The sequence below is a fragment of the Nitrosomonas europaea genome, from assembly GCF_900167395.1.
GTDB classification, from domain to species: domain Bacteria; phylum Pseudomonadota; class Gammaproteobacteria; order Burkholderiales; family Nitrosomonadaceae; genus Nitrosomonas; species Nitrosomonas europaea.
Window position 1 is genome coordinate 1 of record NZ_FUWK01000008.1, and the last position, 43,771, is coordinate 43,771.

Sequence of the window (43,771 nt, forward strand, 5' to 3'; positions counted from 1 at the left end):
CATTCCGGCGCAAGATTTACCAGTCCATTGAAGAGTTACAACACGATCTGGATGATTGGATGGCGTACTACAACAGTGTGCGGACTCACCAGGGAAAAATGTGCTGTGGACGCACCCCGATGCAAACTTTAATTGACGCAAAGGAGATATGGGACGATAAAATTACCGAATTGAATAACTGAATCTGATCTAACAGGCACTCGTCAAATCGGGTAACTGTCAGATCAGATCTCAACTACTACAATTTATTACTGACTTTATTATCCGGCTACATGTGTAATAACCTGCATTCAGCAAGATTTTGAGCCAGCAATAACTACATCTATCCACCCCTGCAAACCAGCATTAACTGCAAATGAACCTGCACTTATTCCTATCGACCTGCATTTGATCTTCACAAACCGACAATAACTGCGACTGACAAAACATTCATTACCTACCTATATAATTAACAGAATGTCATTCTGTGCTATACCCTAACCTGATGTCAGGATACGTCACGCATAAGCGTCAGAATAGGGTTTGCATGGCAATTAATTGACATTTCTAATCAAAAGTAATAGATTTCACTCTGACACATATTACTTTTGGAGTTAACTTGCCAGGTAAGCGCATTGGTTATGTTCGGGTCAGCAGCTTTGACCAAAATCCTGAACGGCAACTGGAAGGCATTCAGGTTGATCGCGTGTTCACTGATAAGGCATCGGGTAAAGATATCCAGCGACCACAACTCGATATGTTGCTGGATTTTGTGCGTGAGGACGATACAGTCGTCGTCCATAGTATGGATCGCCTGGCACGCAACCTAGATGACCTGCGTCGTCTGGTACAAGATCTTACCGGTCGTGGTATCCGAGTCGAATTTGTCAAAGAAGGATTAATTTTTACCGGTGAAGATTCTCCGATGGCCAACCTGATGCTGTCGGTCATGGGATCTTTTGCGGAGTTTGAGCGTGCTCTGATCCGCGAACGGCAGCGCGAAGGTATTACACTTGCCAAACAGCGAGGTGCCTATAGGGGTCGCAAGAAATCGCTGAACAGCGAACAGGTTGCGGAATTAAAGCGAAGGGTCGTAGCAGGCGAACAAAAAGCGCTCATCGCCCGCAGCTTTGGTATCAGCCGCGAAACGCTTTACCAATATCTGAAAACAGTAGATTGAAAAGCCACGCCATATTGATTGTGCGTCTGAATCTCGTTGAATGCAGGTCGGATCATTTATAAATGCAGGTTGTTACAGGTATGAATCGAGAGATTCACGTACCGTTGCGTGAGAGCCCGAGGATGAAATTCCCTTGGGCTACTCGACCAATTATAACTTTATCTGCCACCGGTTTTATTTATTTGAAATTATTCCTCTGGCTTTGAGTGAAACTAAAGCCTTTTTAAGTTCTTTCTCGGTTAACTTGCCATTCAATTCATTGTTTAAGTCATCAATGTTCGGCCATGCATGTCCATATGCGTTGAGGAAATCCTCTTTTTCGTAAGCTCTATAGTCCACAATGATTGGCCTTCTCTCCAAAATATATATGGTCTCAAACACCATTTTTTCATCAGGATCTTCTATTCTTTCATATGCTAATACTATTGATTTTATAAATTCCCACCCTGCGATGCCGGGCGCAATCCACGCCAAGGGTCCTGTAATAGGTGTTAAAGCATAACCTGCGGCGACAATTCCTAGAAATTTAAGTAGGCCGTCTTTGGAGGCTTTACCAAGTTTATATACACAAAATTGGCGCAGTCGAAAAGCAAGTAGATAATCTTCTCTTGGTTGGGTTATGTAATTTGTTTGAAAAACTCCTGCTAATGCGCGATGAGTTTCGTTTTCTATTTTGTAATTGCTGCTTAATTCTTTTATAAGATCTAATTCCAACATTACTTTTGACTGCAATGGAATTATTTCTGTGAATGAAGACAATGCCGATGGTATGTCAGTATTAAACACCCATTCTTCTGAATTAACGAGGGCATAGGCTTGCATAGTAGAAATCATTTTTTTGTTAACTGTCTTTTTCAGAATAGGATTGCACTAGGGTCTGTTGACATTTCGCTCTAAGTTCTTGCACTAGAAAAGAAAACTCGTATTGTAAAAGCTCTCACACCGTCACGATACGAGTTTTCAATGCCCCGTTAACTGCTCAGCGACGAGCATTGGTCGAAGCTGCGTAAGATTTTGCGGCAGATGGCCATCTATGACAAGCCCGATCTACGTCTGACCGTCGAGGGTATGCTCTACCGTATGCGGGTAGGCTGTCCCTGGCGAGACCTGCCCGAGGCATTCGGCTACTGGAACAGCATCTACAAACGCTTCAATGCCTGGTCTGCTGCAGGCAAGTGGGTCAACCTGTTCAAGGCGCTGGTGGTTGAACCTGAAATGCAGGTCGCATAGGCATAATTGCGACTGACTGAAGATTATTTACAGACGCATAAACTAAACTGAATATCATATTCTGAGGCCACCTATACAGCCAATTGAGTGCTATCAAGTTCTGATATTTGGTGCAGTCGTCTTCTGAAAATGACAATATCTAGCGGGAAGATCATGTCGAGATGGCGCATATTCCCGCTATTGATATTACCCGGTACACCGTCGATCAACAGCTTGATGCCGTTGATGTAGCCTTCGCCGTTGAAGGCGCGGAAGGAGGGCTTGCCGGATTCGGCGCCGAGACGGAATTCGGTCGACTGTATGCCGGGCATCTGGCCGATCAATTCCCAGCTGTTCATCACGTTTTTGTCCTGCACACGCTCGGCACCCATTACGTCGACCGAAGTCAGGATGCTGCGTGTTGGCAAGGAGCCGGTGTTGCCGGAATTGACCGTCACTTCCCCCAGTACGACCATTGACTCCTGTGCCTGAGCGCTGGACAGCGCCAGGGCAATCAGCCAGACGAGCCGGCTGGGTTTGAATCCGGATTTTTCATTGAGCCAGCCGATGCGCCATACGTGTGCTGGACTTCTGTCGCCAGTCGAAATATCGTGTGCCGATCTGATTTCACTGCTCCTGTTCTGGTACGTAGATCATCGAACCATCCTTGAGGCGAAAAGCTGTTCCGGCTTTGGTGCCTTCTCCTTCTCCGATCTGTCCCGTGGATTTGTAATGTTTCAGTTCCTCACCTTGTTTAATGATCATTTCCATGGATGGTTTGCCGGGATCCTTGATGATCACCGCGTCCTGCAGCGTGAACGGATTGAGCGGGTTTTCCATCACTGCGATCAGCAATACGGCGATGATCACGAGAAAGACATCGATGATATTGACGACACTGAGGATCGGATCATCTCCATCTTCATCTTCCAGGATTGAAAGCGATCTGCGCTCAGCCATGAACGACTCCATCCAGGTGAGTGGGTACTTCATGTGAACCGAGGATATGCTCGAGTTCCTCCAGCAACCAGCGCCGACGGATAGTGAGCACGAAATACGATAGAGAAGCCGTGAGCAGGGCAATGATTACTGCAGAAAAGGCGACGATCAGGCTTTCGGCCATTCCTTGCGCATTCCCTGCAGATACCGCAACAAGTGCGGGACCCATTGGAATCATGGTAGCCACCAGCCCGAGCATCGGAGCAACCCGGCTGGTGATGCGCAAAGGCTCGATCAGACGGAGCAGTTGCAGCTCCAGCATTTCCTGGGTGGCGGCCGGATGAGCATGCATAAAGAGGACGAGTGGCTGTCTCTGCCTGCTGCCGACAGTACGCAGCAATGTATCCATCAGCAGAGTGCCTGCAGTAAACAGGGCATAGATAAACATCAGGCCAAGCACGATCAGGACGGGTGTCAGAAACAGCCGGGAGATTTCATAAAATAATGATTCAAGCGCATTCATGGTTTTTTAAGTCAGGTCAGTCAGGAATTTTTGTGTTTAAGAAAGTTTCAAGCCGGAGAATGCCTGCCGTTCCCGGTAGGTGCGCCAGGACTGGTAGACAGCGCCTGCAGCGATGATGCCGATGAGCAGCCAGGCATAATTCCACAGGATTTCTTCGATCATTGGCTGAACAGGGGTCTCGACCATTTGCTGGCCGCGTACGATGTCCGCAGTCTGTTGTGGTTCAGGTTGTGGATTGGCTTGGCTTTCAACAGGGGTATCGGGGGTATTCAGACCATAGCCGGCTGCCAGTTCAGCGACATATGCTTTGAAAGTGGCGTTGTCGGTCTGGATATCATGGCGATTTGCGATGTCGGTATAGACCTCGACCAGTTCGCGTCTGGTCTGTTCGCTTGCTTCCCAGTAATCCTTGCGGATAGCTTCCAGCATGCGTTCAGCGATCTGGGCCAGCGCGGCAGGATTCGATTTCTCGAACCAGTCACGCATGTCGAGGTTATAACGGTCGGCAATATAGCTCTGGTGAAATTCCTCCCATTGATCATCCCGGGTGATATTACGATCCATGACCTGCCATCCCCAGAAGTTGTTGATCGTATCGAGCATCTGCAATGTTCCGGAATAGCCTTCTTTCTGCATTTCCCTGATCCAGTTCGGGTGCTGGTAAACCGCACGCAATTCCCTGGCCATGAATTTTTCTGCCGACTCAAGCCTGGCGCGTGCCGGATCGCGCAGATTGGAAATATAGAGTTGCGGGCTCGTCCCATCCAGATGCCGTACTGCCATCGATATTCCTCCCAGATATTCGAATGGATGATCCGTATCGAGCAGGCCGCGCAGGTTGGATGAACGTGAAAACACTGCAGCACTCGTGCCGCGCAGATGTTCCGCGTAGGCGTTTATTTCGTTTCCTTTGCCATCGGTAAGTTTCTGGCTCCAGTGTGCCGGGTTCGGCCCGTAAGCCCAGGACATGCGTGACAGATAGAGGTTCTCGAGCTTGCCGTCCTTCTCGTCCCATTTATCCGAAGCCAGAGTGGCTTGGGTCAGGCGTGTGCTGTAGTCACCACTTTCATTGCCAAAAATACGTGTCAAGGCAAATTCCCTGGCCGTTTCAGGTGTTACTCCCAGCTTCTTCAGTTGTGCCCGGATACGCCGGGTATTGGCACGTATGGGGTTGTCACTGTCGGGTTCGTCCTGTTCAGCCAATAGTGTGATTGCCTGGTTGAATCGTTCCATTACATTTGGAAACTGGTCACGATACAGTCCGGTCAGTGAAATGACCGTATCGATACGGGGACGCCCCAGCTCGCTCAGGGGAATGACTTCCATACCGGTTACCCGCCCGCCCTCATCCCATACAGGTCGCACACCCATGGCATAGAATATCTGTGCCTCGAGCATGCCGAGATGGCGCATGGTTTCAGTGCTCCACATCGAGAAGGCGAGTTTTTCCGGAAATTTGTCGTGCGTGAGTTTGTAGCTGGCAATCAATTGTTCGACTGCCTGCCCGCCCGCTTCATAAGCCGCACGAGTGGGGACTCTTCCAGGGTCGAATCCGTACATGTTGCGGCCGGTCGGCAGTGCATCCGGGTTGCGGATCGGGTCTCCACCATACGAAGGATCGATCCAGCGCGATGATAATCCTTTTACGATTGAATCGATTTCCGGGGCTGCGTGCAGATTCATGCGAAATGTGCGGCCGCGTTCAGCCATCGCTCGCAATCCGGGATCGTTGATATCGTTCAGTGGCTGATCGGAGAAGACATACGTCTCAACGAAACGATAGGGTTCGGATTGCTGAATTTTGCGGTAATCTTCGCGCAGCAGAGTGCGGGCATCTTCGATACCCAGCAGATCGTAGAGGGGTTGCCCGAGCATCTGCATGACGTTGCTGATCTGATGAGCCTGTTCCGCATCGCGTCCGAGAGTATGCAAACCCAGTGGCTGCTGGGCTGTCCCGAGATCTTCGAGATAATCTTCGATGTCCCGCAAAAAATTGTCGAAATTTCGTTCCAGATCAGCGACTTTCCATTGCATATCCTGATGGATATTCATTCTGACTGCCTGCTCGATGATCAGCTTGCGGTTATTGTCGCGCACCAGGCCTTGATCCAGTGACTGGTATTCCCGGATCAGGTCATTGAGCCGGACGAAATCATCGGAGAGACCAGCCGGAGAAAAGGCAGGCGTCTGATGGCTGATGATGACCCCGCGTCCCCGGCGTTTGACGTGAATGGCCTCGCCGATGTTATCCACGATATAGGGATAGATCACCGGCAGGTTGCCAACCAGAATGTTGGGATAGTCATACGCCCACAGACCGCGCTCTTTCCCCGGTGTCCATTCCTGGGTACCGTGTGTGCCAAAATGTACGATGGCATCGGCGCTGAATTGTTCGCGTATCCATAAATAGCTGGCGAGATAGGCGTGCCCGGGAGGTTGCCGGGTATCGTGGAACAGTTTCTTTTCTTCTTCCATACCCGCCATTTCGCCGCGTGAAGGCTGCGGCATCACGACCAGATTGCCCAGTTGCATACGCGGAATCACGAATCCATTTACGCTATCCTTGTGCGCAAGCCACACGCTTTCTTCCGGATTTCCCCAGCGAGCTTCGATGTCATTTCGCACCGATTCCGGCAAGGTTGCATACCACGCGCGATAGCGGGCAAGCGGGAGGAAATCCCAATGCGGGGTGCGCATCAGTTCCGGAATACCGCCAGCACGATAGGCTGGTCGCAGCATCTGTCCGACCGTATCGATCATTTGTTGTTCGGTTACGGCTTCAAAGGCATAGCCTTCCGAACGCAGATGTTCTACCAGATATTCAAGTGACCTGGGTACGTTCAGATTGGAGGCTCCCTGGTTTTTCTCACCAGGGGGATGATTCCAGAACAGCAAAGCGACACGTTTATCGGCATTGGCCCTGAGGCTGAGACGTGCCAGATTGATAGCTTTGCCGACCAATAGATCCAGCTGTTCCGGCAGAGGAACGAATTCTCCACCTTCGTTGGTAGTGAGTACGACCGGGTCCTGCAATCCGATGTATTCGGCGGTAGTCAGCGTAAAGGGAACGAAGTAGCTGCCGATCCCGGCGCTGTCCTTCAGATAGTCGGTGCGTGTACCGCCGCGGTAGGAAAGGACATTGATAGCCGGTATACCGAGTGCCTGATGCCATGCCTTGCGGTTTTCCGGAGCGCTGCCAAGGAAAGTATTGACGAGTATGACCTGCGGGATGATTTTTCCCTGATAGGTGATGAGCGGCTCATCGATTGTGATATTCCGACGTTCGGCAGGATTCGGGAAATCGGCACTTCCGCGTGGCTGAACGATATCAACGGGATTTTCCCGGGAGTTGTCTGCTCCGGCGCCGGCGGATCCTCTTTCGCCAAAACCTCGGTTGCCAGTTGCCCCGGGTCGCCTGTTAGATTCATTGGAACCCGATACCTGCACGGTTGACCCGCGTGATATGCGCGTGCTGCGGTAAAACACGAGCGGCAATGCGCCTGCCTGCTCCAATGCCGACACGACTTCGTCCAGCATGCGTGTCTGTCCGTCGGCGATATAGGTGGAAGGGATTTCCATGGCGATCACCGGTCTTTCCAGTGCAGGGTCTGCCATCTGTTTTTCCCACCAGTTCAGATACTCGGGCAGTGTCGGAAAAATACTGTCGGCATGCCCCGGGTGATAAATGCCACCATCAGGAAGATCTGCCGGGGGTGGTACTTCGCTCAGATCACCTCCCTGCATCCAGATGCGCAGATAATGAAAAAGCCTTTCCCGGTTCACTTTCTGGCCGGCTACATAATAGCCGTAGAGTCGTTCGGCAATTTCCGGTGCCAATCGTATCGGGCTGATCTGGCCGCCGAAGGTTTGAAAGGTGACGACAGGTACAGCAGTTTCGCGCAGCAGCTTGCCGGCGATATGTTCGATTTGTGCCTGATCTTCGGCACGGGGAGCATCGATGATGACCAGCCGTGCTTCTGCCAGTGCCTTGCGCACTCCCTCTTCACCTTCCCGGTCTGCTTGTACCCAGTGCAGATCGATCCCCGAGCCCTCCGAAGCAGCTTGCATCAGACGGAACTTGTGTTCCAGGACGAACTGGGTCGACAACAGGGCGACCTTGTGTGCAAAAGCGGCAGGGGCTAGCAGTATCAGTGTGATCAGGAGAAATATTCGTTTCATGTATCTGTTGTCATGTACAAAGAATGTAAATCGGTTACCGCCATCAGATTGATACATTCCATGCCGTCCCGGACCAATTGGCTGTAAGTGGTTTCTGCTGATAGGAACGTGTCGTCATTTGGCTGGATGCCGTGTGTCAGAATCGCAAATTGACTTGCGCGACATAGTTGCGGCCAGTACTGATCAGCGATTGGAAATAGCGCTCATTCAGCAGGTTGTTTGCGGCAAAGCTGAGCTCGGCCATTTTGTTCCAGGTATAAATGAGTTTGGTATCGAGCAGCCAGAAAGCCTGATTTCCCCCGTAAACATTGTGAAAGACATCGATGTTTTCTGCGGTATTGAAGGATTTTGATACATGACGGCCGGTCAGGCTGCCTGACCAGTCGTGCCAGTTGGTTTCCAGCCCGGCAGTCAGGATATGTTTAGGGCTGTTTGGCATCCGTTTGCCTTCGGAATCGGGGCTGGCGCTGTTTTTCAGTGTTCTGGCGGTTGGCGTCCAGGTATAGTTGGCGTGGAGCTTGAGCCAGCCGGTCAGTACCTGATCGACCGAGAGCTCGATTCCGCGTGTGATCCCTGTCCCTGCATTGACATCGGTCGCTTCCCGCAGGGTAGTGGTAAATGTCAGATTTTTTGAAGTAATGAGATCGAACAGGCGGTTTTCAAAGAAAGTGGCCTTGAGCCGGGTGCCGGTTGCAGCCAGGTGTTGTTCGATGCCTGCTTCCCAGGAGAGTGCGGTTTCAGGTTTCAAACTGGCATTGGCATAATTTATGACAACTCCTCGTCTGGAATCGGCAAACATATCCTGCAGTGTCGGCGGGCGGAATGCGCGTCCGGCCGAGGCACGCAGTACTCCGCCTTGCCAGGGTGCCTGATACACCAGTGCAAGTTTCGGGCTGATTTCAACGACTGACTGTTTTTCGGTAGGTTTGACCACGCCAGTCTGCAGATTCCTGCTTTTCCCTTCAGCCGTCCACCAGTCCAGTCGTGTGCCAAAGTAGGCGGTCAGACGATCGGTCAGAAAGATTTCATCCTGAACAAAAAATGATGTAGTCAGGCTTTCCGAGTCGCCGGTGAGGTTGAGGGCGGTGCGAGAATCGATGTCCTGCCAGTTGCTGAGTGTGTATTCACGCCGTTTTAACGTGCCATGTTCAACTTGGAATCCGGTGGTGAGAAAGTGACGGTCGCCGAGATGAAACGAATACATTCCCTGGCCGTTGATCAATTGCTGGGGGCGGTGTGCGGAGGTGCCCGGGCCACCATCGAATGTGGAATTCTGTCCGACCAGGGTTGACCAGTAACCGCGCGACAGGTGATTGAAGCTCAGTGAAAATTTGGAATGATTGGCAAATTCATGTTCGAAATCCAGAAAGCTGCGCAGATCATCTTCGTGGGTTTCGGCATTCAGAAAAAGTGAAGGAGTGATTCGGCCCAAGATTGTTCCACCAACATTGACTGTGCCGCTGATAACCGTATTGCCGCCGGGATCACGCAGATATGAGGTCGGATTTTCCGATCTGACATCAGAAAAAAGGTAGCGCAATCCGCCCGAGATGCGGGTAGTCGGACTGAAATCATAATAAGCTTTGATTTGTCCGACATGGTAATTCCACGGCACGTTGCCACGATCTCCGATCTGGAAAGTGGGTGTACCATTGGTAGTGTGCGTCGGGATTGCACCGGTGACGCGAGTGCCTTGCGGACCTGCCTGATTGGTAGCCGGATCGCTGAAAGACCAGCTGTCCCTGTAGCCACTGCTCGTTTCATAGCGATAGCCGATGCTGATGGCTAGCCCGTTATCGAAAACATCACGATAAACTGCGCTGCCGTAGCCACTTTCAGGTGAATTGAACTGGTAGCCGCCAGTCAGCGAAATTTCTTTTTCGGTTGGCTTCTTTGAAACCACCCGGATGACACCGGCAAAAGCATTGCCGCCATAAAGCGCAGAAGCAGCACCCGGAATGACTTCGATGCGTTCGATATCTTCCGGAAACAGGGTAGCCCAGTTGAAGGTTCCGAATGCGGGGTCGTTCATTTTCTGGTTGTCCAGCAAAACCAGCGTTCTTGAGACACCTGAGACTCCGCGGATCGAAATACGGTTGCCGCGATTTGCCGAGGGCGCCTGGCTGCCCTGACTGGCTCCCCAGATATAGACGCCTGGTGTTTCCTGCAGGATGTCACCGGCACGGCGTACGTTGCGTAACCGGATTTTTTCTTTGTCGAACAGGTGCAATGTGCCGGGAATTTCTTCGATGGATTTATCAGAGAGTGTGGCTGAGATGACCATGGGATTGAATACGACAGGTTCATCTTTCTTTTTGGAGATACCTGCTTCGTGTGCAGCGTACAGAGCGTTGGGAGATAACGGCAGTGTGAGGTTTGAAACGAGGAAAATACAGGCGGTTTTCTTCATGATAAACAAGTCGTTGTTGAATTCTTTTTTTCATTATTGTGTTTAACGCGTTGTTTGATCAATGTGACAAATTGTCGCAGCCAGGGCGTCTGCAGCATTTCCTGAGGCAAATTTCAAGGTCATCGACGGATGAACGGGGAGTCTTTACGGGTCGATAATTGCCTTGCAGCTGTGGGGAATGTATGAGGGTTCGATATGCCAATGCGACAATTTGTCACATTGACCCTGAATCGGAAAAAAATAGAATATTTATGATCGATTTCGAGGCAGTACAGGAGTTGCGATATTGCTGTTTCGATTTCGTTGTCTGAAATTTTGAAAATAAATGACTTTATCCGTTTGTGTAAGGATATTGGTGCATCTGTTTATGTTGATGGGATAAACTGTATATCAGTGGATTTTTGAAGAGAGGTTTTGATAACCTATTGGAAACATTGGTGTAATATAAATTTCTGTTTTTATGAGTTGCAATTCTTGCTATAATGGCAAGCATGGTTTTGAGGGTGGGCTGGTTAGCCCATTTTTTATTTGTGGTGAGACTATGTCATTGTTTGAGCTGCTCGAACCAACGATTGCGGGCATGGGATACGAGCTGGTCGATATCGAGCAGTCTGCTCCTGGCAGGTTGTTGCGGGTATTTATCGATAAAAAAGAGGGATCGATAACGCTCGACGACTGTGTTGCTATCAGTAATCATTTGAGCCAGTTGCTGGCAGTCGAGAATATCGATTATAACCGGCTTGAGGTTTCTTCTCCGGGTCTGGATCGGCCATTGAAGAAAAAGGCTGATTTTGTTCGTTATATGGGGGAATCGGCGCGGATCAGGCTGCGAATCGCCTTGCAGGGGCAAAGAAATTTTGTGGGAACACTGGTCGAAGTGAATGATGATGTCCTGACATTGAATGCTGATGGAAAATTGTTGCAGATTGAATTGAGAAACCTGGAAAAGGCTCGGCTGATTCCAAAATTGTGATTCTGGTAGATCTGACGATGGGTTTGGGGTTGAAAAATAGGGCTGGAGGAATATGAGCCGCGAGATTTTACTGTTGGTCAATGCTTTGGCGCATGAGAAGAATGTGGATAAAAATATCGTTTTTACCGCACTCGAAATGGCGCTGGCTTCTGCTGCCAAGAAGCATACCCGGGATGATATTGACGTGCGTGTCTCGATCGATCGTGATACCGGTGGATTTCACTGTTTTCGCAGATGGCTGATCGTTGCAGATGATCCGGTAGAGCACCCGGAGCGGCAAATTACGGTGAGTGAGGCTGTAGGGCGCAATCCACAGGCTGTTCCTGGGGAATATATAGAGGATCTGATGGAGGATGTCACTTTTGACCGGATCGGTGCACAGGCTGCCAAACAGGTCATTTTCCAGAAGATACGTGATGCCGAGCGCGAACAGAATCTGAATGATTTTCTTGATCGCGGGGAATATCTGGTGTACGGCGTGATCAAGCGTATGGACCGTGGAAATGCAATCATTGAGTTTGGCAAGATCGAAGCAGTTCTGCCACGCGACCAGATGATTTCACATGAAAATCTGCGCATGGGCGACCGTGTCCGTGCCTATCTTCTGAGAATCGATCGGTCGGTGAGAGGGCCACAGCTGGTATTGTCCAGGACTTCACCGGCGTTTCTGGCCAAACTGTTCGAGCTTGAAGTGCCCGAGATAGAAGAGGGGATTCTGGAAATCAAAGCAGCAGCGAGAGATCCTGGTTCCAGAGCAAAAATCGCTGTCAAATCGAATGACAGTCGCGTGGATCCGATCGGTACCTGCGTGGGTATGCGCGGTTCGAGAGTACAGGCAGTTACCAGTGAGCTTGCCGGTGAGCGGGTGGATATCATTCAGTGGTCGGATGATCAGGCCACATTCGTCGTAAATGCTTTGGCACCCGCTGTGATCAGCAGCATCGTGGTGGATGAGGAGAAGCATTGTATGGATATCGTGGTGGATGAGGAGAATCTGGCTCAGGCCATCGGCCGGGGCGGGCAGAATGTCCGGCTGGCATCTGAATTGACGGGCTGGCAGCTCAATATCATGACAGAGGAAGAGTCACAGGAAAAAACTGAAGAAGAAGCTGCTTCCATTTGTGAGCTGTTCATGGAGAAACTTGATGTCGATGAAGACGTCGGGCGTATCCTGGTGGAAGAGGGATTCTCCACTCTGGAAGAGGTCGCCTATATTCCAATTGAAGAAATGTTGGAAATACAGGAGTTTGATCGTGAGACAATTGAGGAGTTACGTAACCGTGCCCGTAACGCCTTGTTGACGGATGCCATTGCGACTGAAGAAAAAATTGGCCATGCGTCCGAAGCGCTGCTTGCCCTGGAAGGAATGGATATCGAGCTGGTGCGTGAATTGGCGGAAAAAGGGATCAGTACTCAGGAAGAGCTTGCTGATCTGGCGGCAGATGATCTGGTCGAATTGACGGGCATAGACTTTGAACGTGCAAGTAAAATTATCATCAAGGCACGTGAACCCTGGTTCGCATGATTCCCGGTCAGGGCCGGATAGTCTCGTACATGCGGGCAGGGAAAAGGGAATGTTTGTTGTGTTTTCGGATTTTTGTTGGATTTGAAGTAAAAGGTTGCTGATGACTCAAATGACTGTAGAGCAATTTGCGCATGATCTGGGTATGTTACCCGGCTTGTTGCTGGAACAGCTTCAGGCTGCCGGGGTAGATAAACGTTCTGCAGCAGATTTTGTCACGGAGCAGGATAAGACCCGGCTTCTCGATTATCTGCGTAAATCGCATGGAAGTAGCGGACCAAGAACCAGGATCACTCTGGCGCGTAAACAAACGACAGAGATAAAACAGTCAGACAGCACAGGCAGGCCGAGGACCATTGAGGTCAAAGTCAAGAAAACGCGGGTGCTGACCAGACAGAATGAACCTGAGGTGATTGAAAAAAGTGTGAGTGAAGAACCCGCACCTTTGAAAATGGTCGAAACGCCGGAACCGACGATTGTAAAGTCGGTTGTCGATGCTGAGCAGATGGCCTTGCGTGCTGAAGAAGCCAGGAAAAGATCAGAGTTGATTGCCCGTCAGGCTGCTGAGCTGAAAGAAAAGCAGGAAAAAAGGAGACAACAGGCAGCTGCTCAGGCGAACGTGAAAAAAGAACCGGCCCCGGCTGAGCAGGAATCTGGGCCGGCGACAGCTGTCACGCCGGGATCAGTGACTGAAATTTCATCCAAATTGCCGGAAACAGGTGCTGCAGCCACGCCTGCTACTTCAACTGCTCCAGCGACAACCTCGACGACTGCAGCGACCAAGGGACATGCTCCTCAGAAACCGGTTGTCAAACCGGAAGAGAAGGGTGAAAAGAAAAAGAAGCCAACCAAGCAGGATGCCTGGAAGGATGAGCCGGTCAAACGTCGTGAACCGAAAGCACGTGGTGATCTGTCTGGCGGGCAGGAATGGCGCATGCGTAAGGATAAGCACGGCAAATATAAGTCAGATGAATTGCAATCCCAGCATGCTTTTTCGGTACCTACTGAACCGGTCATTCATGAAGTCTTGATTCCTGAAACTATTTCAGTGGGAGCTTTGGCGCAGAAAATGGCAGTCAAAGCAGCAGAGGTCATCAAGGTACTGATGAAAATGGGTAGTATGGTGACGATCAATCAGATGCTCGATCAGGAAACTGCCATGGTCGTCGTCGAGGAGATGGGGCATATCGCCAAGATTGCTGCGTCGGATAATCCCGAGTCTTTCCTGGAGGAGGTTGATGTATCTTCCGATGAAGCCAGGATGGAACCACGCGCCCCTGTAGTCACGGTGATGGGACACGTCGATCATGGTAAGACCTCGCTGCTCGACTATATTCGCAGAACCCGTGTTGCAGGAGGGGAGGCCGGTGGAATTACCCAGCATATTGGTGCCTACCATGTCGAAACTTCACGCGGGGTGATTACATTTCTCGATACGCCAGGACATGAAGCGTTTACTGCGATGCGGGCTCGCGGTGCCAAGATTACCGATATCGTCATACTGGTTGTGGCTGCGGATGATGGTGTGATGCCCCAGACGATTGAAGCCATTCACCATGCGAAGGCGGCGAATATCCCTATTGTCGTGGCGGTCAACAAAATGGATAAGCCGGAAGCCAATTTTGATCGTATCAAACAGGAACTGGTCAATCATGGTGTCGTCCCCGAGGACTGGGGAGGTGATGCCATGTTCATTGGTGTTTCAGCAAAAACCGGTCTGGGAATCGACGAATTGCTGGAAGCAGTTTTATTGCAGGCAGAAGTGCTGGAACTCAAGGCTGTCCGGGAGGCGCCAGCCAAAGGCGTGGTGATCGAATCCCGTCTGGACAAGGGGCGTGGTCCGGTTGCGACGGTTCTAGTTCAATCTGGCACTTTGAGACGGGGTGATGCGGTTCTGACTGGAGCCGTGTTTGGAAAAATCAGGGCCATGCTGAATGAGCGGGGTAAATCCATCAGTGAAGCGAGTACCTCGATTCCCGTTGAGATTCAGGGGTTGTCAGAAGTCGCAGTTGCCGGAGAGGTATTTATTGCGTTGGATGATGAGCGCAAGGCTCGCGAGATTGCTCTTTTTCGCCAGGGTAAATTCCGTGATGTGCGACTGGATAAGCTTCAGGTGGCAAAAATGGAGGATGTATTCGGTCAGCATGAGGACGTCAGTACACTTAATCTGATCATCAAAGCAGATGTGCAGGGATCTTGCGAAGCACTGGTCTATGCGTTGAAGAAGCTGGAAACCGATGAAGTGAAAATCAATGTCGTGCACAGTGGAGTGGGAGCGATCATCGAATCTGATATCAATCTGGCTCTGGCATCCAAGGCTGTCGTCATCGGGTTCAACTGTCGTGCCGATCTGGGCGCGCGCAAGCTGATCACTTCAACCGGGGTGGATGTGCGCTACTACAACATCATTTACGAAGCGGTCGATGAAGTCAAAAAAGCATTGTCAGGAATGATGATGCCGGATCGCAAGGAAAAAATCCTGGGTATGGTCGATATTCGTGAAATTTACCGGATATCCAAGGTCGGAGTCGTGGCCGGTTGTTATGTGCTCGAAGGATTGATCAAACGTGATGCGCTGGTAAGGTTATTGCGCGATGGTCTGGTCATCCATAGTGGTAGTCTGGATTCTCTGAAAAGATTCAAGGAGGATGTTCGGGAGGTGAAATCCGGTTTCGAATGCGGGCTTTCATTGAAGAATTTCAATGATATTCAGCAGGGTGATCAGATCGAGGTGTATGAGATTGTTGAAACTGCTCGTGTGCTGTGATACTGAGTTCTGTGAAGTGAGTGGTTCTCCGGATTGAAGAGGAGGTGATCATGTCCAGGGATTTTTCGCGTACTGTACGGGTGGCTGACCAGATTCAGCGTGAGCTGGCTTTGCTGATCCAGAATGAAATCATGGATCCAAGAGTTGGGATGGTGACACTGACCGGCGTGGAAGTAACACGTGATTATGCCTATGCCAAAGTTTTCTACACTACTTTGGGAGGGGATGAAAATATTCAGCTTGTTGAAGAGGGATTGAAGCACGCAGCTGGCTTTCTGCGCAGTCAGCTGGCTGGCAAAATCAGGCTGAGAGTCGTTCCACAGTTGCAATTCGTTTACGATGAATCGGTCGAACGCGGTATGAAACTCTCTCGGCTGATCGATGAGGCTGTAGGTAAAGCCTGACCCGGAAGGTTGATATTTGAATCCTGCCGCTTCGATTTTCTGATTCAACTTACTGTAAGGTCTTCCCCTGTCCCAATCTGCCAGCATCAGCGGAGTTTTGTTGCTTAACAAGCCTTCCGGTATTTCATCCAATCGAGCACTTCAGATCAGTAAGCGTTTATTGTCGGCCGCCAAGGCAGGGCATACCGGAACATTGGATCCAATGGCACAGGGGCTGCTGCCGATCTGCCTCGGTGAGGCTACCAAATTTTCCTCTACTTTGCTAGGTGTGGATAAAACCTATATTGCGTCCCTCAGACTTGGTTATATCAGCAACACGGGAGATGCCGAAGGTGAAATCAGACAGGTGGTCGGTTCTGATGTAAACCCACCTGATTTCGGGCAAGTGACCGGGATTCTGCAAACATTTCTCGGTCGATCCAGTCAGATTCCACCTATGTTCAGCGCATTGAAACAACATGGCAAACCGCTTTACCGGTATGCACGTGAGGGAATTACGGTTGAGCGCAAAGCACGGGAAATCGTAATTCATGCTGCGTCACTCGATACTTTGTCAGGTTTTGAGATGACGATTACGGTTCGATGCAGTTCAGGTACATATGTCCGAACACTGGCTGAGGACATCGGAAAGGCACTTGGTTATGGCGGTGCCTATCTCACAGCGCTTTCCCGTATCAGTGTCGGTCATTTTGAATTATCCCAGGCCTGTGATCTGGATCAGCTCGAATCCGAGACTCCTGTCAATCGTCAGAAACTTTTGTGTCCGATCGACAGTCTTCTAAACGATATTCCTTCCATAGTACTTGATGATGATGAGGCATTACGTTTGCGACAGGGACAGAAAATCAGGAAAAACATGTCTCGATATGGATTACCGGTCAACACACAATTGAAGTTGTACGATGATCGCAATGTTTTTCTTGGCCTCGGTGAACGGATCGATCCTGAAGTCATCGTGCCTAGAAGAATGATTTCATTACATGAAGTTGTTACGGGTGCGATAGCCGGTTCGGTGGATTTACAGTAAGTTTTTATTGCCTGATGAGCGGCAACGACACCAGGCGGACAGCAATACGCTATAATCTCCGACTTTTATGACCACAGGCCCATCACCGATTGAGATGCTGACAGCCAGGAACCTGGAGTGTATACGAGGGGAGCACAGACTCTTCAGTAATCTCTCTTTTTCCGTAAATCCCGGTGAGCTGATGTTTGTGGGTGGCCCCAACGGCAGTGGCAAAACCAGCCTGCTCAGATTGTTGTGCGGATTATCTTTGCCTGATGATGGGGAAATTTACTGGAATGGAACTGATATCCGGAAGCTGGGAGTGGATTATCGCGACGTGATGACTTACCTGGGGCATCTGGGAGGCATCAAGGATGATCTGACAGCTATCGAGAATCTGCGGATATCTTGCGCACTGGCAGGTTGTGAGATCGATGAGGATCAGGCGGCAGATGCATTGGGGCAGATCGGGCTGGCTGGACGTGAAATGCTGCCCGCCAGAGTGTTGTCGCAAGGGCAGCGCAGGAGAGTGGCTCTGGCTCGTTTGCTGGTGACTCGAACCAAGTTATGGATCCTGGATGAGCCCTTGACTGCTCTTGACGTTGCAGCGGTGGAGCTGATCAAAGGCATACTGGAGCATAATCTGGCAAAAGGAGGTATGGTCATTATGACTACTCACCAGGAGCTCGTGATGAGCACTGTGACGGTGCATCATTTGGTCTTGTCCTGATTCGATATGATCTGGTGGATAATCAAGCGGGATTTGTTGCTGGCAATGCGTCGACGTTCCGACGTGCTGACGACCCTGTTCTTTTTTGTCATCGTTGTCAGCCTGTTCCCGCTGGGTGTGGGGCCTGAGGCTAGTATATTACGGATAATGGCATCGGGTGTGGTATGGGTGGCTGCTTTGCTGGCTTCGATGTTGTCGCTGGGCCGTATGTTTTCCAGTGATTATGCGGATGGAACTCTGGAACAGATGCTGCTTTCCCCGGTTTCTCTGTCTGCGTTGGTCATGGGTAAAGCAATATCACACTGGCTGGTGACCGGGGTTCCGCTGGTGCTGATGGCACCGGTATTGGGGATCCAGTACGATTTGCCGGTAGAGGCATTGATTGTGCTAACGCTCTCACTGTTGTTGGGGACGCCTGTGCTGAGTCTGATTGGTGCGATCGGTGCTGCGTTGACATTGGGGTTGAGGGGAGGGGGTGTACTGGTATCGATACTGGTTCTGCCGCTCTATATTCCTGTGCTGATTTTTGGAACAGGCGCAGTCGAGGCAAGTACTGCCGGAATGGGGTTCGGGGCGCATTTTTCGATATTGGGTGCATTTTTATTGGTTTCCATCGTTTTTTCACCTTGGGCGACTGCTGCATCTCTCCGGATTTCCATGGGCTGATCTCAGCAATCAGGGCTGCAAGTAGCGGATGGTGAGGTATTTGGTAAGGTAAAAGCAAGTAATTTCGTTTTCTGCCGGATTAATTAAGAGAGAATATTCAGGACATGACAATCAATTGGTTTAAATATGCCTCTCCCGCGAGTTTTTATTTTCTGGCGGGGCGGATGATTCCCTATTTTTCCATTGCGGCAATCATTTTTCTGATCGTGGGCCTGTATATCGCCTTTTTTTCTGCCCCGACCGATTTTCAGCAGGGTGAGGCCTACCGGATTATTTTTATCCATGTTCCAGCTGCCTGGATGTCGATGTTTTTGTACGTAGTCATGGCATTCTGGGCCGGGATAGGACTGGCGTTCAATACCCGTCTTTCATCCATGGTGGCAAGTGCCATAGCACCGACGGGTGCCATGTTTACTTTCCTTGCTTTGTGGACGGGGGCATGGTGGGGTAAGCCGATGTGGGGAACATGGTGGGTCTGGGATGCCCGTTTGACTTCCGAATTGATTTTATTTTTTCTGTATATCGGTTTTATGTCATTACAGGCCGCAATCGATGACCCAAGGCGTGCGGACAAAGCCGGAGCCATTATTGCTCTGGTTGGGGTGGTCAATATTCCGATCATTTATTTTTCGGTTCAGTGGTGGAATACCTTACATCAGGGTGCCTCAGTCAGCCTGATTCAATCACCCAAAATGGCAACTGCCATGCTGTCGGGCATGTTGATCATGGCGCTGGCGGTATGGATGTACTCGATTGTAATGATTCTGATTCGGGCCCGTCTCATCATTCTGGAGCGTGAACGCCACACGGCATGGGTGTCAGAATTGAAAGAAGGAGTGTTGGAATGAAATGGGAGAGCGTATCTGATTTCTTTGCCATGGGGGGGTATGGCCTTTATGTATGGGGATCTTACCTGGTTGCAGTATTGTGTGTAATTGGCGAGATTATCGCGATTCGTATTCGTAGGCGAACTTTATACAAGCATCTCGGTCTGAGAAAAAGATCAATTCTGCGAGGAGAGAAATGAAGCCACGTCATAAAAAAATGGCTGTCATTGCATTGAGTGTCAGTGCTTTGACAGTTGCAGTCGTATTGGTACTGAACGCATTTCAGAGTAATCTGGTTTTTTTCTTCAGCCCCAGTCAGGTGGCTGCCAAAGAAGCTCCTATCGGAAAAAGTTTCAGAATAGGTGGGCTGGTGGAAGAAGGCTCACTCAAGAGGGAGGGAGATGGTACAACTCTGAATTTTGCCATAACCGACACTGCTGAAGTCATTCGAGTGGTTTATACAGGGATTCTTCCCGATCTGTTTAAAGAAGGGAAAGGTGTCGTGGCACAAGGAAAAATGGCAGATGACGGTATTTTTTATGCTGATGAAGTGCTTGCCAAACACGATGAAAATTATATGCCGCCCGAAGCTGCCAGTGCACTGGAGCAGGCGGCCAAAGCACAGAAAACCTCACTTGCGCAGTGAGTTTGTTCATTTCGTAATTTAACAAGGGATAACTTCAAACCATGATTCCGGAACTTGGTAACTTTGCCCTCATCCTCGCAATGCTGCTGGCCCTGGTCCAGGGAACACTACCCATCATTGGCGCGGCACGTGGTATACCCTCGTGGATTGCTTTGGCGCGTCCGGTCACACAGGGACATTTTGTATTTATCGCGATTGCTTTCGGGTGCCTTGCCTATTCGTTCGTAAATAATGATTTCTCTGTATTGAACGTGGCATCCAACTCGAATTCTGATCTTCCTGTGCATTTTCGTTTTGCTGCAACATGGGGATCTCATGAGGGTTCATTATTGCTATGGGTGACCATGCTTGCCGGCTGGTCTGTGGCTGTAAGTGTTTTCAGTCGTCAGTTGCCGGACGATATGGTAGCTCGTGTCTTGGGTGTGCTGGGGCTGGTCAGTGCTGGTTTTCTGCTGTTTCTTTTGTTTACCTCCAACCCTTTCGACAGGTTGTTGCCGGCAGCAATCGAAGGGAATGACCTCAATCCACTACTGCAGGATCCGGGAATGGTTATGCATCCACCCATGTTGTATATGGGGTATGTAGGTTTTTCAGTGGCATTTGCATTTGCAATTGCAGCACTGCTTAACGGCCAGCTGGATGCAGCCTGGGCGAGATGGTCACGTCCATGGACCGTTGTTGCCTGGATTTTCCTGACTATTGGCATCATGGGCGGCAGCTGGTGGGCATATTATGAGCTGGGGTGGGGTGGCTGGTGGTTCTGGGATCCGGTTGAAAATGCATCATTCATGCCTTGGCTGGTAGGTACCGCACTGATACATTCACTGGCCGTGACTGAAAAACGCGGAAGTTTCAAGAGCTGGACGGTGTTACTGGCAATTACTGCTTTTTCACTGAGTCTGTTGGGGACTTTCCTGGTTCGTTCTGGGGTTCTGACTTCCGTACATGCTTTTGCAACAGATCCGGCACGCGGGATATTTATTCTGGTCTATCTCTCGCTGGTCGTAGGGTGTTCACTGACACTGTTTGCATGGCGAGCATCGAAAGTAGGTCTTGGTGGTAATTTTGAAATTGTCTCACGTGAAACTACTTTGCTTGCCAATAATGTATTGCTGCTGGTGGCTGCAGGTAGCGTATTGCTGGGTACACTTTACCCTCTCCTGATCGATGCATTGGATCTGGGGAAAATTTCTGTAGGCCCTCCTTATTTTGAGGCTGTTTTTGTGCCTCTGATGGCACCGGCAATCTTTCTGATCGGGTTGGGGCCGATTGCTCGCTGGAAGAAAGCCAGCCTGCCAGCCCTGGCGGTGCTGATGAGATGGGCATTCGTTGTGAGTCTGGTGGCTGCAGGGATCATGCCGTTCATCATGGGCGAGTGGAAACCTATGGTCAGTTTTGGATTGCTTCTGGCTTTCTGGGTCATCGCCAGTATATTTGTCAGCATCAGCCATCGACTCCGGAACGGTGGTGAAGGTGGATTGTTTACCAGACTGGCAAAACAGCCAAGGGGTTATTACGGTATGCACTGTGCACATTTGGGTATTGCAGTGTTCATCATCGGTGTGACGCTGGTCAATGGTTATGAAACCGAGAAAGATGTGCGAATGGAAGTCGGCAGTACCGTGACACTCAAGGAATATACCTTCCAGTTCAATGGAACCAAGTCGGTTACCGGCCCTAATTACAATGCATCTCAGGGACAGGTCGAGGTATTCAGGGAAGGTAAAAAAGTCAGTGAGTTGCAGCCTGAAAAAAGAACCTATACCGCATCAGGTATGCCTATGACTGAGGCGGCGGTTGACATGGGGCTGTTGCGTGATTTGTATGTTGCACTGGGTGAGCCGTTGGAAAACGGTGCCTGGATAGTTCGTGTCTATCACAAACCTTTTGTTAACTGGATATGGCTGGGTTGTATGTTGATGGCTTTAGGAGGAGCGCTGGCTGCCAGTGATCGACGTTATCGTCTCGCAATTGGCAAGAAATCGAGGAATAAGGCAGCTTCAGGACCAGTAGCACCGGAAACTGCAGATATACCGGCCGGGAGCATGGTTACCAATTCAGTTATCCTCTCGGAGGAAGGTGGTAAGGTATGATGCGATTTCTGCTGCCTCTCGCGGCATTTGTAGTACTGGTGATATTTTTGGGGGTTGGCCTGACTTTGAACCCGCGTCAGGTTCCTTCTCCACTGGTGGATAAACCCGCGCCGCCTTTCCGTCTGCAACAGCTCTACGATACTACTAAGACGCTTTCATCCGAAGAAAATCTTGGAAAGGTATGGATGCTGAATGTCTGGGCATCCTGGTGTGTTGCCTGTCGCGATGAGCATCCTGTGCTGGTTGAGCTTTCAAAACTGGGTATCGTTCCCATTTATGGTCTGAATTACAAGGATCAGCGCGATACCGCCATGCAATGGCTCAAACAGTTTGGTAACCCTTATGAAATCAGTATCGTTGATGCGGATGGGAAAGTTGGTATCAATTATGGTGTTTACGGTGTGCCGGAGACTTATGTGATTGATAAACAAGGAATTATCAGGTACAAACACATTGGTCCGGTAACAGTCGAATCACTGAAAAACAAAATTCTTCCTTTAATCAAGGAACTGAAGAGTTGAGCTGGTCATGATGAAACGATTGATACATAGTTCACTGAAGCGTTATCTGGTAGTACTGATTTTGTCTTTTACGTCTTTGCAGGGCTATGCAGCAACTGAAGCAGTACCTGTTGCAGAAGACCCCGAACTTGAGAAACGGTTGGTGAATCTGGCAGAAAATCTTCGTTGTCTCGTGTGCCAGAATGAATCACTGGCTGCATCCCGTGCGGATTTTGCCAATGATATGAGGCGTGAAATCCGGGAACAGATGCGGATGAATAAAAGCGATGATGAAATCGTAGAATTTCTGGTTGCCCGTTACGGTGATTTTATACTTTTTAACCCTCCCTTGAAATCAACGACCTGGTTATTGTGGTTTGGCCCGTTTGCCTTGTTTCTGGGTGGTGGTGCCGCTCTCATTTTTTATTTGCGGCGGCGTCGTATTCAGATAAATGAAAAGGACTTACCGTTGACTGAAAGTCAGCGTCTTCGGGCCGAGTCTCTCATCAAAGAAATGAACAAGGATCAAAGCATATGACCGCATTCTGGGTGGTGGCCGGTATATTCATCGTAGTGGCGCTATTGTTCGTGATTCCTGTATTACTGAGAAGTAAAAGAAACGAATCCCAGGAACAGATTGAACGCCAGGCTGCAAACATCACTATTTATCGTGACCAGCTTGCAGAACTGGAGCGGGATTTACGCAATGATACCCTTTCCAGAGAACAGTACGACTCCAGTAAACAGGAGTTGCAGAAACGAATGTTGCAGGATGTATCGGAGAATGGTGAATCTGTCACCCATCTGGTTCCAACCAGTCGCCATGGTGTCGTTGCGGGTATCATTGTTACCCTGGTAATTCCACTTGCCGCTATCTATCTCTACCTGGTAATCGGAGATACGCGCGGGTTGCTGCCTCAGTCACAACTGGCCAATGCTACCCAGTTTTCTCAGAATGGGGCGGGAGGAGAGGAAGGACATATCGATATCAGTTCAATGGTTGAGAGTCTTGCAGCCCGCCTCAGGGAAAACCCGGAGGATATAGAGGGCTGGGTGATGCTCGGACGTTCTTATGCAATCATGGAGCGTTTTGATGATGCCAGTGCAACCTATGCCAAACTGGTCCAGATGGTTCCGGATAATCCCCAGTTTCTGAGTGATTACGCAGATATGCTGGCCATGATAAATAATGGCAGTTTACTGGGTAAACCTGCTGAAATGATTACCAGAGCGCTTGCTATCGATCCGAATTTTCCCAAGGCACTGGCTCTGGCTGGTACTCTCGAGTTTGAACAGGATAAATTTGATCAGGCAGTTGCTTACTGGGAACGCCTGTTGAGTGCCATACCTGCCGATTCGAGACTTCACAAATCGGTGAGTGACAGTATCGTACAGGCTAAATCTCTGGCGATGAGAAGTAAAGGTGAATCTGCTCCCGTACAGCTCGCTCAGAATTCAAATGTGGGAACTGATGCTACGGCGGGATCTTCTTCTGCGGAAAAACAGGAAATTTCTGCCGGTGTGCCAAGTATCTCGGGTTCGGTGACGCTGGATCCCTCTCTGGCTGACAAAGTCTCTCCAGATGATACGCTCTTCGTTTTTGCAAGAGCCAGTCAGGGGCCAAAAATGCCATTGGCAATCTTGAGATTGAATGCCAGAGATATTCCTGTTTCATTCAAACTCGATGACAATATGGCCATGACTCCTGCGATGAAACTTTCCAGTTTTCCGGAGGTGGTGGTTGGAGCGAGAATCAGCAAAACCGGGCAGGCCATTCCTGCCAGTGGAGATCTGGAAGGCCATAGTGACCCTGTAAAAATCGGTGATGGAGAGGTCTCCATTACGATCGATCACGTCGTTCCATAAATTTTAACTATTGATAGAACCCGTATTCTTATGTCTGATGATCTGATTCCGGATTTTGAGCTGGCTTCTACAGGTAACAAGCAATTTCGTCTGTCAGACGTAAAGAGCAGATACCTGGTTATTTTCTTTTACCCTAAAGATGATACGCCTGGCTGTACCAGTGAAAGCCAGCAATTCAGGGATTTATATCCGGAATTTGTGCAGATAGGGTGTGAGATTGTTGGTATTTCTCGCGATAACCTGAAATCCCACGATAAATTCAGAGGAAAGTACGATTTACCTTATGATTTGCTGAGTGACAGTGATGAAGTGGTATGCGAGCTGTTTGGTGTCATGAAGATGAAAAACATGTATGGTAAACAGGTACGCGGAATAGAACGCAGCACCTTTGTATTGGATCGGGATGGCAAAGTGTATAAGGCATGGCGAGGTGTCAAGGTTCCAGGGCATGCAGAGGAAGTTCTGGCGTTTATCAAATCAGTCACAGCCTGAGAACGGCTGATCTGTCATTCGGAGCTGGCGAAAGCTGGCTTTGTCATCTCAGAGTAACAAATGCTTGATTGAATCCAGTTCCTGGGTCAGCTCATCATAAGCGATATCCAGTCTGGTACGAGAGAATGGGCTGATTTCAAGCCCTTGCACAATCTTCCTTCCGCCATTTTTACAAACTACCGGGAATCCGTAAATTACACCTTTCGGTATTTTATAGCTGCCATCAGACAAAATTCCCATTGTGATCCAGTCATCGTCTCTGGTTCCAAAAATCCAGTCACGCATATGATCAATAATGGCGTTTGCTGCGCTGGCTGCGCTGGATAGGCCGCGAGCCTCGATCACCACAGCACCTCGGTTTTGGACAGTAGGAATGAAACTGTTTTCAACCCAGGTCTGATCTTTGATGAGATCGATCACTTTTTGATGATCGATTTCTGCATGAGATAAATCAGGAAATTGGGTAGATGAATGGTTGCCCCATACGATCATTTTTCTGATATGGCTGACCGGCTGGTTCAGCTTCATGGCAACTTGTGATAGCGCCCGGTTATGATCAAGCCTGAGCATTCCTGAAAAATTCTCTGGCGACAAGTCTGGTGCATTCTTCATGGTAATGAGGGTATTGGTATTAGCAGGATTTCCTACTACCAGAATTTTCGCATCTCGTTTTACCACCTGGTTCAAGGCTCTGCCTTGTTCCCTGAAAATTTCGCCGTTGGTCTGCAGTAAATCCTTGCGTTCCATACCTTTACCGCGTGGGCGTGCTCCAACCAGTATTGCAATATCGGCCTGATCAAATGCTATCATCGGATCATGCGTTACGATAATGTCCGTCAACAACGGAAAAGCACAATCCTGAAGCTCCATGAGAACACCATCCAGTACCTTTCCGGATTCCGGAATATCGAGGAGCTGAAGAATTACGGGTTGGCTACTGCCCAGCATATCTCCGGCGGCAATTCTGAATAACAGGCTGTAGCTGATTTGTCCTGCTGCGCCGGTGACGGCAATACGAATGGGTGAAGACACCAAATCCTGCTCCTTGAGTATTTGATATATTTCCCAGTGGGAAAAGAGATCGGGTGGAAAAAACAGTTAGGAATTATACCGGCAAATTTCAACATCAAGAAAGGTAAGCGTCACCTGGACTGTAACTTTGTTGGTTGAGAGTGAAAAATAATAGAAATGATCTGAATACAGAAATCACAATGTACTTTCCTTATATGCTAAACAAATTATCCGGATCAGAGCTTTATGCATAAATTTGATGTGGTAATCATTGGTGCAGGCAGCGCTGGTTTATCTGCTCTGCGTGAGGTAAAAAAACACACTGACAACTTCATATTGATCAATGAAGGTCCATGGGGAACTACTTGTGCCCGGGTGGGGTGCATGCCCTCCAAATTATTGATTGAGGCTGCCAATGCTTTTTACCGGCGAGTCAGTTTTAATGAATTCGGCATTACGGGTGCAGATCAGTTGGGAGTGGATCATAAACGGGTTCTGCAGCGTGTGCGCAGACTACGGGATGATTTTGTCACCAGTACACTTGGGGCAACCAGGGAATTGGGTGAACGGGCCATATCAGGCCGTGCTCATATTCTTTCTCCACATCAGGTGATGGTCAATGGTGAAAAATTTCATACTCGTAAAATCATCATTGCAACTGGTTCCCGGCCTGTCGTACCGGAGCCCTGGCAAAGTCTTGGCAAACGTTTGTTTACGACAGATACGCTGTTTGAACAGGAAGCTTTGCCAGAACGCATCGCTGTTATCGGTATGGGGCCGGTAGGTCTGGAAATGGCGCAGGCACTATCCAGGCTGGGTGTGCGTGTTACCGGCTTTGGTTCCGGCAGGATGATCGGCGGTATTACTGATCCTCTCATCAATCAGGCAGCAGTGACACTGTTATCCAAAGAATTTTCTTTGCATCTTGGAACCAGAGCGGATATTACGGTAAATGTCGATAGTGACGTGATTACGGTCAATTCGGGTGACATTAGAATCGAGGTCGACAGTGTACTGGCTGCTTTGGGGAGGCGGCCAAACATCGATGATATCAATCTGGAAGCATTGGGTGTGCCGCTTGATGAAAGAGGTTTGCCACCCGTAAATCCTGATACTTTACAGATTGCTGATCTGCCGGTATTCCTGGCGGGTGATGTCAATCAACGTTCTCCTGTATTGCATGAAGCTGCGGATGACGGACATATTGCCGGCTTGAATGCAACCAGAGAAAAATTGGTTTGTTTCAAACGGCGCGTGCCACTGACTATTGTATTTTCTGATCCTAATATCGCCGTGGTTGGAAAATCCTTTCGATCGCTCGAACATGAAGATATCCGGGCGGGTGAGGTAGATTTCAGCCGTCAGGGGCGGGCACGTTCGGCCCAGTCTAATCGTGGTGTGCTGCGTGTGTATGCTGCTGCAAACAGTGGCCGGCTGCTGGGTGCAGAAATGTGTGCACCGGCTGGAGAACATTTTGCGCATTTGCTGGCACTGGCAATCGATCAGTCCTTGAGTGTATGGGATTTATTGCGATTGCCGTTTTATCATCCGGTGCTGGAAGAAGGATTGCGTACTGCGTTACGTAACCTGGCTTCGAAACTACCTGCATGCAGCGAATCGGATCTGGCTGTTTGCGGCCCCTTTAATGCCGAAGCGCTTGACTGAAAGCCATATTCGAGCCGTGATGGTGAGCCAAACTAAAATATGGCTGACTACAACAGGGCTATGGATTGGCTGTACGGGTCTATATTGCGGTGTGAGCTGCTGAATGATGATGAGTGGTGGCGAATCAGGGATTTGAACCCCGGACCAACGGATTATGATTCCGCTGCTCTAACCACTGAGCTAATTCGCCATGTATCTGAACGACAGAGCGCGTATTCTGCCTTCTGCAGGAAAGGTAGTCAAGACCGTTGCTTTCCATCGACCTTGAAATAACGAGATAAATGCAATTTGCTGACCTCGGCATTGCTATTTCCCGGTATCGCAATCATGTGAGTTTGATCTGGATCAGTATTTCGATGTCCTCTTTCCTCTACTCTCTTGATGCAGTTCCGGGAAACATTTCGTAAATCTCAAGGATAAGAGGATAAGTATGAAGATCAAATTGATGGTCATCGTATCGATGGTAATGGCTGTGGCCGCTTGCAAACCATCTGTACCCAATTCGCCTGACTCGTCATCGTATGGAAAAACTGTTCAGCCATTTCACCAGATTCCTGCTGAAGATCAGGAAGGAGGGGGAAAACCCAGATCAATCGAATAGGAAATTGCAGGTTTCTACTGGTTGCCATTGTGATAACCAGGCTTTGGTATAGCTTCGCAGGTTACATAAGCAATGTCTGATTGGCTGTTGTAGCCTGCTTTCAAACAGGGATATTTTTCCCTTCACAGTATTCCTGATAGTATGCCGTCATTCAAGTAATCTACAGATTGCAGCGGCGTGCGCCATATTACTTCTCGCGAACATCCCTTATTCAAGAAGCTGTTTAAGCTGCAACACTCGGCACGTCAGCGTCATGATGAAGGCATGACGCTGCTCGATGGCATCCATTTACTGCAGTCCTGCCTGGCATCCGGCAAGACCCCGGTGTTGCTGATTGTCAGTGAATCCGGTAGCCAGCATCCTGAAATCAGTCAGTTACTGATTCATATTGATAAAGATCCTCAGAAAACAGATTGTCTGATGCTGAGTGATACATTATTCAATCAGATATCGCCTGTTAAAACGCCGGTTGGCATACTGGCGCTCATTGATATTCCTCAACATACACTACCTGCAGACACATACCAGAATTCTTTTAGTATCTTACTGGAAGGTATTCAGGATCCCGGTAACCTGGGTTCGATGCTGCGCTCTGCCGCTGCTGCCGGCGTAGAAGGTGTTTTCCTTTCCTCCGATTGTGCCGACGCCTGGTCGCCCAAAACACTGAGAGCAGGCATGGGAGCGCATTTTTCATTGAAAATTCATGAGAATGTCGACCTGATCCAAGTTGCCCGCCAGTTTGCCGGCAATGTCGTGGCAACGACATTGCATGATGCCAGCAATCTTTTTCACACAGATTTACGAGGGGCGGTCGTGTTTGTTTTCGGGAATGAAGGGGGCGGGATTTCAGAAGAACTTCTGGAAACCGTACATCAGCGAGTGATGATACCTATGCCAGGGTGTACCGAATCACTCAATGTCGCTACGGCAGCAGCCATCTGTTTATTTGAGAAAGTCCGGCAGGATACCTGTGCTGGTGATTCTCACGAGAACAGCATGGGCAGCAGATGAAATCTGCCTTTCCATGAGTCGATCATCAGGATTTATTTGAAATTGTTTCTTGATCAGCAGCACTGTTTTCATCACGCATGGAATGAGGTATGTCAGTGGCCAAATCGCGGGGATCTGCCAGATATCTGAGAATGCGGATTTTGTCATCGAGATCATGTTTTTCGTTCTTGAGACTGGCGATGATCAGTTCAATCGGGTCTGCAGCGCTATTCTGTAATTTAACCGTGCGGTAGAAATGAACGAAATCATCCAATGAAACAATGCCGGTGCAATTGACGAACGCGTGATAATCGTTCCGGAGATGACCGTGTAAACGTGCCTGACTGATCCACTGCACGAGTTGCTGGTAACTGAAACCGGTTCGCAGGGCGATATCCAGCGCATTGGCATTAGCCAGATTTTCAATATTGTCGTATCCCTCCCGTTTCAGAAGAATTTCCTGGTTATAGTTGATACCCGGTAAATCCGAGAGTGGTGAGGCAAATTCGTGAATCCGGACTAAACCAAGTGCCTTGGTTGCGATATTTTCGAGAAATACCAGACCACGATCGGGAAAATGGCCGATGAAGAAACTCCATACAGGCAGACTTCTGATCAGGATTGCATCGGGTTCTGAAAATTTGTCGGGATCGATCAGGAAATAACTCAGAACCATCGCCAGTAAAGATCCCGTAATCATGCGCACACTGCTGTTGATAAAGATGTTGGGCGTCATATCCAGTGTGAAATAGCTCCGGACCATTAACCCGATAAAGTAGACATACCCGCCCAGGAAGCCAAACTGAAACGCAGTCAGAGTATAGACGAGGACGTTGATATAGTCTCTGTTTCCTACCATGTAAGACTTCATGTACGTGCCAAGCATCAGAAAGTTGGCTCCTTTGCTGTAATCGACTCCGTTAGCGTATGCCAGATCCGGAAGTGCCAACGGGGCCGGTTTCAGCAGCAAGATGATCATGCAGCCAAACATCACCACGAACATCAGGCTCATCATGCTGCCAAGATAACTGCGTATGCTGGAAATCTTGCTCAGGTAATTCTGAATATAGTTGCTGTTGGCGGAATAGATCGCGGGCGGAAGTTCCCGTTGCAGGCGGCGCTTCTTTTCCTCGCGCATCGAGCTGGTATAACAAAGTGTGATCAGTGGAATAATCCCGACAGCGAAAACCAGCAATACCAGGTTATATTGAAAAAATATGGGATCAAACCATGACGCGATCTGCCTGTAGGGCGAGGTATTTACCGTATCTTCCAGCAGGTGGGGTGGCTGCATGCTGGCATAGAATAAAAACAGTACCATGCCGATAAAAAGCGCATTCGCCGCAATGAACAAGCTTGGGTAAAAGTAAAAGATAAAGTTTCTTCCAGATTTCTCGCCAGACATTTTTATCCTCCCAAGCTTGAAGAATGGTTAAACGTTATGAGTGATTTTCAGTAAGTTCCCGCACCAGATTGAGATAAAACTGAAGATGATTAAACGGTCGTGCTTTGCGTGCATCCGGCCAGGCGAAACTCCAGCCGGTCAGTTCAAAATGGTCTGCCTGCAATACATCTCTGAATTCTCCCCATTGTGCCGATGCCACGGGCACCATCCCGTCATTATCGCCACTGTTTGCAGCAATCTTGTTTCCCCAGGAACGCAGAATGAATGACATGTCAGTAGGGCAGCGCATACTCGCATACGAGCAATATCTGACATCCTTCCGATTACTGATTTCTATGTTGAATCGGGCGCATGATTCGGGGGTTAAATCATTGACGGCGGGTGTGGAAATGGAGTGCATCAAACGAAAGCACATATCTGATCCTTCGATAGTCCATTTTGCTAAAGGTGATCCATGATGAGGCGTGGCAACCGTGGTTAAACTCCGTACCCGGTGCATCGGGTCCAGATGGTGGATCAAATATCGGCAATCCAGACCCCCCATACTATGCGCGATCAGATCGATACGATCCGCGCTGATGTGAGCTAAGAAATTTGCCAGAACACGTGCGCGATCTTCGATATATCCGGTAGCAGGTAATTCTGGAAAGAGAACCTGCCGAGTGCTGTTCCTCAAACTGGAGCGCAGATTCCGGAAATAATGCACCTTTTTTCCGAAAATGGAAAAAGATGAAAAGCCCAGCAATCCATGAACAAAAATGATAGCCCCGTTGTTTGGATCACTCATCACATCTCCCTATAAAAAAACAGGTTTCCCCATTGTTACAAACTACTCATCACCCTTACCGCAAGATATTGACCAGAGCAGTATCTGTGGTTCTTCAGATCAATTTGACGAATACCTTGGAACGCCGCTGGTAGTTGTAAAAATTCTGTTTCAGTCGAGGAAGCTGGTCAGGGGTGGTTTCCGAAAAGCCGCGTTCTACGAACCAGTGAGTGGTACGGGTGGTAAGTGCGAACAGGCGGCGGTAACCTTGTTCCCTGGCCTGATCTTCAAGATGATCGATCAGTATCCGGCCGATACCTGCCTTGCGATATTCGGGGTGTACTGCGAGGCAGGCCAGTTCGCATGCTTTGTCATCCGGGAAAGGGTAGAGTGCCGCACAAGCGATGATCATGTTGTCGTGTTCGATCACTGTGAAGCGCTCAATTTCCATTTCCAGCAATTCCCGGTTGCGCCGTACCAGGATACCTGCATTCTCTAATGGTTCGATCAATTGGAGAATAGCACCGATGTCTTCGATTTCAGCTTGGCGGATGATTTGCAACGGGTCACGTGTGATCATGCTGCCAATACCGCTATGAGTGAACAGTTCGAGCAGCAGTGCGCCATCGATATGGCGGCTGACGAGATGAACGCGCTTCACTCCCTTTTCACATGCATGTAACGCCCATGGCAGGTAGAGCCGGGTATCCTCATCCGGCTGATCTGTTGCTGTTTCCATTGTTGCAAGTAGTGTTTTACCCTGCCTGACAGTGAGTTCCGGCAGTAATACGGCGCCTGATTCAGTTTGCTGCCGGATTCCTGGTGTATCCACCAGAAAAATTAATTTATCGGCCTGGAGAGCGGCAGCTACTTCAGCGGCAATATTTTCCAGCGTCAGGTTGAAAATTTCCCCTGTCGGCGAATAACCCAGAGGGGAGAGCAGTACTACCGTCCCTTGTTCGAGCTGATCGAGAATTGCCGTGATATTGATACGACGTACTTCTCCCGTGTATTGCAGATCCACGCCTTCCAACACACCGACCGGCCGGGCGGTTACGAAGTTACCGCTGGCTACCCGTATGGCGGCATTGGCCATGGGTGTGTTGGGTAAGCCCATCGACAGCAGGGCTTCGATCTCGACCCGTACTTTGCCGACGGCTTCTTTCACACATTGCAGGGTTGCAGCATCAGTAACACGCATGCCCTGCACATAGCTCATTTCCTGCTGATTTGCCCGAAGCCGGGATTCAATTTGCGGGCGTGCACCATGTACCAGCACCAGTTGGATGCCGAGGCTGGCAAGCAGATTGAAATCCTGCACCAGCTCAACAAATTTTCCGTTCTCAACGACTTCACCCCCGAAAGCGATGACGAAGACTTTTCCATGGCTGGCATGGATATGGGGGGTGACGGAACGAAACCAGGTGACAAATTCGGTATCCGATTTCATGGCTGATCAAAATAGAAATGTTATCAATAGTCCCCCCAGAGCGTCTGAGCGGCGGCAATGGCAGCCAGTGCTGCGCTTTCGGTGCGCAGAATGCGGTTGCCCAGGCGAACGGGTATGAATCCGGCGAGGTGGGCGGCATCAGTCTCTTCCCCGGTGAATCCCCCTTCCGGGCCCGTCAGTAAGGTCAGGCATTCTCCGGTCCGGGGAGGGGATAATTCGACCAGGCGCTGATGGGCAGCGGGGGAAAGCATGATATCGTGCCCGGCTGGGTTGTCGTTTTTGTATTTTTCTGCCAATTTCTGTTCCAGCCAGTGTGACAGGGGCATGAGCGGCAAAAGTAGGGGGATTTGGTTCCTTCCACATTGCTCACAGGCAGCAATGATGATTTTCTGCCAGTGCTGTTCGCGTTTATCAGCACGTTCTCCGGTGAGCCGAATGAGGGTACGGCGGGTGATCAGGGGTTGTATGCGGGTAGCGCCCTGTTCAATCGCTTTCTGGATGATCCAGTCCATTTTTTCATTGGCACAAACGGCTTGCGCGAGTTCGATCATCAGTGGAGATTCGCGCTCGACCGGCAGATGGCATTCGATTCTGACCTGACAGCCTGATTTGCTGATTTGTTCGAGGCGGCCGGAGAACTCGCCACCGGTTCCATCGAACAATGTGACAGCGTCTCCCGGTTTCAATCGAAGCACTTGAGCTGCATGATGGCTGGTATCGCTGTTCAGCGTAATCCATTCGGCATCACGGATAGGGGGAGTATGGAAAAAGCGTGCTGTCATGTGGAACGGTTAAATGGCCGGGAAGAAAATGGAGCAAAAAACTTCTGTGATAGTATAGGCAAGAATACCGTCAATTATTAGAAAAGGAGTAGTTGAATGGCGAGTCTGGAAACACCGGTTTGTAATTTTGGCTGGAAGGCGGTGGATTTCGATCTTCCCGGCGTGGATGGCAAGCGTTACAACCTGGCCTCGGTGATGGGTGAAAATGGATTGCTGGTCATGTTCATATGTAACCATTGTCCTTACGTGAAAGCTATTCGCGACCGGATCATCCGGGATACCAGAGAGTTTGCTGAACACGGTATCGGTGCAATTGCCATCATGTCCAACGACCCGGCAGATTATCCGGAAGATTCATTCGAAAATATGGCTAAAGTAGCCCGGGAATATGCCTATCCGTTTCCTTATGTGCAGGATGAAACTCAGGAAATCGCCAAGGTATATGGTGCGGTTTGCACGCCGGATTTCTTTGGTTTCAATAACAAGTTGGAGCTGCAGTATCGTGGCCGGATGGATGCTTCCCGCAAAGAAGCCGCGCCTGCCGATGCTCGCCGGGAGTTGTTTGAAGCCATGGTTCAGGTAGCCAGAACCGGACGCGGGCCCGAGGAGCAGATTCCGAGTATCGGTTGTTCGATCAAATGGCGGGAAGATTGAACGTGCTGGAACGTGTCATCAAGGCTGTGAGGGAAGTTGCTCGTGATGAGATCATGTCGCGTTATCTGCAGGTGGAACGTATCTATAAGGCAGATGGCAGTTTTTATACCGAAGCGGATCTGGCTGCTCAGGTAAGTCTGCTGGGGCGGCTGCATGAAATTGCGCCTGTTGCGATGATCGGCGAAGAAATGTCGGAATCAGAGCAGCTGGCGCAATGGGAAGCAGGGCAGGACGGATTGTGGAGTATCGATCCGATCGACGGCACCTCCAATTTTCTGAACGGATTGCCTTATTTTGCGGTTTCTGTGGCGCTGATGCGGGGCGGCAGAAGTGTGCTGGGTGTGGTCTACAATCCGGCAACGGATGAAATGTTCTACGCCGAGCAGGGGAAGGGGGCTTTTCTCAACGGTAAGGCATTGCCTTTTTCCAGACGAAAAATTCCATTGAACAAAGCAATAGCCAATGTCGATTTCAAGCGGCTGGATCGCCGGCTGGCTGTGGAAATCGTTTCCAGACCTCCCTATTCCTCACAGCGTAATTACGGTACCTGCACACTGGAATGGTGCTATACCGCTGCGGGATATTTTGATCTGTATCTGCATGGTGGCCAAAAGCCGTGGGATTATGCCGCCGGCTGTCTGATTCTCGAAGAAGCCGGGGGGCATCGCTGCACGCTGAGCGAGGATGATTACTGGTCCGGTAATCCTTGGCGCCGTTCAGTCATTGGTGCGCTTGATGAAGATTTGTTTGTGCTGTGGCGCGACTGGATCAGATCGCGCGTATCGGATATCGACAATCTCCGTTGATGGGTTTTTTGAGAGATTTTTCAAAAAAACTTGCAGCAGATCAGTTTCAAGAAATACAACAGCGTGGCCTGTCTTGCTGCGGTGTAATCGTACCCGATTGATGGTGCTTGAGCAGGAGCTATCTGCACTTGCTTCCATCGACCAGTATTCAGCTGACAAAGAAATTGCGCATCATGCCCATGTCTTCATGTTCCAGATTGTGACAGTGGTAAAGAAACAGACCCGTGTAGTCCATAAAGGGTTTGATGATTTCGACCTCTTCCCCGGGCATGACCAGCACGGTATCTTTCCAGCCACTGTTGATGAATCCATCCTTGACCGTAGCATAAGCATTGTCAGCGTAGCCGGGTTTACGTGACAGAATCTGGAATTGCTGGCCGTGAAGATGAATCGGATGGGGCAGTGCCATCATCATGCCCATCATTCCGCCTCCCTGGCCGCCGCGCATTCCCCTTCCCATTCCTCCGCCCATTGCCGGGTTGGCATTGGAGATCCGGATCTTTTGCACGGTATTCAACGGGATTCTTTCCTGTTCGGTGTAATCCAGCATCTCAAAGATTCTGCCATTGAGATTGAATGTCATACGACGCATGCCGATGTTGATCGGTACCGTCTTATCAGGATTGGAAACATCTTTTACGGTCAGGCGGTGTATAGGAACCAGTGTATCCGGCAATTTGGGTGAATCACTGACCTGTTCGGTGATGGTGAATCTGACGAGTGTATCTTTGCTGCCCTGATCCACTGCACCTTCCTGCATACCCATTCCCCCCCTGCCACCGCGCATTCCACCTCCCATGCCCATGGAAAATCCCTGATACGGCAACGTTTGCAGAGCCAGCTCGGATCCGGTTTTGTGTCCGCTGAAATCGACCCAGAGCTCCACCCGTTCTGCCGGGCTCAGCATGATATAGGGAAAAGTTTCCGGTTTTTCCAGTAATCCGCCGTCGGTGCCGATGGCTGTAATCGGAGAGCCATCACTCCAGCCCAGTTTGTAGATTCTGGCGTTTGAGCCATTCAGGATGCGAAGACGGTAGGCACGTGTTTTTACAGGGATAACATGGTTGCGCTGGCCATTTACCAGAATGGTATCGCCCAGGAAACCCTGCATACGCTGACGCATGGTCAGCGAATAATGCAACTGATTACCGGACGTGAAACTGCGATCCTGGATGACCAGCGGGATATCGAATTCACCACTGGGCAGATCCAGTTTGCGTTCAGCTTCATCTGTAATGGTGATGAGCCCGGTGAGGCCCTGATACACCTGTCTGGCAGTCATTTCATGTGTGTGTGAATGATACCAGTTGGTACCGGCAGGATTTTTTACCTCAAACTCGTAGACATACTGTTCACCCTGCAGGATGGCATACATCGGATGTCCATCCATGATCTGCGGTACATGCATACCGTGCCAATGAGTAACACAGGGCTCCGGTAATTGATTGTAGAAAAATATTCGGACTCTCTGACCTTGCTCGAGGTTGAGAATGGGCCCCAGATAGCCGGGTAGTTGTTTGATGGCGGCCTGTGGGCCTTTCAACAATTTCCCGGTGTACTTGAGTACACGGGTAGCGGCTCCTGGCAGAATCGGGATTTCAGCCGTTTGTGCGGTCAATGCGATTTCGACATCCGGTTTAAATACCTTGTCGGGTGTCTGGTTGAGGTGACGATTTGCTGTGGATGCAAAACCGGGAATGGAAGTGGTGAGTGTTCCTAATGCTGCATATTGCAAGAATCGGCGACGATTGAAATCGATATTTGTCATGGCAGTCAGCTGTCTGTTTTGGATGATTATTTGAATCCTTCATTTTCGTCGGATATCAAGCGTAACAGCTTACATAAAGGATGCACGGGTGTGGTGAAAAATCCACATGATCTCAGAAAACATGGATTTCTCCCTTCGGTTTATCCCGGAATGCAAAGTGAATACGTGTAAAATTTACGAAAAAATTGATTCCGGGATGTTTCAAGGTCTGGTGCCGTTACCGGAAGCATGTAACGATCTCTTTTATATGGTGATTATTTCAAAATGCATACAACTGACCCTGCGGGATGGTGTTCCAATCGGAACAGTTTGATCAGGAAATTGCTGACATCGTTTATCGGCAGCTCATCTGGGGCAGTCAAAATTTGCCGGAAAGCAGCAACCGTTTCTTTTATCCTTGCAACCGGAAGCAGCCAGCTATTTGCCAGCGGGAGCAGTCCCACGGCAACTCAGGTCGACTGGTCCAAGGCGCCCCCTGTTTCGCCGCCTCCTCGTGCCGGTATTTTTGTCAAGCCGCCAATGGGGCCCGGGTATTTTTCGTTGCTGGATCTGATCGATGGTAACGAGCGGGAAAAGCCGCAGGTTGATCCTTTGCCACCTTCTGCTCTGACGACGACCCCGGCTTTCGATTTTGATTTCCGCTATCTTGAACAGCCGGGTCACGATAAAGATTTTTTCGATCCGGTCAAACGTATCCATCTGGGCAGTGACTGGTTGCTGTCCTTCGGCGGCAGTTTCTGGTATCGCTATATGCATGAAACGGACAGCCGCTTGAATGCAGCCGGGATCAATAATGACTACCATTTGTTACGGACACGGCTTCATGCCGATCTCTGGTATCAGGATCAGTTCCGGCTGTTTGCCGAGATGCTGGATGCGCGTGCATTAGGGCTGGATCTGCCAGCTTTGGCAATCGATAAGAACCATACCGACATGCTCAATCTGTTTGCGGATGTCAAGCTGGGGCAGTTCATGGACGGGCCGGCTTATCTGCGGGTGGGGCGTCAGGAACTTTTGTACGGATCACAACGGCTGATATCGACATTGGACTGGGCAAATACGCGCCGGACATTTCAGGGAGTAAAGACTTTCTGGCAGACCCCCGCGTTCAATCTGGATGCATTCTGGGTGCGACCGATGGTAACTGAGCCCAACCAGTTCGATAACTGGGACAAAGATCGCAACTTTGTCGGTTTGTGGGGGACTTACAAGGCCATTCCGGGCCAGGTGCTCGATCTGTATTACCTGAGTCTGGTCGATAACCGAAACGTCTCCCCGGCCAATATCACCCAGGGCAATGTGCTGCAGGGAGATTCGGTCCTGCATACGATCGGCGCACGCTGGGTGGGTGATTATGAGCGTATTCTCTACGAGCTGGAAGGCATGTATCAATTCGGAAAACGTTCTCACCTCGATATTTCGGCTTTTTCAATCGCTTCCGGAGTGGGTTATCAGTTACCGCTTCCGATGAATCCTCAGTTCTGGTTGCGTTATGATTTTGCCTCGGGGGATAAAAATCATCGTGACGGGCGCAGCAATACGTTCAACCAGCTTTTTCCGTTCGGTCACTATTATTTTGGCTATATCGACCAGGTAGGGCGGCAGAATATCCACGATTTCAATGCCCAGTTCACTTTGCATCCGCAACCATGGGTGACATTTCTCGGCCAGTACCATCGTTTTTATCTGGCGAATAAACGGGATTACCTGTATAACGCGGCCGGGGCAGGGACGATACGCGATATTACCGGCCAATCGGGTAGCCATGTTGGAGATGAAATAGATTTTACGATCAATTTTCATCTCAGTCGTCATCAGGATGTATTACTGGGGTATTCAAAACTTTTTACCGGTGAATTCCTCAAAAATACGCGCCCCGGTGTTTCGCCTGATTTATTCTATGCGCAATATAATTTCCGGTTCTGATCAACTGACCGGTCAGGCTTTTTTCACACTCTTATAAAGGAAGAAATCAAAATGTTCAGAACGGTATCTGCTGTGATTCTGGCAATTTTACTCATGAGTTTCAATTTGTCTGCCGCCCGGGCAGAAGGGGCATCTGGAGTTGAAACGATGCCTGCGAACGAGGGGGTTGTCGTTTCCTCGATCGATGCGGCGGGGTATACCTATATGGAGCTTGCGAATGGAGGCAAAAAATTCTGGATAGCAGCACCGACGACCAAGGTCAGTAATGGCGAGCATATCCGTTTCGTGGAAAGTATGAGAATGCATAATTTCACCAGCAAAACACTGAACCGGACCTTTAGTGAGCTGATTTTCGTTACATCTACCCAGGCCAAAGTAGAGAAGTAAATAGATTCTTCGCCGGGATGAAGGTAATCCGGTTACGGTTATCTGCCAGCTTTTCTACGTGATTTCTTACCAGCCGTTTGTGGTACTTCCCTGATCTCATCAGGGTCTATTATGCCAATGAAGAGTTTGCTTCTGAGGTTCTTTATTTCATCGCGATACTGGGCAGCCTGTTCGAATTCCATATTCCTGGCTGCTTCCAGCATACTTTTTTCCAGCCGCTGAATTTCCTTTGCAAGTTGTGCCTCATCCATTGCCGCATAGCGAGCCTGAATCTGTGCGACTTTCCGATGTTCTGCAGCATTTTCACTGTCGTAAACGCCATCGATTAAATCCTTGATCCGTTTGTTGACTCCGCGCGGCGTAATATTATTTTGCTGATTGAACAGCTTCTGTTTGTTGCGTCGCCGTTCGGTTTCATCAATGGCTCGTCGCATCGAATTAGTGATTTTATCGGCATAAAGGATGACGGTTCCATTGACATGTCGGGCAGCGCGGCCCATGGTTTGAATCAGTGAACGTTCTGATCGCAGAAAACCTTCCTTATCTGCATCTAATATACCAACCAGCGAAACTTCGGGTATATCCAACCCTTCCCGCAACAGATTGATTCCGACCAGAACATCAAATTTTCCAAGGCGTAAATCTCGAATGATCTCGACTCGCTCAACTGTATCGATATCAGAATGCAGATAGCGTACCCGGATGCCGTGATCGGAAAAATAATCAGTCAGATCTTCAGCCATACGTTTGGTCAGGGTAGTGACCAGCACCCGTTCATTCTGAGCAGCACGTAATGAAACTTCTGACATCAGATCATCCACCTGCGTGGTAACCGGGCGAATGATGATTACCGGATCCACCAGGCCGGTCGGCCTTACGACCTGTTCCGCAATTTGGCCGCTGCGCTGTATCTCGTAATCTGCCGGAGTGGCGGAAACGAAAATGGTTTGCGGCATCAGTTTCTCGAATTCCTCGAACCTGAGTGGCCGGTTATCCAGTGCGGAAGGCAGGCGGAACCCGTAGGCAACCAGATTTTCTTTTCTTGAGCGATCTCCTTTGTACATTCCGCCGATCTGGGGAACGGTGACGTGGCTCTCATCGATGATCATCAATGCATTGTCCGGCAGATAGTCGATGAGTGTGGGAGGAGGATCTCCAGGCTGCCGCCCGGACAAGTGGCGTGAGTAGTTTTCGATACCTTTACAAAAACCCAGTTCATTCAGCATTTCCAGATCGAAACGTGTTCGCTGCTCGAGACGCTGAGCTTCTACCAGTTTGTGGTTTTCGTGAAAATAGTTCAATCGTCCGGTAAGCTCGGTTTTGATGGTTTCGATTGCCCGCAGAGTGGTGCTGCGTGGTGTGACGTAATGACTGGAAGGGTAAACCGTGTAACGCGATACTTTTTGCCGAGTTTGTCCGGTGAGCGGATCGAACAGCGTCATGCTTTCTACTTCATCATCGAACAGGGAAATACGCAGGGCTGTTTCTGAGTTCTCTGCCGGGAAGACGTCCAGTACATCACCCCGTACACGAAAGGTCCCGCGTGCGAATTCAAATTCGTTGCGCTGATATTGCATACCTGTCAGGCGCTGAATGATATCGCGCTGCGAGATTTTTTCATGTTCACGAACATGCAGGATCATGCCGTGATAATCGACCGGATCACCAATACCGTAAATGCAGGATACCGTTGCAACAATGATGGCATCTTCTCGCTCCAGCAGAGATTTTGTGGCAGAGAGACGCATCTGTTCGATATGTTCGTTGATACTCGAATCCTTTTCTATGAACAGATCGCGGGAGGGTACGTAAGCTTCCGGCTGATAGTAGTCGTAATAGGAGACAAAATACTCGACCGCATTTTCCGGGAAGAATTCGCGCATTTCAGCATATAGCTGCGCAGCCAGTGTCTTGTTGGGCGCCATGATGATGGCCGGCCGGCCCAATCGTGCAATCATGTTGGCGATGGTGAAGGTTTTGCCGGATCCGGTTACGCCGAGCAATGTCTGGAAAGATAAGCCTGATTCTATTCCTTCCACCAGTATGCGGATTGCTTCCGGCTGATCACCTGCTGGCTGGAATGCCTGATTGAGCTTGTAAGGACTGCCCGGAAAGGTAATAATCACAGGTTCGTTCGCCGTACGAAATTAAACGTTTTTGATTCTAACATGTGCAAATCACCTACATCAGGAGCTGTATCGTGAAACTCTCGCAACGCGTCCAGGCTATCAAACCTTCTCCCACTCTGGCAGTTACTGCCAAAGCTGCCAGACTCAAGGCAGAAGGAAAAAATATCATCGGTCTGGGCGCAGGTGAACCGGATTTCGACACACCGCTGCATATTAAGGACGCAGCGATTACGGCGATCCGTAATGGTTTTACGAAATATACGGCGGTGGGTGGAACTGCATCTTTGAAACAGGCGATCATCTCGAAATTCAAACGGGAAAATTCACTGGAATTTATGCCGGGAGAGATTCTGGTTTCCAGCGGAGGGAAACAAAGCTTCTTCAACCTGGTACTGGCGACGATCGATCCGGGTGATGAAGTCATTATTCCTGCACCTTACTGGGTTTCCTATCCTGATATCGTATTGATTGCCGAGGGGAAGCCTGTTTTTATCGATACCGGCATCGAAGAGAAATTCAAAATCTCACCGGATCAGCTGGAAAAAGCGATCACTCCCAGAACCCGCATGTTCGTCGTCAACAGCCCGAGCAACCCTTCCGGCAGTGTGTACAGTTTAGAAGAACTGCAGGCCCTGGGTGCAGTGTTGCGTAAATACCCGGATATTCTGATTGCTACCGATGATATGTATGAACATATTCTTCTGTCCGGGGATGGGTTCGTCAATATTCTGAACGCCTGTCCTGATCTGAAAGCGCGTACCGTCGTGCTCAACGGGGTATCCAAGGCTTATGCCATGACCGGCTGGCGGATTGGCTACTGTGGTGGGCCGGCAGCAATCATTACCGCGATGGAAAATATTCAATCACAAAGCACATCCAACCCGAATTCTATTGCTCAGGTGGCGGCAGAAGCCGCATTAAATGGGGATCAGTCCTGCATGGTTCCAATGATCGAGGCTTTCCGGGAACGTAACCAGTTTTTGACAAATGCGTTAAATTCCATCGCAGGTATTCACTGTTTGTTATCCGAAGGCGCTTTTTATGCCTTTGTAGATGTAAGGCAGGCTATCAGCCGGTTGAATACTCAACAGATTTTGCAGAACAGCAGTGATATTGCTTTTTGTAACTATGTACTGGAGAAAGCTGAAGTGGCTGCTGTTCCAGGTTCGGCGTTCGGTTGCGAGGGCTATATGCGACTGTCGTTTGCAACTTCCATGGATAACCTGCAGGAAGCTGTCAAACGTATCGCCAGTTTACTGAGCTGATCGATCGACACTTTTTGATGACGTCAGGAACGACTTCTTCCTTGCGTACTGTGCCGTATGAGCCAGGAATAATGTACGGCAAAATTGCTCATATCTTGTAATTTGACCCTGCGCTCAGCAGCCTTGTAACAATATTTACTGTTACAGTGAGCTTCTATTCTCTTGATGGTGAGCAGAAGTAGCGCGCTTATTCCGCCTGATCAGACCCCGCTTTTCAGCTTCGCGTAATGCTCCGTACCTGCTGCTGACATCAAGAAACTCCATAATCCTCTGAAACTGAGTCCGAACGGTTGCAGGGGATCGATCGAGGTATTGTGCAAGAATTTTTGTACTGGTTGTTTCCTTTTCCTGGCTGGCCTCAAGTAAAGTGTAATACGACGGAGGTAAGCGCTTGGATTTATCATGGTCCATAAAATTTACTCCGGTTCCGTTGACGTTTGGCTTGGAGAATATTCCCTTGGTACTAATCGAGCAGTTATAAATATCACATTCCAGATCCAGATAGCTGGCCGGAAAGGCTTGTTTGAATGTGCCTGTTTATCCTATTCAAGATAACATGCATATATTTTAAAGCAATAAATATGCCATAAATATAATATATTGATTTATATCAACTATATCTTATTTGGCAGAATATTTCTCCCGGGTTGTAAAATTTTCCGACAAAACACGATCGCATCGCTATGGTCTGGTAATTTTATTCAGAACCGGCTGGAAGTAAACATAATCTGGCTGGAGTGGAACAGAAGAGCGCATATGAATGGATACCTTCATTGAAAGAACGACTTCTGCAGTAATCCCTTCTCTGCTTTGCAATTTCGAGTCTTGCTTGTATGCAATTGCAGTATTGCTCTGATAAGCACAATTTTCCTACTATCTCCTCCACAACAAAGGGGTCGTCGATAAGCGACATTTACCTTGTTGGGTCGCAAGATAGATGATGTTACGTAATATCTATGTTTTATTAATCTGATTTACAAAAGGAAAATACCATGGATCAATTTTCTAAAAAAATTCTGGCTGCCAGTATCGTTCTGGCTTTTGGTTTTGCAGGTAATGTGTGGGCGGCTGAAGGCGCAGGTAGCGCGTTGCCAAGCGTAACTGATGCTGCTGGTGCTGGTAAGGGTCAAAGCAACGCTGCTGCAAGTGGTGGAAGTACCTCAACCACAGCTGATAGCAGCAATAGCAGCAATACTAACAGCAGCACCAACGACAGCAACAACAGCAAAACTGTAGATGCTAGTAACAGCAGCAC

38 protein-coding genes, 1 tRNA gene and 2 pseudogenes are annotated in these 43,771 nt (G+C 49.4%); 27 read left to right on the forward strand and 14 right to left on the reverse strand.

What is annotated here, in order from left to right:
* Positions 1–182, forward strand: a pseudogene (locus B5D58_RS04175) (IS3 family transposase); the annotation flags it as partial.
* Positions 183–598: 416 nt separating this feature from the next.
* Positions 599–1,159, forward strand: a complete 561-nt coding sequence (locus B5D58_RS04180) for a recombinase family protein (RefSeq protein ID WP_011111364.1) — start codon at positions 599–601, stop codon at positions 1,157–1,159.
* Positions 1,160–1,333: 174 nt separating this feature from the next.
* On the opposite strand, the gene B5D58_RS04185 is transcribed toward B5D58_RS04180, so the two are convergent.
* Positions 1,334–1,981 (reverse strand): hypothetical protein, encoded by a 648-nt coding sequence (locus B5D58_RS04185; RefSeq protein ID WP_041356530.1) that lies wholly within the window; start codon positions 1,979–1,981, stop codon positions 1,334–1,336.
* 153 nt (positions 1,982–2,134) lie between these two features.
* Here B5D58_RS04185 and B5D58_RS04190 point away from each other — a divergent pair.
* A pseudogene (locus tag B5D58_RS04190) lies at positions 2,135–2,380 on the forward strand (transposase); the annotation flags it as partial.
* An 80-nt stretch (positions 2,381–2,460) separates the two neighbouring features.
* On the opposite strand, the gene B5D58_RS04195 reads toward B5D58_RS04190, so the two are convergent.
* The 5 genes from B5D58_RS04195 to B5D58_RS04215 all read right to left on the reverse strand — a co-directional run bounded on the left by B5D58_RS04195 (position 2,461) and on the right by B5D58_RS04215 (position 10,419).
* Positions 2,461–2,844: a TonB-dependent receptor plug domain-containing protein gene (locus tag B5D58_RS04195; RefSeq protein WP_011111366.1), complete on the reverse strand. Its 384-nt coding sequence runs from the start codon at positions 2,842–2,844 to the stop codon at positions 2,461–2,463.
* A gap of 151 nt (positions 2,845–2,995) precedes the next feature.
* Positions 2,996–3,328 carry a DUF2149 domain-containing protein gene (locus B5D58_RS04200; RefSeq protein WP_011111367.1) on the reverse strand — a complete coding sequence of 111 codons (333 nt, stop codon included), beginning with the start codon at positions 3,326–3,328 and terminating at the stop codon, positions 2,996–2,998.
* The gene (locus tag B5D58_RS04205; protein ID WP_011111368.1) at positions 3,321–3,830 is read right to left on the reverse strand and encodes a MotA/TolQ/ExbB proton channel family protein; all 510 of its coding nucleotides are present in this window, start codon (positions 3,828–3,830) and stop codon (positions 3,321–3,323) included. The genes B5D58_RS04200 and B5D58_RS04205 overlap by 8 nt, the downstream gene beginning before the upstream one ends.
* Positions 3,831–3,866: 36 nt before the next feature.
* On the reverse strand, positions 3,867–8,009 hold the full coding sequence (gene cobN, locus B5D58_RS04210) for a cobaltochelatase subunit CobN (protein WP_158297459.1): 4,143 nt from the start codon (positions 8,007–8,009) through the stop codon (positions 3,867–3,869).
* A 136-nt stretch (positions 8,010–8,145) separates the two neighbouring features.
* Positions 8,146–10,419: a TonB-dependent receptor gene (locus B5D58_RS04215; RefSeq protein ID WP_011111370.1), complete on the reverse strand. Its 2,274-nt coding sequence runs from the start codon at positions 10,417–10,419 to the stop codon at positions 8,146–8,148.
* A gap of 541 nt (positions 10,420–10,960) precedes the next feature.
* Here B5D58_RS04215 and rimP point away from each other — a divergent pair.
* From rimP to B5D58_RS04290, 15 genes are all read left to right on the forward strand, one after another.
* Positions 10,961–11,392 (forward strand): ribosome maturation factor RimP, encoded by a 432-nt coding sequence (gene rimP / locus B5D58_RS04220; RefSeq protein WP_011111371.1) that lies wholly within the window; start codon positions 10,961–10,963, stop codon positions 11,390–11,392.
* Between the two features lie 52 nt (positions 11,393–11,444).
* Complete coding sequence (nusA, locus tag B5D58_RS04225; protein ID WP_011111372.1) at positions 11,445–12,917, forward strand: transcription termination factor NusA; 1,473 nt, start codon at positions 11,445–11,447, stop codon at positions 12,915–12,917.
* Between the two features lie 100 nt (positions 12,918–13,017).
* Positions 13,018–15,681 (forward strand): translation initiation factor IF-2, encoded by a 2,664-nt coding sequence (gene infB, locus B5D58_RS04230; RefSeq protein WP_041356534.1) that lies wholly within the window; start codon positions 13,018–13,020, stop codon positions 15,679–15,681.
* Between the two features lie 50 nt (positions 15,682–15,731).
* Positions 15,732–16,085 carry a 30S ribosome-binding factor RbfA gene (gene rbfA / locus B5D58_RS04235; RefSeq protein WP_011111374.1) on the forward strand — a complete coding sequence of 118 codons (354 nt, stop codon included), beginning with the start codon at positions 15,732–15,734 and terminating at the stop codon, positions 16,083–16,085.
* 100 nt (positions 16,086–16,185) lie between these two features.
* Complete coding sequence (truB, locus tag B5D58_RS04240) at positions 16,186–17,112, forward strand: tRNA pseudouridine(55) synthase TruB (RefSeq protein ID WP_011111375.1); 927 nt, start codon at positions 16,186–16,188, stop codon at positions 17,110–17,112.
* A gap of 94 nt (positions 17,113–17,206) precedes the next feature.
* Positions 17,207–17,821 (forward strand): cytochrome c biogenesis heme-transporting ATPase CcmA, encoded by a 615-nt coding sequence (ccmA, locus tag B5D58_RS04245; RefSeq protein ID WP_041357078.1) that lies wholly within the window; start codon positions 17,207–17,209, stop codon positions 17,819–17,821.
* Between the two features lie 6 nt (positions 17,822–17,827).
* Complete coding sequence (gene ccmB / locus B5D58_RS04250) at positions 17,828–18,487, forward strand: heme exporter protein CcmB (RefSeq protein ID WP_011111377.1); 660 nt, start codon at positions 17,828–17,830, stop codon at positions 18,485–18,487.
* A 104-nt stretch (positions 18,488–18,591) separates the two neighbouring features.
* Entirely contained in the window at positions 18,592–19,335 is a 744-nt protein-coding gene (gene ccmC / locus B5D58_RS04255; protein WP_011111378.1) for a heme ABC transporter permease CcmC, read from the forward strand.
* A 29-nt stretch (positions 19,336–19,364) separates the two neighbouring features.
* Entirely contained in the window at positions 19,365–19,514 is a 150-nt protein-coding gene (gene ccmD / locus B5D58_RS04260) for a heme exporter protein CcmD (protein ID WP_234988995.1), read from the forward strand.
* A complete protein-coding gene (ccmE, locus tag B5D58_RS04265) occupies positions 19,511–19,960 on the forward strand; it encodes a cytochrome c maturation protein CcmE (RefSeq protein WP_011111379.1) in 450 nt (149 codons plus the stop codon). Before ccmD ends, ccmE begins: the two co-directional genes overlap by 4 nt.
* 41 nt (positions 19,961–20,001) lie before the next feature.
* Positions 20,002–22,053, forward strand: a complete 2,052-nt coding sequence (locus B5D58_RS04270; protein WP_011111380.1) for a heme lyase CcmF/NrfE family subunit — start codon at positions 20,002–20,004, stop codon at positions 22,051–22,053.
* The gene (locus B5D58_RS04275) at positions 22,050–22,574 is read left to right on the forward strand and encodes a DsbE family thiol:disulfide interchange protein (RefSeq protein WP_011111381.1); all 525 of its coding nucleotides are present in this window, start codon (positions 22,050–22,052) and stop codon (positions 22,572–22,574) included. The genes B5D58_RS04270 and B5D58_RS04275 overlap by 4 nt, the downstream gene beginning before the upstream one ends.
* A gap of 7 nt (positions 22,575–22,581) precedes the next feature.
* A complete protein-coding gene (locus B5D58_RS04280) occupies positions 22,582–23,091 on the forward strand; it encodes a cytochrome c-type biogenesis protein (RefSeq protein WP_011111382.1) in 510 nt (169 codons plus the stop codon).
* Complete coding sequence (gene ccmI / locus B5D58_RS04285; RefSeq protein ID WP_011111383.1) at positions 23,088–24,419, forward strand: c-type cytochrome biogenesis protein CcmI; 1,332 nt, start codon at positions 23,088–23,090, stop codon at positions 24,417–24,419. The genes B5D58_RS04280 and ccmI overlap by 4 nt, the downstream gene beginning before the upstream one ends.
* 30 nt (positions 24,420–24,449) lie before the next feature.
* Positions 24,450–24,911 (forward strand): peroxiredoxin, encoded by a 462-nt coding sequence (locus B5D58_RS04290; protein ID WP_011111384.1) that lies wholly within the window; start codon positions 24,450–24,452, stop codon positions 24,909–24,911.
* Positions 24,912–24,959: 48 nt separating this feature from the next.
* On the opposite strand, the gene B5D58_RS04295 is transcribed toward B5D58_RS04290, so the two are convergent.
* Positions 24,960–25,943: a malate dehydrogenase gene (locus B5D58_RS04295; protein ID WP_011111385.1), complete on the reverse strand. Its 984-nt coding sequence runs from the start codon at positions 25,941–25,943 to the stop codon at positions 24,960–24,962.
* A 225-nt stretch (positions 25,944–26,168) separates the two neighbouring features.
* Here B5D58_RS04295 and B5D58_RS04300 point away from each other — a divergent pair, with 225 nt between their 5' ends.
* Entirely contained in the window at positions 26,169–27,587 is a 1,419-nt protein-coding gene (locus B5D58_RS04300) for a dihydrolipoyl dehydrogenase (RefSeq protein ID WP_011111386.1), read from the forward strand.
* Between the two features lie 114 nt (positions 27,588–27,701).
* Here B5D58_RS04300 and B5D58_RS04305 read toward each other — a convergent pair.
* Positions 27,702–27,777: transfer RNA gene (locus B5D58_RS04305), tRNA-Met, on the reverse strand.
* 240 nt (positions 27,778–28,017) lie between these two features.
* Between B5D58_RS04305 and B5D58_RS13825 the strand changes: the two genes are divergently transcribed.
* Together B5D58_RS13825 and B5D58_RS04310 are read left to right on the forward strand one after the other, a co-directional pair.
* Positions 28,018–28,188, forward strand: coding sequence for a hypothetical protein (locus B5D58_RS13825; protein WP_158297460.1), 171 nt, complete (start codon positions 28,018–28,020; stop codon positions 28,186–28,188).
* 177 nt (positions 28,189–28,365) lie between these two features.
* Complete coding sequence (locus B5D58_RS04310) at positions 28,366–29,199, forward strand: TrmH family RNA methyltransferase (RefSeq protein ID WP_011111387.1); 834 nt, start codon at positions 28,366–28,368, stop codon at positions 29,197–29,199.
* A gap of 25 nt (positions 29,200–29,224) precedes the next feature.
* On the opposite strand, the gene B5D58_RS04315 is transcribed toward B5D58_RS04310, so the two are convergent.
* The 4 genes from B5D58_RS04315 to B5D58_RS04330 form a co-directional block, all read right to left on the reverse strand.
* Positions 29,225–30,583: a helix-hairpin-helix domain-containing protein gene (locus B5D58_RS04315; protein WP_011111388.1), complete on the reverse strand. Its 1,359-nt coding sequence runs from the start codon at positions 30,581–30,583 to the stop codon at positions 29,225–29,227.
* A 34-nt stretch (positions 30,584–30,617) separates the two neighbouring features.
* Positions 30,618–31,370, reverse strand: a complete 753-nt coding sequence (locus B5D58_RS04320) for an alpha/beta fold hydrolase (protein ID WP_011111389.1) — start codon at positions 31,368–31,370, stop codon at positions 30,618–30,620.
* Between the two features lie 94 nt (positions 31,371–31,464).
* Positions 31,465–32,799, reverse strand: coding sequence for an amino-acid N-acetyltransferase (gene argA, locus B5D58_RS04325; RefSeq protein ID WP_011111390.1), 1,335 nt, complete (start codon positions 32,797–32,799; stop codon positions 31,465–31,467).
* A 23-nt stretch (positions 32,800–32,822) separates the two neighbouring features.
* Positions 32,823–33,581, reverse strand: coding sequence for a 16S rRNA (uracil(1498)-N(3))-methyltransferase (locus B5D58_RS04330; RefSeq protein WP_011111391.1), 759 nt, complete (start codon positions 33,579–33,581; stop codon positions 32,823–32,825).
* Between the two features lie 96 nt (positions 33,582–33,677).
* Between B5D58_RS04330 and B5D58_RS04335 the strand changes: the two genes are divergently transcribed.
* Positions 33,678–34,235, forward strand: a complete 558-nt coding sequence (locus B5D58_RS04335; RefSeq protein WP_011111392.1) for a thioredoxin family protein — start codon at positions 33,678–33,680, stop codon at positions 34,233–34,235.
* Complete coding sequence (locus B5D58_RS04340; RefSeq protein WP_011111393.1) at positions 34,220–35,041, forward strand: inositol monophosphatase family protein; 822 nt, start codon at positions 34,220–34,222, stop codon at positions 35,039–35,041. Before B5D58_RS04335 ends, B5D58_RS04340 begins: the two co-directional genes overlap by 16 nt.
* A gap of 148 nt (positions 35,042–35,189) precedes the next feature.
* Here the strand turns inward: B5D58_RS04340 and B5D58_RS04345 are convergent, their stop codons facing one another.
* The gene (locus B5D58_RS04345) at positions 35,190–36,809 is read right to left on the reverse strand and encodes a multicopper oxidase family protein (protein WP_011111394.1); all 1,620 of its coding nucleotides are present in this window, start codon (positions 36,807–36,809) and stop codon (positions 35,190–35,192) included.
* Between the two features lie 264 nt (positions 36,810–37,073).
* On the opposite strand from B5D58_RS04345, the gene B5D58_RS04350 reads away from it, so the two are divergent.
* Complete coding sequence (locus B5D58_RS04350) at positions 37,074–38,735, forward strand: alginate export family protein (RefSeq protein WP_011111395.1); 1,662 nt, start codon at positions 37,074–37,076, stop codon at positions 38,733–38,735.
* A gap of 51 nt (positions 38,736–38,786) precedes the next feature.
* The gene (locus B5D58_RS04355; protein ID WP_011111396.1) at positions 38,787–39,122 is read left to right on the forward strand and encodes a hypothetical protein; all 336 of its coding nucleotides are present in this window, start codon (positions 38,787–38,789) and stop codon (positions 39,120–39,122) included.
* Between the two features lie 38 nt (positions 39,123–39,160).
* Here the strand turns inward: B5D58_RS04355 and uvrB are convergent, their stop codons facing one another.
* Positions 39,161–41,248, reverse strand: coding sequence for an excinuclease ABC subunit UvrB (gene uvrB, locus B5D58_RS04360; RefSeq protein ID WP_011111397.1), 2,088 nt, complete (start codon positions 41,246–41,248; stop codon positions 39,161–39,163).
* A gap of 74 nt (positions 41,249–41,322) precedes the next feature.
* Between uvrB and B5D58_RS04365 the strand changes: the two genes are divergently transcribed.
* Positions 41,323–42,516, forward strand: coding sequence for a pyridoxal phosphate-dependent aminotransferase (locus tag B5D58_RS04365; RefSeq protein ID WP_011111398.1), 1,194 nt, complete (start codon positions 41,323–41,325; stop codon positions 42,514–42,516).
* 992 nt (positions 42,517–43,508) lie between these two features.
* On the forward strand, positions 43,509–43,771 hold a 263-nt coding region (locus B5D58_RS13830), incomplete at its 3' end, for a hypothetical protein (RefSeq protein ID WP_200809267.1).

Bases quoted from the DNA above. Each gene is read 5' to 3' on its own strand.
- B5D58_RS04185 (WP_041356530.1), bottom strand. From the start codon at position 1,981: ATGCAAGCCTATGCCCTCGTTAATTCAGAAGAATGGGTGTTTAATACT.
- B5D58_RS04195 (WP_011111366.1), bottom strand. From the start codon at position 2,844: ATGGTCGTACTGGGGGAAGTGACGGTCAATTCCGGCAACACCGGCTCC.
- B5D58_RS04200 (WP_011111367.1), bottom strand. From the start codon at position 3,328: ATGGCTGAGCGCAGATCGCTTTCAATCCTGGAAGATGAAGATGGAGAT.
- B5D58_RS04205 (WP_011111368.1), bottom strand. From the start codon at position 3,830: ATGAATGCGCTTGAATCATTATTTTATGAAATCTCCCGGCTGTTTCTG.
- cobN (WP_158297459.1), bottom strand. From the start codon at position 8,009: ATGAAACGAATATTTCTCCTGATCACACTGATACTGCTAGCCCCTGCC.
- B5D58_RS04215 (WP_011111370.1), bottom strand. From the start codon at position 10,419: ATGAAGAAAACCGCCTGTATTTTCCTCGTTTCAAACCTCACACTGCCG.
- rimP (WP_011111371.1), top strand. From the start codon at position 10,961: ATGTCATTGTTTGAGCTGCTCGAACCAACGATTGCGGGCATGGGATAC.
- nusA (WP_011111372.1), top strand. From the start codon at position 11,445: ATGAGCCGCGAGATTTTACTGTTGGTCAATGCTTTGGCGCATGAGAAG.
- infB (WP_041356534.1), top strand. From the start codon at position 13,018: ATGACTCAAATGACTGTAGAGCAATTTGCGCATGATCTGGGTATGTTA.
- rbfA (WP_011111374.1), top strand. From the start codon at position 15,732: ATGTCCAGGGATTTTTCGCGTACTGTACGGGTGGCTGACCAGATTCAG.
- ccmA (WP_041357078.1), top strand. From the start codon at position 17,207: ATGCTGACAGCCAGGAACCTGGAGTGTATACGAGGGGAGCACAGACTC.
- ccmB (WP_011111377.1), top strand. From the start codon at position 17,828: ATGATCTGGTGGATAATCAAGCGGGATTTGTTGCTGGCAATGCGTCGA.
- ccmC (WP_011111378.1), top strand. From the start codon at position 18,592: ATGACAATCAATTGGTTTAAATATGCCTCTCCCGCGAGTTTTTATTTT.
- ccmD (WP_234988995.1), top strand. From the start codon at position 19,365: ATGGGGGGGTATGGCCTTTATGTATGGGGATCTTACCTGGTTGCAGTA.
- ccmE (WP_011111379.1), top strand. From the start codon at position 19,511: ATGAAGCCACGTCATAAAAAAATGGCTGTCATTGCATTGAGTGTCAGT.
- B5D58_RS04270 (WP_011111380.1), top strand. From the start codon at position 20,002: ATGATTCCGGAACTTGGTAACTTTGCCCTCATCCTCGCAATGCTGCTG.
- B5D58_RS04275 (WP_011111381.1), top strand. From the start codon at position 22,050: ATGATGCGATTTCTGCTGCCTCTCGCGGCATTTGTAGTACTGGTGATA.
- B5D58_RS04280 (WP_011111382.1), top strand. From the start codon at position 22,582: ATGATGAAACGATTGATACATAGTTCACTGAAGCGTTATCTGGTAGTA.
- ccmI (WP_011111383.1), top strand. From the start codon at position 23,088: ATGACCGCATTCTGGGTGGTGGCCGGTATATTCATCGTAGTGGCGCTA.
- B5D58_RS04290 (WP_011111384.1), top strand. From the start codon at position 24,450: ATGTCTGATGATCTGATTCCGGATTTTGAGCTGGCTTCTACAGGTAAC.
- B5D58_RS04300 (WP_011111386.1), top strand. From the start codon at position 26,169: ATGCATAAATTTGATGTGGTAATCATTGGTGCAGGCAGCGCTGGTTTA.
- B5D58_RS13825 (WP_158297460.1), top strand. From the start codon at position 28,018: ATGAAGATCAAATTGATGGTCATCGTATCGATGGTAATGGCTGTGGCC.
- B5D58_RS04315 (WP_011111388.1), bottom strand. From the start codon at position 30,583: ATGTCTGGCGAGAAATCTGGAAGAAACTTTATCTTTTACTTTTACCCA.
- B5D58_RS04320 (WP_011111389.1), bottom strand. From the start codon at position 31,370: ATGAGTGATCCAAACAACGGGGCTATCATTTTTGTTCATGGATTGCTG.
- argA (WP_011111390.1), bottom strand. From the start codon at position 32,799: ATGAAATCGGATACCGAATTTGTCACCTGGTTTCGTTCCGTCACCCCC.
- B5D58_RS04330 (WP_011111391.1), bottom strand. From the start codon at position 33,581: ATGACAGCACGCTTTTTCCATACTCCCCCTATCCGTGATGCCGAATGG.
- B5D58_RS04335 (WP_011111392.1), top strand. From the start codon at position 33,678: ATGGCGAGTCTGGAAACACCGGTTTGTAATTTTGGCTGGAAGGCGGTG.
- B5D58_RS04340 (WP_011111393.1), top strand. From the start codon at position 34,220: ATGGCGGGAAGATTGAACGTGCTGGAACGTGTCATCAAGGCTGTGAGG.
- B5D58_RS04345 (WP_011111394.1), bottom strand. From the start codon at position 36,809: ATGACAAATATCGATTTCAATCGTCGCCGATTCTTGCAATATGCAGCA.
- B5D58_RS04350 (WP_011111395.1), top strand. From the start codon at position 37,074: ATGCATACAACTGACCCTGCGGGATGGTGTTCCAATCGGAACAGTTTG.
- B5D58_RS04355 (WP_011111396.1), top strand. From the start codon at position 38,787: ATGTTCAGAACGGTATCTGCTGTGATTCTGGCAATTTTACTCATGAGT.